Raw genomic sequence first — 57,671 nt, 5'->3', positions numbered from 1 at the left:
ATGTTTAACGTTGGAGCTAAAATTGTGTTTTTATCCACCACTTCAATCGGAACAATTCCGTACATACGAATTGGCGAATCGTTTTTGGTTGAAGCGTGTGGCTGTAATAAAGTGATATTAAAATACACATTTGGCGCCATTGCTCCTGTAATCGGAATTTCGACTTTTGTTTCTCCTTTTTTAGTTTCTGCCCAAAGGGTCTGCACTACTCTCGAACCATTTTCAACTGAGATCAAAGCTCGTCCGCCTTCACTTGAAGGGAAAGAAATCTGTGCTTTTTCGCCAACTGCATAATTCTTTTTATCTGTTGAAAAAACCAACATATTAGCAGTTGAAGCATCTCTGTTTCTTGTTTTTCCAGACCAGATCGGCCAGTCGATATTAACCGTTAACGAAGTTGCATGTCCGCTTTCGCCGTCTTCAACACGAATCAAATAACGTCCCCATTCTTCATCGCTTAAAGCAAATTGGAAACTACCTTTTCCACTGGAATCGGTATTAATCACAACTGTTTTATACGATGTTGTTGAATTTGAAGAATTATAATTTGATAAATTATCGCTTGACGAATCCCACCACCATCTCCAGTCTACTTTATAAATTCTAACTTCCAGATTTCTAACCGATTTTGGTCTTCCGTTTTCATCTACAGTTACCACATCAAAACGGTTGTTCGTTCTGGTTTCAAGCATATTATACTTGTTTAATTCAGGCGTTTTAAGTCCAACATAAGTTTTGTATGGCGAATAAGTTGTTGACATAACATCAGTACTAAAGTCACCTCCTTCTTCATACACTTTTGTAATGAATGCAGCGCGAAGCATCCCCGGAGCCTGTCCTTGTAATCTTGGCTGAATATTCACAGATGCTTTTCCGCTTTCATTTAATTTTCCGGAGAAAACATTGATTTCTTCTGTACTAAACTGACGCGTTAAGTCATCAAAAGTATATTTATCATAACCTTTAAAAGCAGTGGTTTGCTGTGAAAATTTAGCTTGCATTTCTACATTCAGATTTTTCGCAATCGCTCCATGAAGCCAAGTTACTTCCAGATTATCTGTATTTGGATAAGATGCTGAAAGTGTTTTTCTGCTAAAGGTATTTTTGATTTTTAAACGATTTGGCTTAATCGTTTCTATTTTAATGCTCTTGTAGAATTTAGCTCCACCAACGCTTACCATTGCTTCCCAATTTCCTGTTGGAGCATCTTGGTTTGTTGGCACTATAAAGGCATAATGATTTAAATCGTTTGTTTTTTGAACCGTTTGATAAACCGTTTTACCATTCGGATCATTCAATCTGAATTTAATTGGATGCGATTTTGGAAGTTTATTTGCCGCATCATTCAAAATAAAAGACAAATACAAATTATCTCCTGGACGCCAAACACCTCTTTCTCCATAAATAAAGCCTTTCAATCCTTTTTGCAAAGTCTCTCCCGAAACATCAAAATTGCTGACAGATAATGAAAGTCCGTCATCTAGTTTTACATACGTTGACTGATCTCCTAAAGTCACAATAGCAAAATAAGCGAATTTATCTAACTGGAAAGATGCAATACCTTCACTGCTTGTCGCCTCAGTTGCTATTTTCTGCTGTTGGAAATTGTATAAATCTACTCTCGCGTTTGAAACTGGTTCTGTAGTCACGATATTATTTACAGCAAATAAATAGGATTTATTTTCTCCTCTTTTCGCAATAACTCCTAAATCTGAAGCTAAAATATTAGTCGCAATTCTTGCATTGTAATAATATGAACCCGTACAAGGATCCTGACTTTCTCTCCAGTCGTAATCATCATAATAGTAATAATCGTCATAAGAGTTTCCGCTGTAGTTTACATCATTTTCATCTATTTCTTCCTCTTCTGATTCATCATCATTCCCATCAGATGTTTCACATTTATAAAGAGAGTATTTCTTTTTGTAAACAAATTCCACTCTGTAAATCGCTCCTGGTTCCGGTTTGATAATTTTAGATAAATCTAAAGCATAGGTATTCCATTTGGATAGATTGACAAGTGTGCTCTCTCTTAAATTCAGAGTAGTTTTAGCAATTGGCTGTGCAACTTTTTTAAGATTTTGTCCGCCGTTTAATTCGTTGTATTGTAAAAACTGAAGGATATTGTTTTTGTAAATTTTATACACTTTTACATCAACAGCGCTTAAGTTTACAGCTTCAAAATTCAGTTTTAAATTGTTTGAGCTTGGCAGAATAGTTCCGTTTTTAACAAAGCGGATATTTGGTTTTATCTGATCAAAAGAGATTTTTTCAGAATAATTGTTTTCCATTTTTTTACCATACTGGCTTTCAATTCCCTGAAAAACTTCAAGTAGCAATTCTCCTGTAACAACTTGTTCAGGTTCTTCATCTGGCACATATTCAACAGCTTCGTCTGCAACCGCAGCAGCTGAATCTACGGCAACCGCAGCCGAATCAACCATAACGGCAGCCGAATCTACTGCCACAGCAACAGGTTCTGTTACAGCTACTGCTACTGGCTCTTCTTTTTTAGGAGCATTTTGGTTTGTAAAATACACTTTCAGTAAATTTCCTTGTGTTGAAAATTTCAAGTTATTGGTATTTTGAATCGAAACCAAGCCAGCAAAATCCTGTCCTTTTTCCAAAGGTTCAGAAAAGTTTATCAAGACCTGCTGATTGTTTCCGTCTGGAACTTCAACTTTTATGACTTTAAATTCGTTGATACTCGTAATCGGGAAATCGATTTGTCCTTTCTGATCAATATCAAAATCACTTCCGTCATAAATAATTTCTAAGTTTGAGGCCTCTGACTGACGTTGAATACTATCAATTATAAAACGGAATTCTTTTGCAGGACCGTTTGTTTTTTCAAACTTAATTTTAAGATTATTGCCATTATGTTTGGCTTCAACCAGCTTTTGAGCAGTTTCTAAATCAATATTGTCTGCTGTTTTTAAAACACAATTTAGATATTGATATTCTTTGCTGTACGATTGAATATCGCCCGTATTGATCGTAAAATCCTGTTTTACCGTTTTAACTGTAAAATTAAATTTAGAAAGTTCCTTTTCTTTTTCTTTTGGAATGGCAGTCAGTTTATCTAAGTTTAAAGTAACCTGATATTCTGTTCCCATTTTTAGTTTTTTCTCCGGAATAAAAGCTAAAGTATTGGTTGAAAGCGCTACGACTTTTCCACTTACGCTTGGCGAAATATCAAACAAATCATCATCTAATTCCTGATTTGGTTTCCAATCGTTTTTGTCGAAAGCCAAAACCACACGAATATCAGAATCTGCAGAAACGATTCCACCCGTAAAACTGGTAATGTAATCTTTGAATAATGAAAAATCGGAGTTGAAATCTGCTGCTGATTTTCTGCCGCAAGATTGAAAAATAAAAAACACAAAAAATACGAGAATAAGTCCTTTTACTTTCACCTTTAATTTAGAGTTAATTGGTTAATAAACTAAATTTTTAATTGAATTGCTATCAAAAGCGATAACAGCAAATTACAAATTAAATTACGATAAAAGTAAAATATTTTCAGATTACTTTAAGAAGAAAATTCTCAAATAATAATCATTTAACTTTTGTTGAAGTTTAATAGAAACCAATTACGAAATATCCTATATTTCACTGTTTTTAATTTTAAAAAAAATGTCAAACAATTCGAGAAAACATTCCTCTGTAAATGAATCAATTACAAAAGACAGACCCGTAATTATATATCTTTTATTGGTTGTAACATTTATTATATCACTGGCTTTTTTTGACACTTATGTTTTACCATCTTCTAAAACAACAGATATAATAACTAGTTATTCTGTGAGAACTTCGGGTGGAAAAAATGGCACTAAACCACAAACTGTTTCTTATCATTATTTCACACAAAAAGGATTTGCTTTTTCGACTGTAAAAAATTACATCGAAGAAAATGATATAGAATTAGAGTATTCTTTATTATTTAAATCTGTAACAAAAGTTAAATCAAAGAGTAATGATTATACTAATCGTCTTTCTAACGGCTTAAACATTAATGGAATACAATTTTACTTTTGTCTCGTACTTCTTCTTTCTATAGCTATAAGTTTAAGAATACTTCTTTCTAAAAAAGGTTATACCGAAAATGCCTATTACAACATTATTTGTTTTAATGGTTTTATGGTAGCAGTATGTATTTATATGACTTACTTATTTTAACGCTATTTTCTTCTTTCCAGAAAAAAACGTTTCATTAAATCGGCTGCTTCATTTGCCATTACACCTGAAACAACAGTAGTTTTAGGATGCAGTTTTGTTCCCATATTGATAAAACCGCGTTGTTCATCTCTTGCACCAAAAACAATTTTTGAAATTTGGCTCCAATACAAAGCTCCCGCACACATTTGACAAGGTTCAAGCGTTACATAAAGCGTACAGTCTTTTAAATATTTTCCGCCAAGAAAATTAGCCGCCGCAGTAATTGATTGCATTTCGGCATGAGCCGTAACATCATTTAGCAATTCTGTCAAGTTATGACTTCTTGCAATTACTTTATCTGCAACCACAATAATAGCTCCAACAGGAATTTCGCCTTTTTCAAAAGCTTCTTCGGCTTCCTGTAAAGCCTTTTTCATAAAATATTCGTCGGTGAAAGGATTTTCCATAACTGCAAAAATAGGATTTTTACATCGTATTTTTTATTACATTTAAATTTTGATATTTGAATATGGAAAGAAATTACAAAATCAGTATTCCTGAACCATGCCATGAAAACTGGGACGAAATGACTCCCAAAGATAATGGTCGTTTCTGCGTGAGCTGTTCTAAAACGGTTGTTGATTTTACTGCTATGCTTCCAGAGGAAATTCAACAGTATTTTATTTCCCATAAAAATGTCTGCGGAAGACTTAAAAATGAGCAGTTAGGCAAAATAAATATTCAGATTCCGTCTCAAATATTGTACAGCCAAATCCATTATCACAAAATGTTTTTATTGGCACTTTTTATCGCCATGGGCACTACATTATTTAGCTGTCAGGATAAAGATGGAAACAAACAAAAAATAGATAAAGTTGAAGTTGTAGAAGATGTCAAACCAGAACAACACGCTACAACTGGAATTATTATGGTACCTCTAGAGAAACAAAAAACTGACCAAAATTCTCAATATGAACAAGAGGAATCTCAATCTGGACGTTACGGAATTATTTATAATCCAAATGATTTAGATATTGCATCTGTTCCAAAAGATGGAATGAAAAAATTCAAATCCAATTTTTCAAAAAAGCTTATTACTGCAAAAGAAGGAGAATTATCGGTTTTATTTGTAATTGAAGGCGACGGAAGTCTTAGTAATTTTAATATCCTCAAAAATACAACTTCGGCAAGCGAAAAAGACATTATCGGAATTTTAGAAAAAACTCCAAAATGGATTCCAGGTAAACGAAAAAATCGAATTGTGCGCTCCACTTACACTTTGCAAATTCCATTTAAGTAATAAAGAATGAAACATAAAATAACAATTCCCGAACCTTGTCATGAAGATTGGAACAAAATGTCTCCAAATGAAAATGGGCGTTTTTGTATGAGCTGTTCTAAAACGGTTGTTGATTTTACATCGATGCTGCCTGAAGAAATACAGCACTTTTTCATTCAAAATAAAAATGAAAAAATTTGCGGAAGGTTTAAGAAATCACAATTGGATTCTATTACAATTCAAATTCCTAATCGAGTTTTGTATTCGCAAACTCATTACAGAAAAATATTTTTGCTTGCTTTGTTTGTCGCAATGGGAACAACTCTATTTAGCTGTCAAGGCAAAGACGGAGCAAAACAAAAGATTGAAAAAGTTGAAATTACCGACGAATCATCTCAACTTGATAGCCCTATCGGGAAAGCCAGAATAAGCAAAAACGATTCTACAAACGAAATTCCACCGCCTCCACCGCCTCCTTCACGAGTACATGACAACTCCACACCATCTGAGAAATATAAGAAAATGGTTAGCGGTGAAGTGATTTTAGAAGATCAAAATGAGTCTAACAGTAAATCGAAAAAAGAGAAGAAACAACAAAAGTCTTCGGCAGATAAAATCAAAACAGAGGGATGCACATTTTCTAATAATCACGAATTAAATATCAACGCAGAATTTCCAGGTGGTATTGATCGATTTTATAATTATTTTTCGAAAGAATTTAAAAAACCTGAAAATTTAGAATCCAATAATTTGAAAATCAATCTATCATTTGCAGTAGAAAAAAACGGTTCAGTCACTTACTTAGAATCTGTACCTCCTATTGACAAAGCATTGGAGAATGAAATTATTAGAGTTTTAAAATTATGCCCGAAATGGGTACCGGGGCAAACTGATGGCAAAATAGCAAAAAAACAATATTCTGTACCAATCGTATTACAATAGATCTCGGTAATAAAATTTAAATTTAAAACCGTAAATTTGCTTTTTACCTTACAATGAAAAGCGATTTACTTTCAAACATATACAATCCAGCCGATTTACGTCTTTTAAAAGAAGAACAGCTTACTCAAGTTGCTCAGGAATTGCGTCAGTTTATTATTGATGTCGTTTCTGTAAAAGAAGGGCATTTGGGTGCCAGTTTAGGGGTTGTAGAACTTACTATTGCTTTGCATTATGTTTTTAATACGCCCGAAGATTTATTGGTTTGGGATGTTGGCCATCAAGCTTACGGTCATAAAATCTTAACAGAAAGAAGAGAAAATTTCCACACCAACAGACAAATAGACGGAATTTCCGGTTTTCCTAAAAGAATAGAAAGTGTTTATGATACTTTCGGTGTCGGACATTCTTCAACTTCTATTTCTGCCGCTCTCGGAATGGCAATTGCTTCCAAATTAAAAGGTGATTCCAAAAAAGAACATATTGCAGTTATTGGTGATGCTTCTATTGCAAGCGGAATGGCTTTTGAAGGTTTAAACCATGCCGGAGTTACCGATGCCAATATTCTAGTTATTTTGAATGACAATGCAATCGGAATTGACCCGAGCGTTGGAGCTTTAAAAAAATATCTCACTTCGGTTAAAAACGGAAAAAATCCTAGACAAAACAACATTATAAAATCGTTGAATTTTGATTATTCAGGACCAATTGACGGACATGATTTATCGAAATTAATCAAAGAATTAAACCGACTAAAAAAGATAAAAGGACCAAAATTTCTTCATATTGTAACTACTAAAGGAAAAGGATTGCAGCAGGCAGAAGAAAATCAGGTAAAATATCATGCCCCTGGAAAATTTGATGCTTCGACTGGAGAAATTCATCTAAAATCGGAAGAAAATCTTCCTCCAAAATATCAAGATGTTTTTGGTTTAACCATTTTAGATTTAGCCAAAAAGAATGAAAAAATAATCGGAATTACACCTGCAATGCCATCTGGAAGTTCTTTAAAATTTATGATGGAAGAACTGCCAGAACGCGCTTTTGATGTTGGAATTGCCGAACAGCATGCTGTAACACTTGCTGCCGGAATGGCAACTCAGGGCATGATCGTGTACTGCAATATTTATTCGACTTTTTTGCAAAGAGCTTACGATCAGGTTATACATGATGTGGCTTTGCAAAATTTGCCTGTTATTTTTTGTTTAGATCGTGCAGGATTAGTTGGAGAAGACGGAGCAACACATCATGGCGTTTTTGATATAGCGCATCTTCGTTCTATTCCAAACATGCTGATTTATGCACCGCTCAACGAAATAGAACTTCAAAATATTCTGTACACCGTGCAATTAGGATTGGATCATCCGATTGCGATTCGCTATCCGAGAGGACGCGGTGTTATTTCAAATTGGGAAGTAGCAAATTTCGGACATTATGAAAAAATTGAAATTGGTCCTGCAAAATGTTTAAAAGATGGTACGAAAATTGCTGTTCTGTCGGCCGGAACAATTGGAAATAATGTTATAGAAGCTCTGAAAGAATCAACCAATTCTAATGAGATTGCCCATTATAACTTTAGTTTTATTAAACCACTAGACGTCAATACATTAAATCATGTTTTTTCTAATTTCGAAAGTATAATAACAATTGAAGACGGAGTAAAAAAAGGTGGTTTTGGAAGCGCTGTTTTAGAGTTTGCGGCATCAAATAATTTCAAAAATAAGATTGAAATATTAGGTATTCCAGACGAGTTTATTGAACATGGAACCGTACAACAGCTACAACAATTATGTAATATTGACGTTAAAAGTCTAGTAAATCTTTTTTCTAACGGTTCAAAATAAGTATTTTGCGACACCAAAAACAATTACCAAATGAAATTATTACGTTCAACCCTTTTATTATTTTTACTGCTGAGCACATCTACCATCTTCGCCCAAATCATACAGACCACTTTAAGTCCAAATCAAGCGCCTAAACCGCCTTCCAATTGGTCAAAAAAGAACCAGTTAGGCTTTGATATCTCTGAAATCGCATTTGTGAATTGGAGTGCCGGGGGAACAAGTTCTATCTCAGGTTTATTTAAAGGTGAATTTGGAAGAACATACGCAAAGAAAAATCACAAATGGGTTAACGAACTTATCGTAAAATACGGTCTAAACAAACAAGACGGAACCGAATTAAGAAAAACAGACGACGCCCTCCAGTTTAACTCGACTTATGGTTTCAGAAAAGATACAGCCTCAAACTGGTATTACTCTTCAAAATTAAACTTCAATACACAGTTTACAAACGGTTACAATTATCCAAACCGAGATGTTGCAATCTCTAAGCCTTTTGCACCTGCTTATATCTTTCTGGGAGCTGGAGCTGAAAATGCTAACAAAGCTAAAAACAGAGTATTTTACTTCTCTCCAATCACGTTAAAAACTACTTTGGTATTAGATCAATATCTTGCAAATCAAGGTTCTTTCGGGGTTAAGAAGGCTGTTTATGCGCCAGACCCATTAGATCCTACACAACAAATATTAATCGAAGAAGGTCAGAAAGTAAAAGCCGAATTTGGTATACTTTTTACGGCATACATGAAAAATGAAATCTATAAAAACGTTTTTTACGAAAACAGATTAAGTTTATATACTGACTATCTGAACAAATTCGGAAATGTCGACATCGATTATGATACGCGATTAGATCTTGTGGTAAATGCCTACGTAAAAGCCAATATCGGAGTTCATTTAATTTATGATGACGATATTAAGACCAAAAAAGATGTTGTTGATCCAACTACAGGAACAAAAACTCAAGTAAATGACGGTCCAAGAATGCAGTTAAGACAAGTACTTGGAGTTGGTTTAGTTTACGCCTTCAAATAATAAAAACAAGACTACATAAAAAAGCTTCTTTTAGAAATCTAAAAGAAGCTTTTTTTATTTCGGGCTGAAGTCAATTAGCGCTTTTTCTGCCCTTGAATTGTTTCATATAATTCTAAAGCATTTCCATCTGTCAGCAAAGAAACATAATGACAAATATGCAGTAGACGTTCGTATAAATTACCTTTATCCAAATGATGTTTTTCTGGCAGCATTTTCAAAATCAATTTATCATAATTAGAAGCAGTTCCTTCAAATTTATTATTGAATGCTGTAATGAATTTATCTAAAAGCGTTTGAATGATTTGATATCCTACAATTTCTTTCTCAATCACTTCGCGGCTTTGATAAATTTTCTCGATACTCAACTTGATTATATCGTTCATCTGTGCTTTGTATTTGCTTTTATCTGTTAAAGCATACGGGAAATTTCCAGCAAGAATCGCTTCTTCATTTTCAATAAAAACATCAACTGCATCATTAATCAAGGAATTAATTGCAAGCGCACGTAAGTAGCTTATTCTATCTTCTTTCGTTTCTAATGTTTTGTATTTTGCAACCCAAATATTATCTTTTACTAGCTTAATAAGATATTCTAAAGCATAATCTTCAGATACTAAACCTAGATTTATTCCGTCTTCAAAATCGATAATTGTATAACAAATATCATCTGCAGCTTCAACCAAATAAGCCAACGGATGTCTTTCAAAACCAATATCATCACCAGATTTATTGGCAATCATTCCCATATCTTTGGCTACTTCTTCAAAAAATAATTTATCAGACTGAAAGAAGCCGTATTTTTTATCAGCAATATTATTAGTTGGTTTCTTTGGAAGACTTTCTTTTGGATATTTCATAAAAGCGCCCAAAGTAGCATACGAAATACGAAGTCCGCCTTCAATTCCGGGACGGCTTCCGGTGAGCACAGAAAATCCGTTTGCATTTCCTTCAAAATCAATTAAATCTTGCCATTGTTTATCGGTCAATTGATTTTTAAATTGCTGTCCGTTTCCAATAGAAAAATATTCTCCAATTGCTTTTTCACCAGAATGTCCAAAAGGCGGATTTCCGATATCGTGTGCTAAAGAAGCCGCAGCAACAATAGCACCGAAATCATTCATTTGATATCCGTGAACTTCTTTTAAATAAGGATATTTTTCAATTAATTTTTTTCCTACCAAACGTCCAAGCGAACGTCCAACTACAGAAACTTCCAAACTGTGAGTCAATCTTGTATGAACAAAATCGGTCTTAGAAAGCGGAATAACTTGTGTTTTATCTTGTAGACTTCTAAAAGCAGAAGAAAAGATAATTCGGTCGTAATCAACCTCAAAACCTAAACGAGTATCATCTTGTTCTATACGTAATCTTTTACTTGTGTCGCCCTGTTTTTTAAGAGATAAAAGTTGTTCCCAGTTCATTTTTGAATTTTAGATTTCTGATTTTAGACTTTAGATTTTCATCTAAATGTCAAAAATACGTTTTATTTTAAGATTTTGTTGCGATGTTTTCTATTGTTGATGATTTATTCGTTGGCATCGTTTTTAGAAGCAGAAGATTTTCAATTTCAAAAGACGTTCTGTCCCGCTTTCCGCTATATCTTTTCCTGGTTAAAGAAACCAGAAAAAGGATACCGCTACAATCGGGGCTAAACTAGACTTTTTAGTTTTCATAAGAACTTTAGCAACAAAAAAAGCACTCCAAGTTGAAGTGCTTTTTATATTTATTAAAATTCTAAAAATTAGAAGTTTTTAGAAATACCTATCGAAAATGCTTGTCCAAAACTAAAATTAAACCTTTTTACATCTGCACTGCCATTATTTTCGTCATAACTTAAAGTACTATAACCTAGACCACCAATATTAAAATTTAGACCGAATCCTTTATTAATATCGATAAAAAGAGCTGGGGTCAAATCAACATACATTCCATTTCCTTTTCTAACACTTTCATTAATTTCGTTATGAAAGTTGTCTTTTTTATTTTGATAACCTACTCCAAAATCAGCATAGGCAGAAAAAGTCTGGTTAATGGGTTTAGAATATCTCAAAAAACCTCCAATCGAAAAAATATTGTATTTATACTCCGTATCCATATAAGATTGCTTCTGTTTATTAGCATAAAAATCAGACTCAACACCTGCGGTCCAATTTTCATGAAATTGATAACCAATTTTAGGAGCGAAACCCAAATTAAAGTTTTTGTTCTCTGAATTAGGTTCGGATGTATTTTCAGAATTGTAATAAACACTTCCCATAACTAAAATAGATCCTTTTTGAGCATTTGCATAACTACACAGAGCCAATGCAAGAATAAGTAACATTTTTTTCATATTTGTATGTATTAAAATTTTGTAAGTATTTCGCAACAACAATGCCACTATTTTTACTCATTCTAAAGAGATTTTACAGATACTTAATTTTCAACACTTTAAATACATCAAAAAAAATAATCAGATTCTCACAAAATAAAAAAAAGCATTCGCCATGGCGAATGCTTTCTGAAATTGAATTTATAAAACTAAGCTTAAAAGTTTTTAGAAATTCCAATGTTAAATGTCTGACCGAAGTTGAAATAGAAACTACTAACATCTGCACCATTGTTATCATAACTTAATGTTTCGTATCCTAAACCACCAATGCTGAAGTTAAGACCAAAACCTTTTTTCATATTAATGAAAAGAGCTGGAGTTACACCTACATACATTCCGTCTGCTTTTGTTTTTCCGTAGTTATTTCCTGGACCGTAAACTTTATTTTTTAAATTTTGGAAACCTGCTCCCATATCTGCAAAAACAGAAAAAGTTTGGTTTAATGGTTTCGTGTAACGAACAAATGCTCCTAATTTAAAAGCGTTTGCTTTTAACTCTGTAGTACCGTTGTCATTATTAGATGAAGCCACTGTGAACTCTCCTCCAACTGTCCAGTTTTCGTGGAATTGGTAACCGACTTTAGGAGAAAAGCTAAAAGTGCTCGTTGTTGTTTCGCCAAACTGTTCTTCCACTTTATCTGAAGTGTATCCGATGTTACCTCCAACTAAGATTGTTCCTTTTTGTGCGTTTGCAAAACTGCAGATAGCTAGGGCAGCTATCACTAAAATTTTTTTCATGATTTGGGTTTATTTTAATTTTAGCATTCCTTTAACAACAACAATGCCGTGAATTCTGGGCATTCTGATTTTTTTTATAAATACTTTAAAAGACAAATTGTAGCAATCGAAACTATTTCTCGTTACTTTTGTAGCAAATAAAAAGTCCATGTCGATAGAAGTAAACAACATATCAAAAAGTTACGGAACGCAAAAAGCATTAAATTCAATTTCTTTCTCTATTCAGAAAGGAGAAATTGTTGGATTTTTAGGTCCAAACGGAGCGGGAAAATCTACTTTAATGAAAATTTTGACTACTTATTTATTGGCAGATGAAGGCTCAGCCCTTGTAAACAGTCACGATGTCATGACGGATGCAAAAGCAGTGCAACGTTCGATTGGATATTTGCCAGAACATAATCCGCTGTATTTGGATTTGTATGTTCGTGAATATTTGGCATTTAATGCAGATGTTTATAACGTACCAAAATCTAGAATTGAAGAAGTAATCCAACTGACAGGACTGACACCAGAAAGCCATAAAAAGATTGGTCAGCTTTCTAAAGGATACCGCCAGCGTGTTGGATTAGCGAATGCTTTATTGCACAATCCGGATGTCTTAATTTTAGACGAACCAACTACAGGTCTGGATCCGAATCAGTTAATGGAAATTCGTAATGTGATTAAAAATGCTGGAAAAGATAAAACGGTTTTTTTATCTACGCACATTATGCAGGAAGTCGAAGCCATTTGCGATCGTGTCATAATTATCGACAAAGGACAGATTGTTGCCGACAATAAATTAGACCATTTAGTTACCGCAGACAAAGAGCAAGTTATTGAAGTTGAGTTTGATTATAAAGTAGAAGAACAGCTTTTAGCAAAACTCGAAAACATTTCTTCGTACATTAATACGCATGACATGACTTGGGAACTAACTTTTGTTACAGACAAAGATATGCGTCCTGCAATTTTTGACTTTGCCAACGAAAATGGATTAAAGACATTACAATTGAATCAGAAAAATAAAAATCTAGAAGCTGTTTTTAGAGAAATTACGAAGTAAGTTTTTAGTCACAGTCACAGTTTTTCAGTAGAAAAGCGGTTTGTTTTATATTAAAACAAACCGCTTTTTTTCATTTCTTTTCACTACAAATCAACAAATTAAGGCATTTCAGAAAAAAATAATTACTATTTTTATTTAGACTTGTTATAAATAATATTCTCTTTGGCAAATCAAATTTTAAATGCCACAGTATGTTACCTATACTCCAAACCCTCAAAAAAACTATTTCTGTTGTTTTAAATCAAGCTATAAATCTTCAAAAAAGGTTTTCAGAAAAATTAGAACAGATTGTATTGCAATAAATTCTAATTAAAAAAATACCAAGATTTAGATTCTGGATTTCGATTTAGAATCAGCCAAATTACAACAACATGAAAAATATTATAACCTCCATTATGCTTGCTTTTTCGGTATATGGATTTTCTCAAACAGAAAAAGAAACAGATAGTATTGTAGAAACTATAACAGCTTTAGATGAAATCGTGATCAGTAAAAAGAAAGTATTATATACTCAAAAATCGGATCGTCTTGTTTTTAATGTAGAAAACAGCATCGTTTCTGAAGGCGGAACTGCACTTGACGTTTTATCGCGTGCGCCGGGCGTTGTCGTTTCTCAAGATGGCGATTTATCTATTCGCGGACAGCAAGGTGTTGCCGTTATGATTAACGGAAAATTGACTCAACTTTCTCAAAAAGAATTGGCTAATTATTTAAAAGCGACTACCTCATCAAACATCAAACAAATTGAAGTAATTACAAATCCTTCTTCTAAATATGATGCTGCAGGAAAAGCTGGAATCATTAATATAATTCTAAAAAAACCAAATGCTTCTGGCTTAAAAGGAACAGCTTTTACGAGTTATGGAAGAGGTAGAAAAAACAGAACAAACTCTGGTTTCAACCTAAATTATAACAAAGACAAATGGGGCGTTTTTGGAAATTACAGCTACACGTTTCGTGGAGAAGAAGAGAAAAAAGAATTTAATCAAATTCAATATACCGACCAGACTCGTGAGGAAATTGCAAGTAAAAATCATCAAACTTCTATTACTGATGAACCTTTAACTTCTAATAATTTCAAAATTGGAACTCAATATGAAGTGTCGCCAAAAACAAGTTTAGAATTTTATGTTGATGCTAAAATCGGACGTTATGAGAACATGGCCGATGGAACCAATACGGTTGTGAATACTTCAAATCAGCCCATTTTTGATGCTGTAACTTATAACGACAGTAAAGAAAAATGGAACGATTATACGTATGCGTTTTCTGGATTACATAAATTCAATAACGAAGGTAAAAACATGGCTTTTGACTTTGAATATGAAACTTCTAAATTCAGATCTAATCAATTTCAAAGTGCAGACAATACGGCAAATTCTACTGTTGTAAATGATCGTCGTGGTTTTATTCCCTCACAGCTTAAAGTTTTTACCGGTAAAATTGATTTTGTAAATCCGTTTAAGGAAAAACAATCGCTGGAATATGGTGTAAAAGCAAGCATAAAAAACAATGATAATCCATCTGTTTACGAATATTATGAAAATAATCAATGGTTAATCGATTTTAATTCGACCAATCATTTTGAATATAATGAACAGATTTATGCTGCTTATGTAAACTATAAATATCAATTAGAAAAATTGAATATTCAAGCTGGTTTAAGAAGCGAATATACAGCAATTAGTATCGATCAGAAAACATTAAATGAAGAGCATAAAGACGATTATTTGAAATGGTTTCCTAGTCTTTCTTTAAAGTATGAATTCACAAATAATCATTCTGCACATGCTTCTTACAGTAAAAGAATCAATAGACCGAGCCAGTTTGATTTGAATCCGTTTCGTTTTTATGATGATTCATTCAATTATTCGCAAGGAAATCCGAACTTGATTCCAGAGATTACGCATGCTATGGAAATTGGTTATGCGTGGAAAAGTAATTTTATGGCTTCTGTTTATTTTAACAGCACAAAAGATGTTTTTACAGAAGTGTACAATTATAATCCAGACACCAATACAACGGTTACAACACAAATAAATGTTGACAAATCATACAATTACGGAATCAACATTACTAATACGGCTGAATTTTACAAATGGTGGTCTGTGAATACGTTATTCAACGTTTTTGAAAATAAATTTATGGGAAATGTTTTAAACAGCAACACCATAGATCCGATTATGACTTTGAATCTAAGCGTTCAAAATTCATTTACAATTACCGAAACTTGGAAAGCAGAAGGAAATGCTCAATATCAATCTAAATCTAATCTTGGCGTCTACCAAAGAGACGGTTTCTTTGATTTCAGCATCGGAATTTCGAAACAAGTTTTAGCTAAAAAAGGAAACATCAAATTGAATTTTACGGATGTTTTCAATACCAATAACTTCTACATTAAATCTGTCGTTGCGCAAACGGGAATAGATAAAAGATATGATCTAGACAATCGTATTGCGACAATTGCATTTACATACCGCATTTAAAATTCGTTCTTTAAATACCTTGTTTTTTGTTTTTTTTTGTGTTAGTTAAGAGCCTGTTCCTTCAAACAGGCTCTTCTGCTTTTATATATTTTAGATTGTAGACTTTAGATTGTAGACTTTAGATTGTAGACTTTAGATTGTAGATTGTAGATTTTAGATTGTAGATTTTGGAATTTGGATTTTGGATTTTGGATTTTGGAACTGAGATAATAGAACATAAAAAAGTCTTTTTAAAGCTTATCCGCTTCAAAAAGACTTTTAAATAATAACTTGAAAAACAATCTCTAGCTTTTCTTTGTTTTTTTCTTTCTTCCCCACCAAATATAAAAACCAGTAATAGGAAGACTGGCACAAATTAAACTGGCAGTAAAATAAATAATTTTAGTTGTTAATCCCCCAATTGCGCCTACGTGCAGGCTGTAATTTGAACGGCTCATCCAATCATGAAATTTTTCGTCGCCAATGTATTTTTTTGAGTTTGGAAGTAATTCTAATGTTTTCTGGTCAAAATATAAATCTCTCCAATTTCCGTTGTGCATATCAGTACAGGCGTAAATATTGTCTTTTGGTTCGTCTGGAAAATGAATTATGACAGCTTCTTTATTCTGTTTGGCAATTTCATTTCTAACTTTATTAAAAATTATATCAGCAGAAGTCAGCATATCGTATTTTGGTTTTGAAAGAGAATCTTTTTTAACTGCTATAATCTCTTTCTTTTCTTTTTCGTTAGCAAAACCACCCGTTATCCAATACGTACTTTCTCGAACCCAATGAAAACTCATAATTAAACCAGTCAACGCGATTAAGAACGCCAGCAAAAGCGAATAAAAACCTAAAACATTATGTAGATCGTAATTGATTCTTTTGAAACGTGCATTCCATTTTATTTTGAAACTGCTGTTAATAGTCGTTTTATTCCATTTTTTTGGAAACCATAAAATCACACCGCTTATTAAGAGTAAAAAGAAAATTAAGGTTGCCCACGAAGTTATAGTTGTTCCTATTTCTCTGCCAAGCCATAAATAGCGATGCCCTTCGTCAATTTCATGAAAAAAATCTTCATGATCGACCATTCCAGTTATTTTTCCGTTATACGGATTTACATAAATCAATGAATCTGATTCAACATCAACCTTTATTGTTTTATCTAAACCATTATACCATAAACCGTGAATATCTTTTTCTGGCAAAGCTTTTTTAACCGAAGCATAGATTTTAGAAGGAGGCAAAACCTTTTCTGGAATTTGGGCTTCGACCTTTAACCAAGGCGAAGTCAGTTCTTTTATTTCTTGTTCAAAAACCAAAATGCATCCTGTTATTCCCATTATAAAAACGACAATTCCAGAAGCTAGTCCGAGCCATAAATGAAACCAAGCATTTATTTTACTAAAACGTGATTTTTCCTTTGTTTTTGATTTTGGTGATTGTTTGTTGATGACATTCATTTTATACGTATTTTAAAAACATGACAAAACCATATAATCAAAGCTTTTCAGCAATGATTATATGGTAGTTGTATGGTAGAAAAATTAGATTTTACTCTAGTATTTCTATTATTTTTTCTTTGTCAATTTTGTAATTGCAGGTAAGTTTACACCACCAGTAATAACAGCTCCTTTTACAGCAACTCCAGTGTTTACATCAATTTGATATACACGTCCTTCGTCGTTTGTTACGAAACTTTTGTAAGTTTTTCCATTTTCTGTATAAGCACTTCCAAAACCGTAGTAGTTATCTCCAGCGTGATCAGGTAAGTTTGTTACTTGTGTAATAGATTTTGCACTTAAATCTAAGATAGCAGATTTAAATTTGAATGTTCCGTAGTTTAAGAAACTCCAGTTTCCTTGTGCAGCGTCGATATCTGCAGGAATGTAGTTAATTAACACTTTCTCTCCTCCAACTGGGTAAGCAGATAAAACTCTTCCTTTTAGAGTACTAGCTTCGATATCAAAGAAGTAAGAAGTATCAAATTCTGATTGTCCTTTTTTGATTCTAAGAATTCCAGAGTGACCACTTGTAGCAGTATAACCAGCAGTACGAGAATTTGAAGAAAAAGTATAAATATCTCCCGATTCTGTTTGTACCATACCTGTATTTGTATAGTATTGACCGATAGTTGTTGTACGAGAATCTGAAATTGTTTTAAGGTAAGTTAAAGATGGGTATTCGTAAACTTTTACAGTAGCATTTCCGTTGTAAAGTTTCCAAGCAGCATCACGCTCAAATGTAGATACAAAAACTCTGTTTCCAGATACATTTACACTAGTTGGCCATAAGAAGTGACCGTTATCAATTGCGAAATCATTGAATTTACGGTTTGTAATACTAGCAGTTGCAGGATCGTAAATAATCAATTCGTTTTGTGTTGAACTTGCATCCCATGGAGAATTAACCAAGATTAATTTATCATCATCTGTTGTTCCGTAAGCATAAGTATCTCCTGTAAAAACGTTTTTGTTTGTTACCAATTTACCTTCTGCATTAAGATAGTATCCAACAGATCCTTCATTTTCTCCAGATAAAGCAAAAAATGTATTTCCTACAGGTACACCAGCACTAGCAGCTTGCTCAATACCTTTTCCAACCATGTTAATATCTCCAGTCATGATTTCATCTAAAGATTCAAACTGCCAGATATACGTATCCCAGTCATTTGTTTGGTATGCAAGTACATAACTTACGTCAGCTGGATTTTCTACTGTAGAGCTATCATCACTGCTGCAAGAAAATGTAACCGCAGATAAGATGAATAACGCTAAAAGTGATTTAGTTCTAGTTATCATTGTTTTAAAATTTAAAATTATTTATTTAGTTTATAAAGTATCTGAATTTAGCCGTAAATGATCTTCCTGGTTTTTGTACCATGAAGTAATCATATACTTTTTTGTCGGTAATATTGTTGCATTCTAAACCAACATTGTATTTTCCTTTTCCGAAAACATAGGCAGTAGCAATACTTTGTGTAAATTGTTCTGGTATTGTTCTTCTTGTGCTCGGATCACCATTTTTTGTTGATTTTAAATAGTATTCACCAATGTAGTTTGCAAATAGATTAACGCTCAGGTTATCATCAGCAGTTCTAATTTTTCTGAAGTTGAATCCTAAATTGGCGTTACTGTAGAAAATTGGAATATTTTCAATTTGAGTTCCTTTGTAATCGTTTTTGATGTTTGTCCAAGGCGGATCAAAATCTCCTTGATTAAGCGATCTTTGCTGAGTTGCATTTATCTCAAATGTTAACCAATTTTTGTAACCATAATGAAATGAACCATCAAAACCAGTAACTCTTACGTCGGCTAGGTTTGAATATAAAGCCAAAGCTCCTTCTGGTTTGCTACGAATAAAGTTTTTTGCATTTCTGTAAATGAAGTTTCCTTGAAAACCAAATGAATGTATTTCGTAAGATTTTTTATAAGTAAAACCAATATTGAAATTATCACTTTCTTCTGGAACCAATTCGATTGCAGGTAAGATGTTAAGTCCATCACCCAGCATTTCTTCTGCAGTTGGAAGACGGAAAGCGTGTTCGTAAGATGCTTTTAATTGTATTTCACTAGTTAGGAAATAAGCCAAAGCTGTACCGTAACCCCAGTTGTCAAAAGAATTTTTTAAAACTGTATATTCTTTTTCATCTGCATAATCATCTACAACATCTATCATTCTGCTTTCTAAAAAGTATTTTTTACCAAATGCTATAAAAGATAATTTTCGGTCTAAAGCAGCAAGATTATAAGATAATCCTAAAATATTTTTATTCAATGTCGGAGAACCAGGTCTACGAGGATCATCTCTGTATTGTTCTTCTTCTTTACGTTTTAAATTATTTACAGAATAATTAAATGCAAAATATTGTCTGTCATTCAAATCGTATTTAAAATTCGTATTAGCTTGAAACGAATTATCATCATAAGCATAAATCGTTTTTTCACGGTTAATTTCTCCACTACTACTTAATTTATTGTAAGTACGGCTACCATCCCATTTATATCTGTATGAAGAAGTATCTACCGAACGACTGTTAACAATATTGTATGAAGCAATAAAATTTACCGATAAATTCTTTGTAAAAAGACTGTCTTTACGATATTTAAGAGTTGGAACAAAAGCATGGCTATCTCTAAAGGCATCACCTACAACATTTTGCATAGTCGCTCCGGTTTGAATTTCTTTTCTGTTAGCAGAAACCATCATACCTAAAACAAGATAATCGGCAAACTTTTTATCTTTTACCCCAACTTCTCCGATAATAGCTCCAGACTTATATCCATCATGAAAATGTTTATAGGCTTTTACAGGACCAAAATTTCCTAGCTCATCAGCCACGCTTACATCTACTTTATAGCTGTTGTCAGAATAATTTCCAAAAGCGTTTAGATTAGCCACAAATCCTTTTTTACCGCTAAAACGGGTATTAATTGCCAACTTGTGCGTATTGAAAGAACCAATACTATATGAAGCATCAATATAACGTTTTACCGATTGGTTTGTAATAATATTAATAGCACCTCCTAAAGCATCACTTCCCAATTCTACAGGAACAACTCCTTTGAAAATTTCGATACGTTCTGCTAAATTAACTGGTATATTATTTAATGTAAAAGAAGAACCATAACTATCAATTGGAATACCGTCTAAGAAAAATTTAACCTGATTTCCAGAAAATCCGTTTAGAGAAAAATTAAAGTCAGATCCCATTCCTCCTGTTTCTCTAACTCTTACTCCAGTTGTTCTATTTAAAACCTGATTTAAATCTGCAGAAGTATTATGAACCATTTTTAAGTTAACAGCAGTAATATTAAAAGGTTGCTCTTTTACTCTTTCAATTTTAGATTTTCCTGTTACTTGAACCTCTTCTAAAGCCGCCATGTCTTCTTCTATGGTAATTTTTGGCGCAGTTTGGTTAGATTGAAGATTGATTTTTGTCTGCTTCGATTTGTAACCTACATAATTAATAACTAAAGTATAATTACCAGGTTCTGCAGTAATTTCATATTCACCATTTGCATTGGTTAATGCTGCGTAGCTAGTTCCTTTTAAGGCTACAGAAACATTTTCTGCTGGTTGGCCATTATCTGCCATTACAACTCCACTTAAAACTACTTTGGCTTTTTGCGAGAAACCTTGAACTGATGAAAGTACCAGCAAAATCAAGATTGCAATTCTTTTAATTTGCATTATTTAGAATTAGTTTAAATTAAATTTGGCACAAAATTAACATCCACAATTAGGTTTGGCAAATTATTTTTAACTATTCTAAATAAAAAAGTTTATTAACGTAAAAAATGTTTTTCTTCTAAAAAAAAGATCAAATCTTAAGATTTAATTAATTTTAGATTAAAATCGCATTAAAAAAAATAACTAAAGAATTAAAATTCAAAAACTCATTTTATAAAAAAACCTACAAAAAATAAAAAATCCTGCTAGGTAAAGCAGGACTTCAAAATTTTTAAAATCATAAGATCAGATTGTCTCCAGTACATTTTTCATTTCTTCAATTACAATTTTTACATCTTCTTCTGATGTTCGCCAATTCACAAAAGATGCTCTTATTCCTTTTCTATTTTGATATAAAGTTGGAGTCATAAACACTTTTCCTGTATCATTTAAATTGATTAAAAATTGAGATACTTTTTCTTGATTTTCAATTCCTTTCAAGGTAAAACAAACATTATTTAAACGAATTGGAGCAAGCAATTCAAATTGTTCTTCTTCAATTAACGCATTGGCAAAGTGTAACGCAAGAGAAGTGCTATTCTCGACTATATCTCTATATCCCTCTTTTCCATACGCTTTAAGCGAAAACCAAGCAGGCAATGCGCGTAGTCTACGAGAATTTTCAGGAAGGACATTTAGATAATTAAAATTCTCCAACGGATTTCCTAAATAAGGTGCATTCGAGTTTTGGAATGTCTCAATCTGTAAATTAATATGTTCTTTTTTAATTAGATAGAAAGCGCTTTCATAAGGTACATTCAGCCATTTATGACAATCAATTGTAATGCTGTCTGCTGCTTCCCAACCCGAAACAAGATGCTTGTATTTTTCTGAAACTGCCGCAAATCCGCCAAATGCGGCATCTATATGCCACCAAAATTTATATTTTTTTCTGAGTTTAGAAATGGCTTCAAAATCATCAAAGTCGGCTGTATTTACAGTTCCCGCACTCGAAATTAAAATAAAAGGTTTTCCGTTTAGTTCTTCAATATTTCTCTCCAAATCAGCAATATCAATCGCTTCTCTATTGCCTTCAATTGTTTTGACTAATGTAAAATTCTGACTTCCAACACCAAGCATCGAAAGCGATTTTACAGAAGAAGAATGTGGTGTTGCGGTTAGAATATTCATTTTCTCTGAAATTCCATGTTTCGCAAAATCTTTTCCAAATTGCGCTCCAAACCATTGCCTTGCCACTCCCAAATTAGTAAAATTTGACATGGTTGCACCTGTTACAAATCCGCCTGAGAAATCGTTTGGTAAGTTTAAAAGTTCTAAAAGAAGATTAATGGTTTCTGCTTCAATTAAAGCCGATACACCGCCTTGCGCACTCAAAGCTTGAGGGTTTTGATCATAAACTGCGGCAAGCCAATCTCCAACAATTGATGCAGGAGTCGAACCTCCTGTAACAAATCCCCAATATCTTGGACCAGGCGAAGCCACCATTAAAGGCGCTAATCTTTGATTGAATTCTTCTAAAGCTCCCAATGAACCTAATCCAAGTTCATTTAACTCATTTTGGGGATCTATCGAATATTTATTTGAAGTTGGAATATCTTCTAAATTACTTAGAAAATCAATTCCTGTTTCTTTTGTTTTATCTAAAATATTTTGGAAATCGTTTAAATCTTGATGTAAAACTGTATTCATTTTTTTGTAGACTAATTTTTCTTCTAATTTAATGAATAAAACTTCTTCAATCCTGATTTTTTTTAGCGTTTTAACGTAAAATGTCCTTTGTAAATTTTCCCATTGGCTCTTGTTACAACAAACCAATAATCTGTTGAAGGCAATTCTTTTCCATTAAAAGTTCCATCCCACGATGTATAGGCATTTAATTCTTTTAGAAATTTTCCGTATCGATCGAATATTTTAGTGTTGATTGTAGGCTCTGTTTCTGAAAATTTTATTGCCCAAGTATCATTGTAACCATCTTGATTTGGAGTAAAGAACTTGGGATAATTCAATAGAAATACTTCTTGATTTACGGTTCCGCAACCATTTTTATCTTGAACATAAACAACATAATCTCCCGTTGCCAATCCTGAAAAAATATTACTTTCTTGATAAACATTTCCGTCGATTGAATATTCGTAATTTCCAAGACTTGTATCTGCTAGCTGAACTTCGATTACATTTTCTGAATCTGTCCAATCCTGAACAACAAGATTCTGAATAGTGGCACTATTGGAAAGTTTTACCTGAAAATCTTTTACCGAAGAACAAATTACATTACCATGATTTTGAGTAACCGTAACCGAATAATTCCCTTCATCAGCAATTACAATTGATTCTGATGAAGATCCATTAGACCATAAATAGCTATCAAAACCAGCACCGGCATGAACCTCAACATCTTTATTTTGGCATAAAGAAACGACATCTGAAATTGATATTATGGGTACGTTTACCAAAGTCAAACTAAGTTCAGCAATTTGAAAACATTTATCAGAAGAATCGATTCTAACATAAATTATTGTTGTTCCTGCACTCAAATTGTAATTGGAAACATTATTAATTTGATTAGTTGCTGTTTGATTTTCAGCACCAATTAAAGAAGTATAATAACTAAAAACGCAAGAATTGCAAGACGTTATTTCTGCATTATAACTTGTTAAATTTATAATTTCTGTTCCATCATTAGATTCATCACAAACATTTGCTGAAACATTATTGAAAGATAAAGTTGGGGCAACTATTGAAACCGAAACTGCCAGACGATTTACACTTTCGCATCCATTAATAGTTTGCGAAGCATAGTAGGTTGCCCCATTTATTAAACTTGTTGTCGATGGTAAAATGGCACCATTTGTAGCATTATCATACCAAACGACATTTGTACCCTGTGCAACTAAACTTTCAATTGTTGGTTTTTGAGAAGTACAAAAATTTTGATAGGAATCTCCAGTTGGGGTTGGTGTATTTTGAATATTAACAACAATTGGAATTCTTTCGCTTTCGCAAATAGAAATGGTTTGCGAAACATAATAGGTTTTACTTTCTAAAATTGTTGTATTAGGTAATAGATTTCCGTTTGTTAAGGCATCATACCATTTTACATTTTGTCCGTTTACAAGAATGTCATTTAATGTTGCATTTTGCTGTACGCAAAAAGTTTGCGGACTCACGGCTGTAACCAGTGGCTCTTGATTGATATAAGCTTTTATTTCTACTTCATTAGCTACCAAAGAATTACATCCTAAATTATTTTTAATAAGGATTTTATAAATATTTGGAACTAAATCCGTTTTTGAGTTTGAAGTTGTCCAAGTTTCGCCATTATCAAAACTATAAGAAGCAGCCGAATCTGAAATTGTTATTGTTCCCGTCGCCGTTATACAATCTGGTTGAATAACCGAAACTGTTGGAGTTGGCGGATATCCTGGTGGCACTAAAATCGAAACTAAAACCGCCGTTGTCTCACAACCTGAACTGTTTCTAGTTTTTATTAAATAATCTCCCGCTACCAAATCGGATCGGGAATTATTCGTTGACCAATTTGTTCCATTATCAAAACTATATTCATAATCTAAACTTGTAATTGTAATTGTTCCTAATGGATTTGAACAAATTACAGGTTGAATTACTGAATAAGTTGGAGTAGCACTCGATGAAGCTACCGAATTTATATGCGCAACCACAGGAGTTGATGCACAACCCGAACTTAATTTCGCTGTAACATTATAATCTCCTCCCGCTAAACCAGAAAAAACACCAGATGTTTGGTAGTTCGTTCCATCAATACTATAAGTGGTATTCGCAGTTGTGGCAACATTGATTGTTCCAGTTGGCACATCGCATGTTGGTTGCACTGTTGTGAAAGTGGGGGCAATGGAACTTTCATTAACTTTAAAACTAATAGTATTTGACACGACCCTACAAGTAGCCGAAGAAATATTACTGCTCTGCGCCACCGCCATACGATACAAATATGTGCCTACTGTTGAAGCGGGAACAAAAGAATACGTTAAACTATTTGCTCCTGCAATATCTGTCCACGTTGTTCCTCCGTCATTGCTAACTTGCCATTGATAAGCAGGATTTGAATATCCTGAAGAAACCGTTCCAGAAAGGGTATAACTTTGTGTATCTCCCTGACAAATCGTTAGATCTGTATTGGTATTATTTTGTACTGATGAAGTAACGGTTGGTCCGCATGCTCTAAAAGTAATATCATCCAAAGCAATATCATTTCCAGGTGCAGCACCAGCTTTATTATTTCGCATTCTAATTACTACCGTCGAAATCCCAGTTGGAGTTGTAAAATAGAAACCATATTGTTTCCAAACAGCACTGGAACTTAATCCGATATCTCCAGTGTTGTAAGTCCCTAGAATTGTTCCAGAAGTCGATTCTATAGTAAATGTAATATTTGGCGGACTGGTATCGTTTGATCTCAATAAGTTCATAATCCACGCTGCGAACTCATAAGTTGTATCTGGACAAAGCCCCGTAACCGTATTTTTATAAAAATAATCTGTTGTAGAAAGACTTGCATTTACAACCATCATATAACCTCCGCCCGTATGATCTGTTGTTGTCCACCAAGTTCCAGGTGTATTGGTTGCTTTTTCTATGGTATAAGAACCATCATTTGGAAAATCTGCCGTTGTGTAAGTGTAACTTGTAATTCCTGTTCCTAACGCTGTTCCGTGCGATGCAGTTCCTGTTCCGAAATCAATTTTAACAACAGCATCGCCTAAACTTCCTGTGCACAACTGGGCGTGCACATGGAAGCAGACAATAAATAAAAATACAACAAAAATAGTTTTACCTTTCAAAATAAAAATCATTTTACTGAGTAAAACTACTGTTTAATAAGCCATTGCATTAATGTTTTAGACTAATCAATACAAAATCTCGATGTATCCAAAAGTATTATCTACTAATGCATTATTTTTCATTTTGAAATTTATTCCCATTTCGTTTTCTCCGAAAATCTAGAAACCATCATAGAACAAATTACATCTCCATTAGCATTTAATAAAGTCGCAATTGGGTCAACTAAAGTTCCTAAAATCATGGCAACTGGCAAGGCCTGCTCCATCGGAAAACCGTAAACAGTAATCGCCAATATTTCGCCAATATAACCTCCGTTTGGAATTCCGCCTTCTACAATCGAAACGACAACAGTAATTCCTAAAGCCAGAAGAATGGTCATTGGATCTGAAAAATCTTTCCCAAACATAGCAAACAAAAAAGTTATTTTTAAGATGGATGACATACTTGAACCATCTTTATGCAAAGGCGCTCCAAGCGGAATTACTAAGTTTCGAACATGCGATGGAATTCCCATTTTTTCTGCAGCGTCCAAATTGGCTGGAATTGTTGCGATACTGCTACAGGTTCCTACTGCTGTTAAGGATGGTGTTATGTTATTGCTCCAAAAAACTTTAAAAGCTCTTTTACCTCCAGCGACAAATGCATACAAACTGAAAAACACAAAGAAGTAAAAGATACAAGCTGCATAATAAACCGCCATTGGTTTTGCATAAACTCCCAACAATTGCGGTCCAAAAACTCCAACTTGATAAGCAAAATAAGCTCCTAAACCAATTGGTGCCGATTTCATAATAATATTCAAAAGTTGCTTCATGACTTCGTTTCCTGAATCCAAAAAACTTTTGAAAGCTTTTCCTTTTTCTCCCGACTGCAAAGTGGCGAAACCAACCAAAAAAGAAAAAATAATCAAGGCTAGCATGCTTTTTCGAGACAATAATTCGAAGAAATCATTTGCGGTAAGCAATTTTGCAATCTGATCTCCAGCTGATCCTGAGACTACTTCTTCAAAAGGAACTTTTGCAATTGCTATATTTTCATGAATCGGGAAAAGATAAACGGCGCAAATCATCACAATGGCCGAAATCAAAATTGTAGCAAGAAAAACCAAAATCATGATAACGAACAGTTTTCCTAATTTTTCTGTTCGTTCCAAATTAGCAATAGAAGAACCAATCGTGAAAAATATAAGCGGAATAATGGCAGTAAAAAGTAAATTCAGAAATATATCACCAAGCGGTTTTATGATCAAAACATCTTCCCCAAATACTAATCCGAAAATACTTCCGATTATAATACCGCCCAGAAGCCATAAAATACTACTGTAACTCTGTAAAAAATTGATTTTATTAACTTCCATTATTTTAAAAGCATTAGACTTGGTTTAAAATTAAATAAAAAAAGAGTATTAAAACTAATACCCTTTCTTTTATTACTTTTCGAGAACGATTGTGGTAAAAGCTCTCTCCACCAATTCTCCTGTTTTGCTTTTAACTTGTTCTTTCTGTGTTTCGGAATAAACGATTTTAAAATCTGATTTTTTAATTAAATTCTGCGCTTTTTCTGTACTGTACAATTCAAACTCGAATTGTGTAAAAGGCAGTTTTTTCATAAAATCTTCTTCTGCAAATGTCAAACAAAAATTGCCATTTGGTTTTAAAACCCTGTAAATTTCCGAAAGTAATTCTTCAGGCTTTTGCCAAAAATAAATCGTATTTACAGTAAATATTTTATCGAATAATCCATCTTCAAACGGAATCGTATTTCCGTCATAAAGTGAAAAGAAAGCCTGTTTTTGAGAAACAAAATTTCGGTTGATCTGGCGTGCTTCTTGAAACATCAGTTCCGACATTTCAAGTCCGTAATATTTCAGTTTTTCGGCCTGTTCAAACAAAAATTCTACGTGGCCTGCGTTTCCGTGACCTAATTCCAGAATTCTGTTTTCATTTGAAATATTAAGATTCAGAATCGAATGTTTGGTCATATTGATGTTCGTTTCGTTCATCATATTTCCCATTTCAATTCCTTTTTCTCCTGTTGGATGTTTTAATTGAGAGGCTATGGCTTGTAGTTCTTCTTGTTTCATGATACGAAATTTAAACTTCTAAATTAAACAAAAATCCTTCAGCAATTTATCGTCATTTGAATTGAGATTCCAACTAACGTTTGTTTTGTCATTCCGAGGAACGAGGAATCTCCGCAAGAAACTCGACAAAGATTGGCGATTCACTGAAGGGAGCTACTTGTGGAGATCCCTCGTTCCTCGGAATGACAAACTATACTTGAATAACTTTGTCAAAGTTCAAAACTTTGACAAAGTTCCTCGTAAAGACTTTAAAAAACCTGACTTGCAATCTGGCGGATATTCTCAGATTTACCCATTGAATAATAGTGCAAAAACGGAACTCCAGCGGCTTTTAATTCTAATGACTGCTGAACTGCCCATTCGATTCCGACTTGTTTGATTTCAGCGTTATTTTTGCATTTGTCTACAGCATCGATTAAATCTTCTGGTAAATCGATTCTGAAAATTTGTGGTAAAACTTGTAAATGTCTTTGAACTGCGATTGGTTTAATTCCAGGAATAATCGGAATTGTAATACCCATTTCTCTAGCTTTTTCTACGAAAGCAAAATATTTAGCATTGTCAAAAAACATTTGAGTTACTACGTAATCAGCTCCTGCATCTACCTTTTCTTTTAATCTTTTTAAATCTGATTGTAAAGAAGGAGATTCTAAATGTTTTTCAGGATAACCCGCAACTCCAACGCAAAAATCAGCTTTGTTATCAACGTCCATTAATTCGTGAAGGTACTTTCCGTTATTCAAATTATTAATTTGTTTAACCAAATCAATTGCGTAATGATTTCCTCCTGCTTTTGGCGTAAAAGACTGTTCGTCTTTCATAGCATCTCCGCGAAGCGCCATTACGTTGTTAATTCCTAAATAATGACAGTCAACCAGCATATATTCAGTTTCTTCTTTGGTAAAACCACCGCAAAGCAAATGCGGAACCGTATCTACATTGTATTTATGTTTTATAGAAGCGCAAATTCCAAGCGTTCCCGGACGCATACGAGTCAGTTTTTTGTCCAAAAGTCCGTTGCCTTTATCAATGTAAATGTACTCTTCACGAGAAGTCGTTACATCAATAAACGGCGGATTAAACTCCATCAACGGATCAATATTATCGTATAATTCCTGAATGCTTTTCCCCTTTTGAGGCGGAATAATTTCAAATGAGAATAATGTTTTTCCTTTGGCGTTTTCTATATGTTCTGTTACTTTCATTTCTTTTTTTGTTTCAGGTTTCAGGTTTAAAGTTTCAAGTTGCTGTAGAGAACTTGAAACCTGAAACCTGAAACTAAAATAACTTTTTCGTTAATCTGCTATATTAGGGTTTAACCATTTCATTGCGTAATCAAGCGGTACATTTCGGCGTTTGGCGTAATCTGTCACCTGATCTTCTTTTATTTTTCCGAGACCGAAATAGCGACTTTTCGGGTTTCCAAAATAATATCCTGAAACCGATGAAGCCGGCCACATCGCCATACTTTCCGTCAGCTTTACTCCTATTTGTTTTTCAACATCCAAAAGTTTCCAGATTGTTGGTTTTTCCAAGTGATCTGGACAAGCCGGATAACCCGGAGCCGGACGAATTCCTTTATAACTTTCTTTAATCAGTTCTTCGTTGGTTAAAGATTCTTCGCTGTCGTAACCCCAGAAATCTTTACGCACTCTCTCGTGAAGATATTCGGCGAAAGCCTCAGCAAAACGATCCGCAAGGGCTTTAACCATAATCGAATTATAATCGTCTAAGTTCTTTTCATATTCTGCAGCCCATTCGTCAACACCAAAACCAGTTGTTACACAGAAAGCTCCCATATAATCGGTTACACCGCTGTCTTTTGGCAGAATAAAATCGGCCAAAGCGATGTTTGGAGCGCCTTTTGTTTTTTGCGATTGCTGACGAAGTGTTAAGAATTTCTCCAACACTTTTCCGTTTTCATCACGCAATTCGATATCATCGTCATCCACCTGATTCGCTGGGAAAATTCCGTAAATACCTTTTGCTTTTAATTTTTTCTCTGCTAAAATTACTTTTAACATTGCCTGAGCATCATTAAAAACAGAAGTTGCTTCTTTACCTACAACCTCATCCGTTAAAATTGCCGGATATTTTCCGTACAATTCCCAAGTCTGGAAAAATGGTGTCCAGTCGATATATGGAACCAAAACATCTAATTCTACTTCGATGGTTTGTGCGCCAATTACTTTTGGTTTAACTGGAGTATATTCACTCCAATCCAATGGCAATTTGTTTTTACGAGCATCTTCAATCGTTAAGAAATTTTTATCTCTTGAACGATTTAAGAACGTTTCTCTAAACGAATCGTATTCTGCACGAATATCGGCAGCGTATATTTTTCTATTATGATCTAACAGGTTTCCGGCAACGGTAACGGCTCTCGAAGCATCATTTACGTGAATTACCGTTTCTCTGTATTGAGGTGCAATTTTCACGGCTGTATGCGCGCGCGAAGTCGTTGCCCCACCAATCATAATCGGGATTTTAATATCTTGTTTGTCTAATTCTTTGGCCAAATAAACCATTTCGTCAAGCGAAGGCGTGATCAATCCGCTTAAGCCGATGATGTCTACTTCATGCTCAATCGCCGCTGCAATAATTTTCTCAGGAGCAACCATTACACCAAGATCCACAATCTCGTAATTGTTACAAGCCAAAACTACCGAAACGATGTTTTTACCAATATCGTGAACGTCACCTTTTACGGTTGCCATCAGGATTTTTCCGTTTCCTTGTTTGTCTCCGGCTTGTTTGCTGGCTTCGATAAAAGGCAGTAAATAAGCAACGGCTTTTTTCATTACACGAGCCGATTTTACTACCTGAGGCAAGAACATTTTTCCGCTTCCGAATAGATCTCCAACCACATTCATTCCCGCCATTAAGTTGATCTCAATAACTTCGATTGGTTTTGTTGCTGCCAAACGTGCTTCTTCAACATCTTCTTCAATAAAAGTGTCAACTCCTTTCACTAACGAATGCGTAATACGCTCCTGAACAGTTCCTAAACGCCATTCCTGAACGGCTTTTTCGTCGCTTTTTGCTTCGCCTTTTACACTTTCAGCAAAATCCAAAAGTCTTTCGGTTGCATCGTCGCGTCTGTCCAGAATTACGTCTTCAACGTATTCTAATAAGTCTTTTGGAATATCATCATAAATCGTCAACATTTCTGGGTTTACGATTCCCATTGTCATTCCTTCTTTGATTGCGTGGTATAAAAACACGGAGTGCATCGCTTCACGAACCGTATCATTTCCTCTAAAAGAAAATGAAACGTTACTTACTCCACCGCTAATATGTGCATGCGGAAGATTTTCACGAACCCATTTTGTCCCTCTAAAGAAATCCAAAGCGTTCAATCTATGCTCTTCCATTCCCGTTGCAACTGGGAAAATATTCAAATCGAAAATAATATCCTGTGGAGGGAATCCAACTTTGTTCACCAAAATATCATACGAACGCGCACAAATTTCCACACGACGATCGTAATTATCAGCCTGACCAACTTCGTCGAAAGCCATAACGATAGCTGCCGCTCCGTAACGTTTGATTAATTTGGCGTGGTGAATAAAAGCTTCTTCTCCTTCTTTTAATGAAATCGAGTTTACAACGCTTTTTCCTTGTACTACTTTTAGACCAGCTTCAATAATTTCCCATTTCGAACTGTCAATCATAATTGGCACTCTCGAAATGTCTGGTTCAGCCGCAATTAAATTCAAAAATTTAGTCATTGCCGTAACGCCGTCAAGCATTCCTTCATCCATATTAATATCGATGATCTGTGCTCCTCCTTCTACCTGCTGTCTTGCAATATCAAGTGCCTCGTCATACTTCTCTTCCTTGATTAGTCTCAGGAATTTTCTTGAACCTGTTACGTTTGTACGCTCACCAACATTCACGAAAACACTTTCCGGCGTAATAATCAACGGTTCTAATCCTGATAATACAAGGTCTCTTCTTTTTTCTGTCATTTCTTTCTAAGTTACTAAGATTCTAAGATGCTTAGATTCTGAGTTTTTTTATTCTTATTTCTTTCCTGCAAGGTTTTCAAAACCTTGTAGGTATTTATGTTTATTATTTTGGGCGTGTCCCTCCGGGCCGGGCTATACGTTACAAGTCCTCGCACTTCCTTCGTCAGGCTGTGGGCTTTTCACTTCTATCCCTCACGCAAAATCGGTTTCATAAGACGATTTATGTTTTCCAAGTTTCAATTCTTAATTATTGATGGAAAAATTTCTAAATCAACATAATACTATTTCATTCCTATGGAGCTTTATTTCCATTTTAATTTTTCTAAATATTTAGTTGACCGATCATCATACTCATAATATTTAGTTTTTCTAAAACCAGATTTGACTAGCATTAAAGAATCCAGTTCTAATTTTTCCCTAAAGAAAATTTCATTTTCTTCAGGTTTATTCAAATTGTATTTTACTTTAAAGAACTTGTTTACTAAATCATTGGGATTCTCTTGATAATTTCGTATCCCCATTCCTGATAAAATCCTTTTATCGTCTATATAAAAATAATATCTCAAACATTTAGATCTATTACAATTCTCAATTCTCGTTACCAGTCCAATTGCTTCTCCTCTAAACGATTTTGAAAAATCATCTGGCTGGTTAGTGCAGATTAAAAATATTGCCCAGCCAACCATAAAAGCCACAAAAATGATTAAATTCCATTTATCTTTTTTGTTTTGCAACCTGATGTCTTCCTTTATCAATTTTATATTTTTTATTCAAAAACAGGCGCAACTCTCGGTTTATAATCCTTCGCAACCTCAGCCATTAATCGAATATGATCTGGAGTTGTTCCGCAACAACCACCGATGATATTAATTAAATTATCTTCTAAATATTCTCTAATAAAAACTTGTGTTTGTTCTGGTGTTTCATCGTATTGTCCGAAAGCATTTGGCAATCCTGCATTTGGATGCGCCGAAACATTAAAGCTTGTGTTGTGCGCTAATGTTTTTAGATACGGTTTTAGCAAATCGGCTCCAAGAGCGCAATTGAATCCCACACTTAACAACGGAATATGCGAAACTGAAATCAAAAACGCTTCAACTGTCTGCCCAGAAAGTGTTCTTCCTGAAGCATCTGTAATCGTTCCTGAAACCATGATTGGAATATCCAGATTGCGTTCTTCCTTAACTTCTTCAATTGCAAAAAGTGCTGCTTTTGCATTTAAAGTATCGAAAATTGTTTCTACTAAAAGTAAATCACAGCCTCCATCCATTAACGCTTCTACTTGTTGTTTGTAAGCAATTCTTAAATCGTCGAAAGTAACGGCTCTGTACCCCGGATCGTTTACGTCTGGTGACATACTTGCCGTACGGTTTGTCGGTCCTATTGAACCGGCTACGAAACGTGGTTTTTCCGGATTTTTTGCAGTAAACTCATCGGCAACCTCGCGTGCAAGTTTTGCCGATTCGTAGTTTAACTCGTAAACCAAATCTTCCATGTGATAATCGGCCATACCGATTGTCGTTCCTGAGAAGGTATTGGTTTCTACGATGTCAGCACCTGCTTCAAAATAAGCGGCATGTACATCGCGGATCGCTTGTGGTTGTGTTAGGGATAGTAAATCGTTATTTCCTTTTAACGGATGCGGGAAATCTTTGAAACGCTCTCCTCTGAAATCTTCTTCTGAGAAATTATAGCGTTGCAACATTGTTCCCATTGCTCCGTCTAGGATTAGGATATTTTTTTTTATTGCTTCTTGAATAGTAATCGACATAGTTCTCTTTCTTTTAGCTTCTAAGATACTGAGGTTCTAAGATGCTAAGTTTTTTTATTATGATTGTGAAGTTTAAACCTAATAGGTTTGCTTCGGATATTTTTTTACATTAATTCCAAAAATGCACTATTGCTTACTCATTAGCCCCGATTGAGCCGGTATCCTCGCAGCGGAGCGGAGAGATATAGGCGAAAGCGGGAACTATTGACTGCAAAAATGCGCCAATGATTCGCTCCTTCTACTGAATTGCTTCGGTAAATATTGTATGTTGTCTGGAAAAGTTTTGAGAAATACTTGTGTGTATTTGTGTTATCTATCTTGAATACTGGAAAATATCGTATAAAAGTAGAATTTAGCACCTTCTTTATGGTAAAGGGTTGCTAAGGTTTCATCGGGTCTATCCCTCCGCCTTTCGTGATAACGAACAATAATTTTAAGAACAGTGCAAAGGTATGAAATAGGGTTTCGATTTGCAAATGTTTTTTTTGTAAGGTGCTGAGGGACTAAGGGACTGAGGTTCTAAGGTTTTACCTTGCATGTGATTTAGCTCCGGAGGAGCATAATATTTATAGAAAAACAATCAACACAACGCAAAAGCTCCAGCGGAGCGAAATATATGTCGCTCCGCTGGAGCTTTTTGTCAAAAGACATCAATTTTATTCTATAAATATTTCATCCCTCTGGGATTAATAAAAAAAGCTCAAACTAAAAGTTTGAGCTTTCTATATAAAAACCTTAGCGCCTTAGTCCCTTAGAACCTCAGCCCCTCAGATTAAACAATCGCTTTAACAACCGCTTTTGGAGCTTCTTTACGAGTTCCGTCGAAACCGTCTACACCAGAAACTGTTGTATATTTCAATACGTATTTTTTACCTGGGTTGATGATTCCGTATGCGGCCTGGCACATTAAAGTTGCTTCGTGGAAACCGCAAAGGATTAACTTTAATTTTCCTGGATATGTGTTTACGTCTCCAATAGCGAAGATTCCCGGAATGTTAGTTTGGTAATCTAATGCATTGTTAACTTTAATGGCATTTTTCTCGATTTCTAATCCCCAGTCTCCAATTGGACCTAATTTTGGTGTTAATCCGAAAAGCGGGATGAAATAATCACATTCGATTTTACGGTGCGCTCCGTTTTCTTCGATGTCTAATGACTCTACGTGCTCTGCTCCATTGATTCCGATAACCTCAGCTGGCGTAATCAATTTGATTTTCCCTGCTGATTTTAATTCTTGCACTTTTTCTACTGAATCTAAAGCTCCTCTAAATTCGTTTCTTCTGTGGATTAATGTTACTTCTGAAGCTACATTTGCCAAGAAAATTGACCAGTCTAATGCTGAATCTCCTCCTCCTGCAATTACAACTCTTTTGTCTCTGAATTTCTCAGGATTTTTGATGAAGTATTTTACTCCTTTATCTTCATAAAACTCGATATCTTCGATAAGTGGTTTACGAGGCTCGAAACTTCCTAATCCTCCAGCGATTGCGATAACCGGTGCGTGGAATTTAGTTCCTTTGTTTGATGTTACAATGAATGTTCCGTCTTCTTGCTTTTCAACTGTTTCAGCACGTTCTCCTAAAGTAAATCCTGGCTCAAATTGTTTGATTTGCTCCATTAATCCGTCAACTAAGTCTCCGGCTAATACTTCTGGGAATCCAGGAATATCATAAATTGGCTTTTTTGGATATAACTCTGAAAGTTGTCCTCCTGGTTGTGGAAGTGCATCTAAAATGTGGCATTTTAATTTTAACAATCCTGCCTCGAATACGGCAAATAAACCTGTTGGTCCTGCTCCAATTATAAGTATATCTGTTTTAATCATTATGGTGTTGTTTATAATCATTCTTAATAACGCAAAGAAACGAATAAATCCTTGTACTTTCAATGATTTTTGTCATTTATTTCTTTTACGAAACTTTTTTACTCTTTATTTTTTAATGAAGAGGTAATCTCATTCATTCTTTTAACCTTTTCTTCAAAATTGCCTTTTAAGGTTTTTCGGTATTCATTCAGGTTCTCAACCATTTGATTGATATCTTCTGGAATTACTTCTTCAAAAAACTCACGCAATCTCTTTGCCGTTGTTGGCGATTTTCCGTTTGTTGAAATGGCAATTTTTACATTTCCTTTTGTTACGATTCCGCCCAAATAATAATCACATAAATCTGGTGTATCGGCTATGTTGCAAATCAGATAACGCTTTCTTGCTAAATCGTAAACCTTTTTATTTACTTTCAAATCGTCTGTACAGGCAATTACCATGTGACGCTTTTTGAGCATTTTCTTTTTGAACTTCGATCTTGTTAATGTTATCGAAGGATGCTTTTCGGCCAGAACTTTTATTTCTAAATGAAATTCTTTTGCCACTACCTCAACATTTGCATTCGGACTTGACTTGAGCAAGAAAGAAAGCTTTTCCAGACCTACATTCCCTCCACCTACAATCAGAACATTTAGATTGTGAAGCTTTAGAAATATTGGATATAATTCGTTTTGTTCCATTTTAATTTATTTTCATCTAAACAAAATTAGATGATTTACCAATCAGATGTTCCTAACGGAACATTTTTATTGGGAACACTCTTTTTCTACCAACCACTTATTCCTAACGGAATATTTTAATTCTATCGATTATTTTTTGTCAACAAATTGGTTCTGACGGAACATTTTATCAAGCTCTTTCTTTTGACAAAATTCTTCGTAAAATCCTTTTAATTTGTTGCTTTCGCGAACCACTTCGCCTAAAACAATAATTGCCGGAGAACCTAGTTCTTTTTGTTTTACAACTTCTAAAATCGAATCCACAGTTCCAACGCCTACTTTTTCTTCTGCTGTTGTTCCGTTTTGGATGGTTGCAACGGGTAAATTTCCTTTATCTTCTTTCTGAAACAAATCGATAATTTGAGGCAGTTTATGCATTCCCATCAAAATTACAACGGTTGCAGATGATTGCGCTGCAAGAGCTACATCAGAAGATAATTTCCTGTCGGAAGTTGTTCCCGTGATTACCCAAAAACTTTCTGAAACTCCACGTTTTGTAATCGAAATTCCCTGACTTGCCGGAACTGCAACTACTGATGAAATTCCCGGAACTACAATGGTTTCTATTCCGAAACTTTCTGCAAAATCAATTTCTTCTCCGCCTCTTCCGAAAATAAATGGATCTCCGCCTTTTAATCTCACTACGTTTCCGTATGTCAGTGCATTATCTACAATCAGCTGATTGATTTGATCCTGCGTGTAAGCATGATTTCCGATTCTTTTTCCAACAAAAATTCTAATCGCATTTTTAGGCGCATAATCCAGAATTTCTTCGTTGGCTAAAGCGTCGTATAAAACCACATTTGCTTCAGCCAATGCTTTTACAGCTTTTAGCGTCAGTAAATCGGGATCGCCCGGACCTGCACCGACTAAAGTTATTTTGGGTTTTATATTATGCATTTGCTAATTCCTGTGCTCTGAAAGTTTCGATTTTATCAAAGAAAACTACTGCCTGAGCAATGTAATCTTTAGCGAAAGCTTCAGATGGTTCATTTCTATTGATTTGGTAAACCAAATCTTTAAAAGTTGAATTCAATTCGATTTTACTTGTTTCGATGAAAACAGTATCAAACAAATCAACGATTCCTGCGTGGTGGTTTGTTTTTTGGTTTTCTGCCAATAACAATGCTTTTGCACCGTTTACAAATCCTGCGTAAGCATGGTAAATGGCATCTGACCATTTTTTCTCGTCGAAAGATTCCTGAGCCAAAATCAATTTCTCTTTAGCTTCAAACAATAATGTCGCTACTAAATCGATCACCACTCCGGCGCATTCTCCAACTCCAACTGCTTTTACGTAATTGTCTGCATTACCCCAATCCACAAAATCAGCTTCTGTTAAATTGGTTACATCTGCAAAAGGTTTTAAGATTTCGTAGAAATATTTCTCTCCTTTTAGATCGTAATAGTTTAGGAATTTTTCTCCGTTTGCATTCGCATCAAAATCATTTAAGATCGTACGCAAAGCATCTGGCCCTCTACGGCTTGGAATCTTAATTACTTTATCAGCAAAACGTCCTGCTCCGTTTCCTAATCTTCCTCCACCCAATAAAACTTGCAAAGCCGGAGCCACTAGTTTTCCTGAGTTAATAGACATTCCTTGGAATCCAATTGCAGACATATTATGTTGCCCGCACGCATTCATACAACCTGAAATTTTAATTTCGATTTCGCGGTTGTTTAAATACTGTGGATATTCTGCACTTAAAACTCTTTCTAATTCTTCGGCAATACCTGTACTGCTTGCAATCCCCAAGTTGCAAGTATCTGTACCAGGACATGCCGTAATATCTCCAACTGAATTATATCCTAATTGAACAAAATCCAATTTGGCTAATTCTTGATAAAAGAAAGGAAGATTCTCTTCTTTTATGTTTCGTATTACAATATTTTGACGCAATGAAAAACGCAATTCATTTGCTCCGTAATTTTTAATTAAATCGGCTAATAATCTAGCTTTATCCGTATAAAAATCTCCTAATAAAACTTTGATTCCAATAGCATAATAACCGTCTTGTTTCTGTTTGATTACATTCGATTTTCTCCACGCTTCATACGATTCTGTATCATCGATTGTAACTTGCGGAACTTCTAATAACGGTTCTGTAATTGGCCCGTCGAAAGCGGTTGTATCAATTTCGTATGTTTGAAAAGCGATTGCTTTTTTCTCTTTTTCAACCAAATCAAGGAAAGCATCTTTCCCCATTTCTTTGATTAAGAATTTCATACGCGCTTTCATTCTTTTAGCACGTTCTCCGTATCTGTCAAAAATACGAATGATTCCTTCTGCTGTTGGAATGATTTCGTTTACAGGAACAAACTCCGAAAGTAATTCCGCATGCGCTGGCTGAGATCCTAAACCTCCACCAAACATGATTTTGAAACCTTTTTGTCCGTCTTTAATTTTCGGAATAAATCCTAAATCATGCAAATAACTCAAAGCCGTATCTTCGTCTGAAGATGAGAACGAAATTTTGAATTTACGCCCCATTTCCTGACAGATTGGGTTTCTTAACAAATATTGAAAAAGTCCGTGTGCATAAGGCGAAACATCAAATGGTTCGTTTACGTCAACTCCAGCCAATTCGCTTCCTGTAATATTTCTAACGGTGTTTCCACAAGCTTCACGAAGTGTAATATCATCTTTAGCCAAATCTGCCCAAAGCTCAGGAGTTCTGTCTAAGCTTACGTAGTGAATCTGAATATCCTGACGCGTTGTAATGTGTAAACGTCCTGTAGAATATTTGTCTGAAACTTGTGTGATACGCACTAATTGCTCGCTGGTTACTTTACCGTAAGGCAATTTGATACGAATCATCTGAACGCCTTCCTGACGCTGACCGTAGATTCCACGCGCTAGACGAAGACTACGAAAACGCTCATCATCAATTTTTCCTCCACGGAATAAGTGAATCTTTTTTTCTAATTCGATAATCTCCTTCTGAACTACCGGATTTTCTATTTCTGTTCTAAAACTTTCCATTTTGTTTTTTTAATGCTTTAGGCGTTAAGCAATAAGCTTTAGGCTTTCTTGCGTAGCTTGTTATACATTTTTGCAAAAAGCTTAAAGCCTATAGCTTAAAGCTTACAGCAGTGAAACTATCTAATGAATCCTACTCCTGCTGTTGTGTTTGTTGCTGTATCAATTAAGATGAAAGCTCCGTTTGATTTGTTTTCGTTGTATGAATCAAAATATAACGGTTTGCTTAATTTGATTGTCACTTCTCCAATTTCGTTGATTGCTAATTGTGAAGCTTCTGTCGTTCCTGAGTAATCTGTAGCAATTGTATTTTTAATACTTTCTACTTTTGCTAAAACTCTGTTGGTATTGTGTTGTACCAAATATTTAGTTCCCGCAACCAGTTTTTTACTGTCCATCCAGCAAACTGTAGTTGTGATGTCTTTTTCAATTTTTGGAAGTTCGCTTGATTTTACAATCATATCACCTCTCGTTACATTGATATCATTTTCTAATTCGATTGTGATTGAAGAACCTGCTGTAGCTTCGTCAAATGTTTTATCGAAAAAGTGAATTTTTGTAACTGTTGATTCTGTTAAAGAAGGAAGAACCGTTACAGCATCTCCAACTTTAATTGAATTTCCGTATAATTTTCCTGCGTATCCTCTGAAATCGTGGTATTCTTCTGTTTTTGGACGAATAACCGTCTGAACTGGGAAACGTGCTTTTCCTGCTTCGTAAACATCATGAGAATGCAATCCTTCTAAATGTTCTAAAACAGTTTGTCCTTCGTACCAAGGCATATTTTCCGATTTGTCAACCACGTTTCCACCATTGATTGCACTTAACGGAATATAGCTTACGTTTTGTTCTTTGAAAGTACTTTTTGCATTTAAAGCCTCAAAATCAGCTTTGATTTTATTGAAAACTTCTTCTGAGTAATCTACTAAGTCCATTTTGTTGATGGCAACGATTACTTCTTTTACTCTCAATAAATTATTGATAAAAAAGTGACGGTATGTTTGCTCGATAACTCCTTTTCTAGCATCAATCAAAATGATAGAAACCTGAGAAGTCGAAGCTCCTGTAACCATGTTTCTTGTATATTCTACGTGACCTGGAGTATCGGCAATAATGTAACTTTTCTTTGCAGTCGAAAAATAAATATGCGCAACATCGATCGTGATTCCTTGCTCTCTTTCTGCTACTAATCCGTCAGTTGCCAAAGAAAAATCAAGATAATCGTATCCTTTTTGTTTACTGCTTTTTTCGATTGCTTCTATTTTATCAGTTGTCAACGATTTTGTATCGTACAATAATCTCCCGATCAAAGTACTTTTTCCGTCATCTACACTTCCTGCTGTTGCTATTTTTAAAACGTCCATCTTATATATTGTTTCAGGTTTAAAGTTTCGGGTTTCATGTTCTCTCGAAACTTAAATCTGTATGTTTTTGTTTTTTTGATTCTTCTTACTTCTAACTTTTAACTTCTTACCAAAAATTAAAAATATCCCTGTTGTTTTCTTTTCTCCATCGCAGCTTCAGAACGTTTGTCATCGATTCTGGCTCCTCTTTCAGAAATTGTTGATGATCTGATTTCGCCAACTACTTCTTCGATTGTTGCTGCGTAAGATTCAACAGCTGCTGTACAACTCATATCTCCAACGGTTCTGAAGCGAACAATTCTTTCTTCGATTTGTTCGTCTTCTTCTTGGTACACAAAAGGAGAATGCGACCAGATTAAACCGTCTCTCAAAAAAACTTTTCTTTTATGTGAGAAATAGATTGACGGAATCTCGATTTTTTCTTTTTCGATATAACTCCAAACATCTAATTCTGTCCAGTTTGAAATTGGGAAAACACGAACGTTTTGTCCATTTTCAATTTTTCCATTTAAAATATCAAACAACTCAGGTCTCTGATTTTTTTCGTCCCATTGTCCGAAATCATCACGAACAGAGAAAATACGTTCTTTCGCTCTTGCTTTTTCTTCATCACGACGCGCACCACCAATACAAGCATCAAACTTAAATTCTTCAATTGCATCTAAAAGTGTTGTTGTTTGTAAACTGTTTCTACTAGAATATTTTCCAGTTTCTTCAACTACTTTCCCTTCATCAATAGCATCCTGAACATTACGAACGATCAACTCTAAACCTAATTCTTCTACCAATTTATCTCTGAAAGCAATCGTTTCAGGGAAATTGTGTCCTGTATCAACGTGCAAAAGAGGAAATGGAATCTTAGCAGGGAAAAATGCTTTTTGCGCCAAACGCACCAATGTAATAGAATCTTTTCCTCCTGAGAAAAGTAAAACCGGTTTGTCAAACTGTGAAATTACTTCTCTGAAAATGTATATCGCTTCACTCTCTAAAGCGTTTGTTTTTAATACTGAACTCATTGTTTTTTTGTTTGATATTTTGTTGTGGAAAATTTTTGTTTCAGGTTTCATGTTTAAAGTTTCAAGTTGCCTGATCTAAAAATCTCCACTCTTTATTCTATAATCTATTTTCTATTCTCAAAAAAAATCTTGCCTCTTGCCTCTTTCTTCTACTACTCTTTCTTAGCGCTATGCAAACCACACTCTTTATGACTCGATTCCCACCACCATCTTCCGGCTCTGATATCTTCTCCTGGAAAAATCGCTCTGGTACAAGGTGCACATCCAATACTTACGAAACCTTGTTTGTGTAAAGCATTCTGCGGAACATTGTTTTCTGACAAATACGTTTCAACTTCTTCTAAAGTCCATTTTAATAACGGATTGAATTTGATAATTTCGAAACCTCCATCGTATTCAAACAGACTTAAATCTTGTCTGTTTTCTGATTGTTCTGCTCTTAAACCTGTAATCCAAACTGAATTTCCTGCTAAAGCTTTTCTTAACGGAACCACTTTTCGAATAAAACAGCATTCTTTTCTATTTTCAACTGAATCGTAAAAGCTGTTTGGCCCTTTTTCCTGCAACAATTTTTCTACTGATGCTGCTTCTGGAAAATAAACCTCGATTGGTCTTTTGTATTTTTTTAATGTCTTATGAAAAACATCATACGTTTCCTGAAATAATCTTCCCGTATCTAAAGTGAAAACGCTAATATCTGTGTTACTTTTTGCTATAAAATCAGTAATTACCTGATCTTCCTGTCCAAAAGAAGTCGAAAAAATTACTTTTCCCGGAAATTCTTTTGCTAAAAAAACTAAGGTTTCGTCAAGCGAAAGAGCTGCAGTTTTCTCTAATAATTCTTGTACAATACTCGCACTCATAATCTCTTCCTTTCTAAAATTATCTTTTACAATAATTTAGATAATGTTTTTAAACTCAATAATATAATTAGAATTCCAACTGCAACCATCATTGGTTTTCTCTTGATTTTATTTACTAGAAATGCTCCTATTGGCGCAGCAATTACGCCTCCTAAAATCAAACCGATAATAACCTGCCATCCGTGGATTCCTCCAAAAAGCATAAATGTAATTCCGCTCGCAAATGAAATCGCAAACTCAGCTGCATTCACCGATCCAATGGTATATCTTGGATTTCTTCCTCTTCCTAATAAAGTAGAAGTTACGATTGGCCCCCAGCCTCCGCCTCCAACAGAATCCATAAATCCGCCAAAAACAGCCAAAGCGCTTAATCTTTTTGTTTTCTTTTTTACAATATTCTTTTTTAATGCTTTTCTAATAATGATAATCGCTAAAACAATCATATAAACAGCAATAAACGGCTTGATTATATCTCCATCAATTACATCTGATAAAAGATAAGCTCCTGTAATAGAACCTAAAACTCCTGGAATCAACAAATGCTTTACCAGTTTTTTATTGATGTTTCCAAAACGATGATGAGAAAGTGCCGATGCTCCCGTTGTAAACATTTCTGAAACGTGAACTGCTGTACTACTCACAACTGGCGGAACTCCATAAGCCAATAAAAACGATGTTGAAGTTGCTCCATAACCCATTCCTAAAGTTCCATCGACCAACTGAGCGAAAACTCCAATGGCAAAAAACACTAAAAATTCCTGATTGAATCCTGCTACAAATCCGTCCCAGGAAAATTCAGCGTGATGATTGTATATTAAAACAGATAATAAACCTACTAGTAAAACAACAGGAATTCCAATCCACAGCTTTTCTTTGAAAGCATCTGCATTATTTATTTTCAGTTCTTTTTCCATATTAACAAGTTTTAATTTGTTTTGAAAACCTATTACCCTATCGGGTTAGTAGATTACTTTGCAAAAATACTACTTATTTCTAAATTACAAAGCAATATTATTATTTTTTTAAGCCCTCAATTAACCTTTTATTACATTCTAAAAGAGAGTTTTAAGAATTATGCAGTATAATTTCACAAATAATACCGTTTTACAAGTAATTGCAACAATTTAAACGCTAAAAATGTTTGTTTTTTAAATACATTTTCTAATCTCTATAAAATCGATAGGATTATTATAAAATTGTTGTATTTTAGCCCCAAATTATTTTTTATGGATTTTCAAATAGGTCTTGTAATAGCAGGATTAGTTGTTGGTTTTATTGTGGGACTAACCGGAGTTGGCGGCGGTTCTTTAATGACTCCAATTTTATTATACTTCAACATTCCGCCAACAACCGCAGTAGGAACCGATTTATTATACGCCGCATTTACCAAAGCCGGGGGTGTATTTGTACACAACAAAAAAGGAAACATCAACTGGAAAATCACAGGCTGGCTTACTCTTGGCAGTGTTCCTGCTTCTTTAATAACTTTATGGATTTTAAACAGTATCAAAACCGATATTGAAACCATAAACGGCGTAATCAAGTACAGTTTAGGATGGGCATTATTATTTACTTCAGTCGCGATTATATTCAAACAAAGAATTTTAAAATTCTCTCAAAAACACGCTGGCGATAAATTTCACAGTGAAAGCACAACTCAAAATGCATTGACTATTGGAATTGGAGTTTTATTGGGAGCTACCGTAACATTGACTTCAATCGGAGCTGGAGCTTTAGGAACTGTAACTTTATTTTTCCTTTATCCATTATTACCAACTCCTCGTTTGGTTGGAACTGAAATTGCACACGCTGTACCTCTAACATTGGTCGCAGGAATTGGACATGCTTCTATGGGAAATTTAGATGTCGGTTTATTGGGGCAATTGTTAATGGGATCACTTCCTGGAATCTACATGGGAAGTATGTTGAGCGGAAAAGTTCCAGATCAATTTCTTAGAAATGCTATAGCAGTAATGCTTTTCCTTGCTGGATATAAATTGATATTTTAAATAATTTAAACCATATAAGTAATATAAGTTCAATTTAGACTCTATCGACAGCTATTTAAATGAACTTATATTACTTATATGGTGAAAAATTAAAAAGCAATATCTGCCAAAGAATTACTTTCTAATATTTTAAGTGTGTTATCTCTAACTTCGGTCATTAATCGGCGAGCCGCACACGTCGCTTCGTCATCACAATCATCACATCTTTCGTAGAAATTATGACTGGCGCATGGTAATAATGCAATTGGCCCTTCCAGAATACGGTAGACTTTTGCCATACTGATATCTTTCGGATCTTTTATCAAGTAGTAACCGCCACCTTTTCCTTTTTTTGCGCCAAGAAATCCAGAATTTCTTAAGAGCAGCAAAATACTTTCTAAAAATTTTATCGAAATGTGTTCACTTTTCGCAATTTCGGCAATCTGTACTGGTTCATTATTTTCGCGTCTAGCTAAATAAGTCAAAGCTTTGATTCCGTATTTTGTCTTTTTTGAAAGCATCTTTATGTTTTAGATTACAGCTTCAGGAGTTATTTGAATGCCGTAAATTATTAAACAACAAAAATATGCTTTTTGTTTGAACTATCACAACAGAATAAAGTTAAATTCTACTAATTCTATCAAATTACTTCTTTTGTTCTTTTCTAATCATACAAAAGTAGACTTTTTATAATAACCCAAGAATCAAAAAAGACGATTTTTAATAGTAAATCTCACTATCAAAAATCGTCTTTATATAGAAATTGAAAATAAAATCTAAAGTCTAAAATCTGCAATCTAAAATTAAGAAAGCGCTTGTTTCAAATCTGCGATTACATCTTCTACAGTTTCTAGTCCAACAGAAACACGAACCAAACCTTGCGTGATTCCAACTGCTAACTGATCTTCTTCAGATAACTTACTGTGCGTTGTTGAAGCTGGATGGGTTACAATTGTTTTTACATCACCGATATTTGCCGAAAGAGAACATAATTTAATTTTATCTAAAAATTTTCTTCCTGCTTCAAGACCACCTTTAATTTCGATTGCAATAATGTTACCGCCTAAACGCATTTGTTTTTTAGCGATTTCATATTTTGGGTGTGATTTCAAGAATGGATATTTCACACTTTCTACATTCGGGTGGCTTTCTAAAAACTCTGCTACTTTCAAAGCATTTTCGCAATGTTTATCTACACGAACAGCTAAAGTTTCTAAACTTTTTGACAAAACCCAAGCATTAAACGGAGACATCGCTGGTCCTGTATTTCTTGAAAACAAATAAATTTTACGAATCAATTCTGCTTCTCCAACAGCAACTCCACCTAAAACACGACCTTGTCCATCTATTAATTTTGTTGCTGAATGCACCACAATATGTGCTCCATATTTTATAGGCTGCTGAATATAAGGTGTCGCAAAACAGTTGTCAATTATTAAAATCAGATTGTGTTTTTTTGCAATTTGCCCTAACAATTCTAAATCAATTACATCTACACCTGGATTTGTTGGTGTTTCTGCGTAAAGAATTTTAGTATTTGGCTTAATGAAACTTTCTATTGTTTCTGGTTTATTGATATCAAAATAAGTTGTTTCAATATTCCATTTTGGAAAGTAGGTCATAAACAACGCATGAGTTGATCCAAAAACACTTCCTGCCGAAACGATGTGATCGCCTGAATCTAACAATGCCGCAAACGTTGAGTAGATTGCAGCCATACCTGTTGCGAAAGCATAACCAGCTTCAGCGCCTTCCATTGCGCAAACTTTATCTACAAATTCTGTTGTATTTGGATTGCTGAAACGAGAGTAAATATTACGAACTTTTTCTTCTGTAAATGAAGCTCTCATATCCTCTGCATCCTCAAATATAAAACTTGAAGATAAGTACAAAGGTGTTGAATGTTCCTGAAATTGTGTCTTTTCTAAATGTGTTCTAATGGCTTGTGTTTCAAAACCAAATTCTTCTGTATTCATTGTGTTGTTTTTTTGTTTTTTGTTTGAAGTTTCAGGTTTAATGTTTCAAGTTATTACAAAACCTAAAGTTCAAACTGTCTAAAGAAATTATCTAATTCCTCTAATTGACTAATTATCTAATTTACAAAGCTTCGTTATTCAGGACAACTTTGTATTTAATCGTAGCTGTTGGCTCAACTGTTTTGGCAACTGAACAGTATTTCTCGAAAGAAAGTTGTGCCGCTTTTTTTGCTTTTTCTGGATTGATTTCTCCTTCTAAATAGAAAACCACATCGATTTCTTTAAAAGGTTTTGCCTCTTCAATCTGAACGCGTGTTCCTTCAACCTCAGCGTTAAAAGAAGTAATTTCCTGACGCTGTTTTTTTAAGATCGAAATCATATCGATAGCGCTGCATCCTGCAACTCCCATTAAAACTAATTCCATTGGACTTGCACCTAAATCGCTTCCGCCAAATTCGGCTCTGCTGTCAACGTCAACTACATGTCCGCGTTCATTTTTTACTTTGAAATGAAATGCATCATTTACTCTGTTTAAACTTACTTTCATTGTGTTGTTATTTTTTTGTTTTTTATTCTTCTCAATTTTGTCATTTCGAGGAACGAGAAATCGCACTAGAAATGCCATAATGAATTTCGTCAATCTTTGTCGAGCTACTTGCGAAGATTTCTCCTTCGTCGAAATGACAAACTGGGCTTATAAATCTGCAATCTAAAATCAATTACCCTTTATCTGACAATCTCAAAATATCTCCAAAAACTCCTCTTGCCGTTACCGCAGAACCTGCACCAGCTCCCTGAATAACGATTGGACGATCTCCGTAAGATTCTGTGTAAATTTCGAAGAAAGAATCAGAACCTTTTAAGCCACCTAATGCAGTTTCTTTTGGAACTGAAACTAATTTTACTTCAAGATTTCCTTTGTCATTCTGCAAATCTCCAGACAATTCACCAATGTATCTCAACACGTGATTTGGCTGTTGATCTGCTTTTATTTTAGCATAAATTGGATCGAATTCTTTTAATTTCGTCAAGAAATCTGAAACATTTCCTTCTCTTAAATGTTCCGGAATTAGGTTTTGAATTGAAATTTCCTCAAACTCATTTTGCAAATCTAATTCTCTCGCTAAAATCAATAATTTTCTTCCCACGTCATTTCCGCATAAATCCTCACGCGGATCTGGTTCTGTATATCCGTTATCAATTGCTTCTTGCAAAATTTCGCTGAAAGGCGCATCTTTCGCAGAGAAATTATTGAATAAATAACTTAATGTTCCAGAGAAAACTCCTTTAATTTTTGTGATATTTTCTCCCGAAAGGTGCAATAATTTAATCGTATCAATTAACGGTAAACCTGCACCAACATTAGTTTCGTATAAATAATTCTTTTGGTTTTCTGCTAAAGCTTTTCTCAATTCTTTGTAAAAACCATAGCTTAACGTATTAGCCACTTTATTCGAAGAAATCAAATCGAAACTGCTTTCTACTAACGGAATATAATTCTCAACGAAAGCCGCACTTGCTGTATTATCAATTGCAATTAAGTTTTCTAAATGATGTTCATTCGCGTAAGCAATAATATCTTTTATAGTATAAGCTTCACCTTTGGTTTCAATTTCGCTTTTCCAATTACCATTAACACCATATTTGTTTAAAAGCAGTTTTTTAGAATTCGCTATAGCGAAAACATTCAGCTTAATGTCTTTACGTTTTTCAATTGCTGAAGCCGATTCCAAAATCTGATTAATTAAAGTTCCTCCCACTAATCCGTGACCGAAAATCGCAATGTTGATTTTCTTAGAAACTCCAAAGATTTCTCCGTGAATTACGTTCAGCGCTTTGTTTAATTCCTCTTTTTTAACAACCAAACTCACGTTTTTCCCCGTTACAGTGTTGTTGAATAAAATCGGAACAATTTTATTTTTGATTAAAGCCGTGTAAGGCTTATGGAAAGTACTTAAATCTTGTCCGATAATCGAAATTACAGATACATTATCTGTTACAGTAATCTGATTTACATCTTTAGAATAAAAGTCATTTTCGAATTCTTTTTCTAATTCTACAACCGCAGTTGTTGCTTTATCAGTTGCCACAACAAGTCCAATTCCTCTTTCTGAAGAACCTTGAGAAATGATACTCACACTGATATTATGATCTCCCATTACTTTGAAAATTCGAGCATCAACTCCCGCTTTTCCAAGCAATCCGCGTCCTTCAAGGTTTACAAGAGATACATTTTCTAAAACAGAAAGTGTTTTAATTCCTTCTTTAGAAGAATCTGAAGTAATTAAAGTTCCGCGGTTTTCGTGGTTGAACGTATTTAAAATACGAAGCGGAATATTTTTTTCCAATAAAGGAATAATCGTTTTGGCATGCAAAATCGTTGCTCCAAAATTAGCTAGCTCGTTTGCTTCATTGAAAGATAAATATTCAATTTTCTTAGCATCGGCAACTAAATCTGGGTTTGCTGTGTAAATTCCGTCAACGTGCGTGAAGTTTTGTAATTCTTCAGCATTTAAATAATTTGCGATTAACGAAGCGGTATAGTTACTGCCATTTCTACCTAAAGTAGTTGTGTCGTTGTTGTTGTTGGAACCAATGAAGCCTGTAACTATATTAACCGTTTCGCCGTTATGTTCTTTAAAATAATTTACTACATTTTTCTTAGAAAGCTGCTCTAATGGCTGTGCATCGCCAAATTTAGAATCGGTTTTCAATAAATCTCTCGTATCTACAAAATTGGCAGGAATTCCTTTTTCTACTAAAATAGCCGTCAATAATTTAGCTGAAAGCAATTCTCCTTTAGACAAAATCTGATCTTTGATTTTTTTGCTGTAGTCGCCAATTAAACTTACGCCTTCGAAAAGTTTATCTAAGACATTAAATTCTTCAGACAAATCAACTTGAGGATAATCTGATATTTGATATTTTTTGAAGTTTTCTAATAATTCTTTGTAACTGCCGTTTTTAGCAGCAATGCTTAAGATAAATTCTAATTCGTCAGTAGCATTTCCGCGCGCAGAAACTACAACGGCAATTTTTTCACCTTGATTTACTTTATCAGAAATGATAGAAACAACTTTGTTAAGTCCTTCTCCGTTTGCTAACGATTTACCTCCAAATTTTAATACTTTCATTTTATTTCTTTATTGTTTCTGCCTTAAAAATATCGGCAAGTAAATGATCTAATTGTTTGTACTCGATTAAAAAAGCGTCATGTCCGTGAACCGAATCAATTTCGCTATAGAAAACATTGTCTTTAAATTTCTTTAATTCTTCGTAGGTTTCGACATTTTCTTTGGCCGTAAAAAATAAGTCTGAATTAATTCCTACGATATGAATTGAAGCTTTTGTTTGAGATAACAAGTTTTCAAAACTTTCACTATTTCTCGTAATATCAATTGTTTTAAGCAACTGATTCATTAATTTATAAGAAGACAACTGAAATCTTTTCTGTAGTTTCTTTCCGTGATGCGCGAGCCAACTTTCAATATTAAAAATCAGTAGCTCCTGATTGATTGTTCTTTGGAATTTCTCTTTGAAAGATTCTGGCGAACGATAACAAAGCATGGCGTGGATTCTGGCATCTTCGATTGGTTTTGAAGAATTATTCAGGATTTGTTCTTGCAGAAAACAATTAGCGATAAGCCAGTCGGTAGATTTCCAATCGCTCGCAATCGGAATAAGGTTTTCTGTAATGTTTGGCGCTAAAGCTAAGATTTCCCAAGCAATTCCGCCTCCCACTGAACCTCCGATAATCGCAAAAAGTTTTTCAATTTGCAAAGCTTTTACACCTTCGATAAAGATTTTTGCAATATCTCTAGCTGTAAAATCAAGATAATTTTCGATTAAAAAAGAATTTGTTCCATTTCCTGGAACATCAAAAGCTAAAATAGTATAAACAGAAGTATCTATAGTTTTACCTTCGCCAATTAAGTCATTCCACCAGCCATTTTCTCCAGTAACTTGGGAGTTCCCTGTTAAGGCGTGATTAACCAAAACGATTGGCGCACTGTGCAAGGGTTGGCCTGCCAATGTAAAATGTAAGGGTATAGAATGATAAGATGCACCACTTTCTGTGATGAATTCTTGAATTATAATAGGGTTTGGTATATTTTCCAATTTCAAATCTGTTGTATTATCTGATTTGTATATGGAAATATTAGAAAGAAAAAACTAGAGTAAACTAGAAAAAAAATCTTGTTGTTATCTTTCCACGTTTAGGCGTGGTAGAATGTAGCACCTTCTTCGTTTTACCGAAGGGTTGCTAAGGATTCATCGGGTCTAATCCCTCGTCCTTTCTTTATAACATTTCAATACGTGTTTGAACTTAACGAGTGCAAATTAACTACTAATTTCTTAAACAAACAAATTTATTCTAAAACAGTTTGTTAAATTTTCTGAACATCTCTCAGCAAAAACTATTATACGCAAAAAATTACCGAACAGGAATGCCCAGTAAAATTAAGCAGGTTTAACCTAGTTTATGTCACTTTTCTGTTTAAATGAAAAGCGTTTCATTCTCTTTTGAATACATCAAAAACAATAAAGAATTTGGCACTTTTTTCAAAGTACTTTTATCTTCTTCTGTAATTCCGAATCTAGGGTGAGCCAATTCATTTGTTGGCGGTGGCGGATTATTGTTTTTTCTTGTCCTTCTGTTTTTCAAATTTGAAATTTTTTCTGCTAAGTAGTTCAATGTGCTCATGATATTAAGTTTTAGTTCAGTTTGCGTTTTATAATCTTTATTTCTCGTTTATTTTTGTGTTAAATCGTTTAGAAGAATAAAAAAACCCTTTTGGATTTTTAGATACCAAAAGGGTTTAAGTTTTTAAACTCATTTATACTTTTTAGTATCAACAGACCAGCACGCAAATAAGCGCGACAGTAAACATCTTATTGTTCATCTGTAAGGATTTATTCATCTGTGATTTATATTTTATTTTAAAATTCTGCATTTGTGTAAAATTAAAAAGCCTCCCAAAATTTTTCGGGAGGCTTTTACTATATATTGTGTTTTTCTTACAATTTTCAAGCAATAGACAACCCAGCCTCGGTAATAACCGAAATGGCACAAAACATTTTGTTGACTTTTAAGTTCATTTGATTTCTAGTAGTTTTTGGGTATAACAAATATGCAACTATTTTTTTTATTACACAAATGAATATCAAGAATTTAATTACAAAATTCGTTAAAATTGTGTTTTTTTACGACAAAACCAGTCTTACAAAAATAAATAGAGTAAAAAACCTACAAAATAATTGATTTTCTTCTCGAATTCCACTTGACAAATCAGTTTATCAAAGAACTTTAAACTTTTTTTCTTCTTTTTCAGTAAAAAATTAGAGCCAGATTGCCTCTTTGTTTCTAATTTTTTCGGCAATTTTTAAAATATCACTTATAATTCCTCTAGAAATAGCTTGTTTACATGGCGGTGCACTTTGAATTACGATTGGGACATTGGCATACGATTTTGTGAAAATTTCAAAAATAGTATCCGAACCTTTCAATTGCCCAATAGCAGAATCTAATGGTTCAGAAATCAATTTGACTTCTAAACTGCCTTTTTCTACATCAAATTCACCAACATATCTTAAAACATGATTTTCTGCTTGAGTGATTTTAGCAATTTTAAATGCTTTATCGAGTGCATCTTTATTCAATACACCATTCTTTTCTAAATGCTGTTCGGTAATAAAAGGCTTGATTTTAATATCGGAAAGCTCAAAATCTTTTCCTATTTCTCTCGCAAGAATCAGAAGTTTTTTGGCGGTATCATTTCCTGATAAATCTTCTTTGAATGTAGATTTCATCAAACCTAAAAGACTGGCATCTTTTAAAACAGATGAGAATGAAACATCTTCTGACGAAAATCGATTAAAAACATAACTTAAATTATCTGAGAATACACCTCGAATTTTTGTGATTTTTTCTCCCGAATAATATAGCTCTCTTAAGGTCTGTAAAACCGGAATTCCGGTATCAACCGATGTTTCATACAAAAATTCTTTATCATACTTTTTAAGATTTAATCGTAATTCTTTATACAAATCAATTGGCAATGTATTTGCTTTTTTATTTACTGCTACGATATTAAATCCGTTTTCAATCAGCGTATTATAATGCTTTACCAATTCATCACTAGCAGTTGCATCTACAGCAATGAGATTTTCGAATTCATTTTCTTTAGCAAAATCAATAATATCTTCTACTTTAAAAGGAACAGCCAATTGTCTAAAATTGGTTTCCCAAGAATAGCCAACTCCTTCTTTTTCAAAAAAAGCAACCGTCGAATTGGTTATAATTGGAAAATGAAAATCGACATTCTTACTTTCCAGAAAAAACTCCTGACTTTCGATAATCTGATTAATCAAAGTACTTCCGATATTACCTATTCCGAAAAGGATGATGTTTATTTTAAGCTTTGACATAATTTCTAATGTTTTTTAACCATATAATTGATATAAGTTCATTTAGGACTGTCGCATTTATGTGCGTGTAAATTTTAGCGCAAGAAATTAAATGAACTTACATGCCTTATATGGTTTAATTTTTTATAATGGTGTTTTTCACAAAAAATTACCTTTAGCACTTTGGCTAAAGGCAATCTTTCAAACAAAAAACAAAAAAACCTAGTTTTTATTTATGCTGAATTGAGAAAGCGAAACACTTTCAAAAACAGCTTGAAGATCTGCAATCAAATCTTCGATATCTTCGATTCCGACAGAAAGACGAACTAAATCTTTAGAAACTCCTGTTTCAAGTTGCTCTTCTTCAGTTAACTGCTGGTGCGTCGTACTTGCAGGATGAATAATCAGCGATTTTGTATCGCCAATATTTGCTAAAAGCGAGAATAACTTTGTTTCGTCTACCACTTTTTTCGCTGCATCAAAACCTCCTTTTAATCCGAAAGTGATAATTCCACTTTGACCTTGCGGTAAATATTCTTTAGCCAAATCATTATATTTACTTGATTTTAAACCTGGATAATTTACCCACACAACCTCATCTTGTTTTTCTAACCATTCGGCCAAAGCCAAAGCATTTTCACTATGTTTCTTAATTCTAATTGGAAGCGTTTCTAATCCCTGAATAATCTGAAAAGCATTAAATGGGCTTAATGCAGAACCAAAATCACGCAATCCTTCAATTCTTGCTTTTGCAATAAAAGCAGCATTTCCTAGAGCTTCATGATATACTAATCCGTGGTATCCTGCAGATGGTTCAGTAAATTCTGGAAATTTTCCGTTTGCCCAGTCAAAATTTCCGGCATCAATGATAACGCCTCCTAATGAAGTTCCGTTTCCTGCGATATATTTAGTTAAGGAATGAATTACAATATCGGCACCGTATTTAATTGGGTTTAATAAATAAGGTGTCGCAACTGTATTATCTACTATAAATGGCACTTTGAATGCTTTGGCTTCTGCCGAAATACCTTTTAAATCCAGTACATCTAATTTTGGATTTCCAAGAGATTCAACAAAAAAAGCTCGTGTATTTTCTTTTGCTGCTTTAGTAAAGTTTTCTGGTTTTGAAGGATCTACAAATGTTGTTGTAATTCCTAATCGAGGCAATGTAACTTTTAGCAAGTTATAAGTTCCTCCGTATAAACTGTTTGAAGCCACGATATGATCTCCTGCTTTTAATAAAGTCAATAATGTAGTCGAAATTGCAGATGCTCCAGAAGCCGTTACAACTGCTCCGATTCCGCCTTCGAGTGCTGCAAGACGCTGTTCCAGAACATCATTTGTTGGATTATTTAATCTTGTGTAAATAAATCCAGATTCTGCAAGACCAAATAAATTGGCTGCGTGATCAGCATTATTAAATACGTATGAAGAAGTTTGATAAATAGGCACGGCTCTAGTTCCTGCGTTTTTAGTTACGTCGTGTCCTGCGTGTAGTGCGTTTGTTGCAAATTTTTGTGTGCTCATGATTTCTTAGCTTTTTAATATTGTTAATACGTTTATATTTTATAATTGATATTGATTCTTGAAATTGAATTTGATTTAAGCAAATAGATTTTCCGCTTCTTCTTCCAAATCATACAAATGAAACAGCAATGATTTTTGAGTTTTAACACTCTGTTCAGGATTATATCTTACCGTTTCTACTGATGATTCGTCAGAATTATTATTTAGAGAATTATTTCTTAATAAGTATTGAAATGCGATTGTATTGATATCTAATGTATTCATGGTTTTAATTTTTAAGAGATTGAAATAAAAAAGCCCTTTCGGATGGCTTACCAAAAGGGCTTTATAGTTGAAACTATAACAAAGATTCTATCTTCACTTTTGGCAACAGCAATTCTGGATACACATTGGCATCTTACAACACATCATCATTTTATTTACTGTTGAATTTTTCATTTCTTAATTATTTTATTTTTTGATTCCATAAAAAAACCTCTGCTGTTAGGCAGAGGTTCTTATTGTATTTTGTAGACTTAATTACTAAACAATAGGTTACTCTGCGGATAATTCCGACATCATGCAACACATATTTTTAGCAATTAAATTCATTTTCTTTTTGTTTAACAAGGCAAATTTGAGAACTTTTTTTGAAACCACCAAACAAAAATCAAATTATTTTCTATTACCCTATCAAATTAATATACTACTGTTAAATTTCTGCTATAAAAAATAAAAAAAGTTGAACTTTAATTTGCAAATCAAAATGGTTTTATACCTTTGCACCCGAAACAGAGGAAAAATTTGAACTGATTGCAACCTCTTCATAATGAAATGATTTCGTTATGAATACTGAAAAATTGATTTCAGTAGTAAAAAATGCTAAAGCAGATACTCTCCTTTAGCCCTTTTTAGCAATCATTTCCTCGCTTAAATTTTAAATTAATACATTTTTATTACATTATTATGGCTTATTTATTTACGTCAGAATCTGTTAGTGAAGGGCATCCAGACAAAGTTGCAGATCAAATTTCGGACGCTTTAATTGACAACTTTTTGGCATTTGACGCTGACTCAAAAGTAGCTTGTGAAACTTTAGTTACAACTGGTCAGGTAATTTTAGCAGGTGAAGTAAAATCAAATACTTATCTAGATGTACAGCAAATTGCACGTGAGGTAATCCGTAAAATTGGATATACTAAAAGTGAATATATGTTTGAAGCAAATTCTTGTGGAATTCTTTCAGCAATTCACGAGCAGTCTGCAGATATCAACCAAGGTGTTGACAGAGCTAAGCCAGAAGAGCAAGGTGCAGGTGACCAAGGAATGATGTTTGGTTACGCTACAAACGAAACTGAAAACTACATGCCATTGGCATTAGATTTATCTCATAAATTATTACAAGAGTTAGCTATTTTAAGACGTGAAAATAAAGAAATCACTTATTTACGTCCAGATGCTAAATCTCAAGTAACTTTAGAATACAGCGATGATAACAAACCAACTCGTATCGATGCGATTGTTATCTCAACTCAACACGATGATTTTGATGAAGAAGCTGCAATGTTGGCTAAAATCAAAAAAGATATTATCGAAATCCTTATTCCAAGAATTATCGCTAAAAATCCAGAGCACGCTCACTTATTTAACGATAAAATCAACTACCACATCAACCCAACAGGAAAATTCGTTATTGGAGGACCTCACGGAGATACTGGTTTAACTGGAAGAAAAATTATCGTTGATACTTACGGTGGAAAAGGTGCTCACGGTGGTGGTGCATTCTCAGGAAAAGACCCAAGTAAAGTAGATAGAAGTGCTGCTTATGCAACTCGTCATATCGCTAAAAACTTAGTTGCTGCTGGTGTTGCTGACGAAATCTTAGTTCAGGTTTCTTATGCAATTGGAGTTGCTGAACCAATGGGAATTTTCATTGAAACTTACGGAACTTCTAAAGTTAACTTAACTAACGGTGAAATCGCTAAAAAAGTAGAAGCTATCTTCGATATGCGTCCTTACTTCATCGAGCAACGTTTGAAATTAAGAAACCCAATTTACAGCGAAACTGCTGCTTACGGACACATGGGACGTAAACCAGAAACAGTTACTAAAACTTTCTCTGCTCCAGGTGGAAACGAAAAAACAGTTACTGTTGAATTGTTTACATGGGAAAAACTTGATTTTGTTGACCAAGTAAAAGCTGCATTTGGATTGTAATTCAATCTAAATTTTAAATATAAAAAAACCGATTTCAAATTGAAATCGGTTTTTTTATTTTATGAACTTATCTTTCTAATTGCACATTTGGCAATGTTTTAGGGCGATTTGGATCATTAGATAAAATCCAACCAGTTCTGTACATCCACTCTGTCATTTTATGCAATTTTACGTAATCAATGTTTTCAGATTCATCCATTGGTGTATGATATTGACTGTGCAAAACACTCGTAAAGAAAACCGCTGGAATTCCTTTTCTTGCATAAGGCAAATGATCTGAACGGAAGTAAAAATATTCTGGATGTTCTGGTCTGTCCCAAAGTTTATCCAAATCAAATTTTGGCCCTTCATCATTTGCTCTTTTAGCAATTGCAACTAAATCTGAAGAATTTTCATGCGGAGAACTTGAACCTAATAAAGCCGCCTGATTTACATTGTTTCTTCCAATCATATCGCCATTTAAAACCGCAATGATATCTTTTTCAGGAACTGTTGGATGAGATGCATACCATCTTGAACCTAATAAACCACGTTCTTCAGAACCGTGAAATACAAACAAAGCTGTTCTTTTTCCTGGCTGTTTTTTATAAGCTCGAGCAATCGCCAACATCGCAACACAAGTACTTGCATTATCATCTGCTCCGTTATAAATAGAATCTTGCCCATATTTTTGACGCACTCCATCATGATCTTGGTGTCCGCTGAAAAGAACGTACTCATTTTTTAGTTTTGCATCAGTTCCTGCAATTGTACCAACAACATTTACTGAAGGATATTTATAAGTTTCAGAAACTACTTCTGCTGAAAGAATATCTTTCGTTGTTTTCAAGTATTCTAACTGATTTCCATGTACCCAAAAAACAGGCATTGTTGAACCAATTTTATCACGAACACCTTCAATTCCATAAATTCCTCTTGTCATTTGTGGTTCCACTTGAGACCAGCTTTGTTCTGCCAATTCATCTGCAACCATAATAAGTGCCACAGCACCTTTTTTAACTACAAGATCATAATATTTATTTCTTACCAAACCTGGATAACGTCTGTCAAACAGCGAAATATCGTCTGCAATTCCTTCTTTCGATGCCAATAAA

Annotated in this window: 43 protein-coding genes and 2 riboswitches (2 of these 45 running past the window's edge); of the genes, 9 read left to right on the top strand and 34 right to left on the bottom strand. The window is 34.1% G+C overall.

Translation table 11 applies throughout. The features are described from left to right. Positions 1 to 3,419, bottom strand: the 5' portion of a protein-coding gene (locus HNP35_RS04965; RefSeq protein ID WP_184157928.1) for an MG2 domain-containing protein. 2,266 nt of this gene lie to the left of the window's left edge; only the first 3,419 of its 5,685 coding nucleotides appear in the window; it begins with the start codon at positions 3,417 to 3,419; its stop codon lies off the left edge, out of view. Between the two features lie 220 nt (positions 3,420 to 3,639). Here HNP35_RS04965 and HNP35_RS04960 point away from each other — a divergent pair, with 220 nt between their 5' ends. Then, positions 3,640 to 4,182: a hypothetical protein gene (locus HNP35_RS04960; RefSeq protein ID WP_184157929.1), complete on the top strand. Its 543-nt coding sequence runs from the start codon at positions 3,640 to 3,642 to the stop codon at positions 4,180 to 4,182. A gap of 2 nt (positions 4,183 to 4,184) precedes the next feature. On the opposite strand, the gene HNP35_RS04955 is transcribed toward HNP35_RS04960, so the two are convergent. After that, positions 4,185 to 4,628, bottom strand: coding sequence for a nucleoside deaminase (locus HNP35_RS04955; protein ID WP_184157930.1), 444 nt, complete (start codon positions 4,626 to 4,628; stop codon positions 4,185 to 4,187). Between the two features lie 62 nt (positions 4,629 to 4,690). On the opposite strand from HNP35_RS04955, the gene HNP35_RS04950 reads away from it, so the two are divergent. Genes HNP35_RS04950 through HNP35_RS04935 form a run of 4 tightly spaced genes read left to right on the top strand, consistent with a single transcriptional unit; the run spans position 4,691 to position 9,255 of the window. Then, the gene (locus HNP35_RS04950; protein WP_184157931.1) at positions 4,691 to 5,461 is read left to right on the top strand and encodes a hypothetical protein; all 771 of its coding nucleotides are present in this window, start codon (positions 4,691 to 4,693) and stop codon (positions 5,459 to 5,461) included. Between the two features lie 6 nt (positions 5,462 to 5,467). Continuing rightward, a complete protein-coding gene (locus tag HNP35_RS04945; protein ID WP_184157932.1) occupies positions 5,468 to 6,382 on the top strand; it encodes a hypothetical protein in 915 nt (304 codons plus the stop codon). A gap of 53 nt (positions 6,383 to 6,435) precedes the next feature. Beyond that, positions 6,436 to 8,223 carry a 1-deoxy-D-xylulose-5-phosphate synthase gene (locus HNP35_RS04940; protein ID WP_184157933.1) on the top strand — a complete coding sequence of 596 codons (1,788 nt, stop codon included), beginning with the start codon at positions 6,436 to 6,438 and terminating at the stop codon, positions 8,221 to 8,223. 30 nt (positions 8,224 to 8,253) lie between these two features. Beyond that, positions 8,254 to 9,255: a DUF3078 domain-containing protein gene (locus tag HNP35_RS04935; RefSeq protein ID WP_184157934.1), complete on the top strand. Its 1,002-nt coding sequence runs from the start codon at positions 8,254 to 8,256 to the stop codon at positions 9,253 to 9,255. Positions 9,256 to 9,329: 74 nt separating this feature from the next. Here HNP35_RS04935 and HNP35_RS04930 read toward each other — a convergent pair whose 3' ends face one another. From HNP35_RS04930 to HNP35_RS04920, 3 genes are all read right to left on the bottom strand, one after another. After that, positions 9,330 to 10,676 (bottom strand): deoxyguanosinetriphosphate triphosphohydrolase, encoded by a 1,347-nt coding sequence (locus HNP35_RS04930; protein WP_184157935.1) that lies wholly within the window; start codon positions 10,674 to 10,676, stop codon positions 9,330 to 9,332. A 320-nt stretch (positions 10,677 to 10,996) separates the two neighbouring features. Continuing rightward, a complete protein-coding gene (locus tag HNP35_RS04925) occupies positions 10,997 to 11,587 on the bottom strand; it encodes an outer membrane beta-barrel protein (protein WP_184157936.1) in 591 nt (196 codons plus the stop codon). Positions 11,588 to 11,781: 194 nt separating this feature from the next. Beyond that, entirely contained in the window at positions 11,782 to 12,363 is a 582-nt protein-coding gene (locus HNP35_RS04920; protein ID WP_184157937.1) for an outer membrane beta-barrel protein, read from the bottom strand. A 148-nt stretch (positions 12,364 to 12,511) separates the two neighbouring features. On the opposite strand from HNP35_RS04920, the gene gldA reads away from it, so the two are divergent. Together gldA and HNP35_RS04910 are read left to right on the top strand one after the other, a co-directional pair. Further along, positions 12,512 to 13,408: a gliding motility-associated ABC transporter ATP-binding subunit GldA gene (gldA, locus tag HNP35_RS04915; RefSeq protein WP_184157938.1), complete on the top strand. Its 897-nt coding sequence runs from the start codon at positions 12,512 to 12,514 to the stop codon at positions 13,406 to 13,408. Between the two features lie 371 nt (positions 13,409 to 13,779). Then, positions 13,780 to 15,894 carry a TonB-dependent receptor domain-containing protein gene (locus tag HNP35_RS04910; protein ID WP_184157939.1) on the top strand — a complete coding sequence of 705 codons (2,115 nt, stop codon included), beginning with the start codon at positions 13,780 to 13,782 and terminating at the stop codon, positions 15,892 to 15,894. A gap of 284 nt (positions 15,895 to 16,178) precedes the next feature. On the opposite strand, the gene HNP35_RS04905 is transcribed toward HNP35_RS04910, so the two are convergent. The 19 genes from HNP35_RS04905 to HNP35_RS04815 all read right to left on the bottom strand — a co-directional run bounded on the left by HNP35_RS04905 (position 16,179) and on the right by HNP35_RS04815 (position 43,396). After that, on the bottom strand, positions 16,179 to 17,339 hold the full coding sequence (locus HNP35_RS04905) for a PepSY-associated TM helix domain-containing protein (RefSeq protein WP_184157940.1): 1,161 nt from the start codon (positions 17,337 to 17,339) through the stop codon (positions 16,179 to 16,181). A 108-nt stretch (positions 17,340 to 17,447) separates the two neighbouring features. Beyond that, on the bottom strand, positions 17,448 to 18,677 hold the full coding sequence (locus tag HNP35_RS04900; protein ID WP_184157941.1) for a DUF4374 domain-containing protein: 1,230 nt from the start codon (positions 18,675 to 18,677) through the stop codon (positions 17,448 to 17,450). A 25-nt stretch (positions 18,678 to 18,702) separates the two neighbouring features. Next, entirely contained in the window at positions 18,703 to 21,069 is a 2,367-nt protein-coding gene (locus HNP35_RS04895; protein WP_184157942.1) for a TonB-dependent receptor, read from the bottom strand. Between the two features lie 285 nt (positions 21,070 to 21,354). Then, positions 21,355 to 22,758 carry a pyridoxal phosphate-dependent decarboxylase family protein gene (locus HNP35_RS04890; protein ID WP_184157943.1) on the bottom strand — a complete coding sequence of 468 codons (1,404 nt, stop codon included), beginning with the start codon at positions 22,756 to 22,758 and terminating at the stop codon, positions 21,355 to 21,357. 62 nt (positions 22,759 to 22,820) lie between these two features. Further along, entirely contained in the window at positions 22,821 to 25,889 is a 3,069-nt protein-coding gene (locus HNP35_RS04885; RefSeq protein ID WP_184157944.1) for a T9SS type B sorting domain-containing protein, read from the bottom strand. A 131-nt stretch (positions 25,890 to 26,020) separates the two neighbouring features. Next, a complete protein-coding gene (locus HNP35_RS04880; protein WP_184157945.1) occupies positions 26,021 to 27,247 on the bottom strand; it encodes a dicarboxylate/amino acid:cation symporter in 1,227 nt (408 codons plus the stop codon). A 72-nt stretch (positions 27,248 to 27,319) separates the two neighbouring features. Beyond that, entirely contained in the window at positions 27,320 to 27,973 is a 654-nt protein-coding gene (locus HNP35_RS04875) for a class I SAM-dependent methyltransferase (protein ID WP_184157946.1), read from the bottom strand. Positions 27,974 to 28,221: 248 nt separating this feature from the next. After that, on the bottom strand, positions 28,222 to 29,178 hold the full coding sequence (gene metF, locus HNP35_RS04870; protein ID WP_132990740.1) for a methylenetetrahydrofolate reductase [NAD(P)H]: 957 nt from the start codon (positions 29,176 to 29,178) through the stop codon (positions 28,222 to 28,224). A gap of 90 nt (positions 29,179 to 29,268) precedes the next feature. Then, entirely contained in the window at positions 29,269 to 31,944 is a 2,676-nt protein-coding gene (metH, locus tag HNP35_RS04865; RefSeq protein WP_184157947.1) for a methionine synthase, read from the bottom strand. Between the two features lie 302 nt (positions 31,945 to 32,246). Then, on the bottom strand, positions 32,247 to 32,699 hold the full coding sequence (locus HNP35_RS04860) for a hypothetical protein (protein ID WP_184157948.1): 453 nt from the start codon (positions 32,697 to 32,699) through the stop codon (positions 32,247 to 32,249). Between the two features lie 11 nt (positions 32,700 to 32,710). Then, a complete protein-coding gene (locus HNP35_RS04855) occupies positions 32,711 to 33,715 on the bottom strand; it encodes a homocysteine S-methyltransferase family protein (protein ID WP_184157949.1) in 1,005 nt (334 codons plus the stop codon). Between the two features lie 306 nt (positions 33,716 to 34,021). Further along, positions 34,022 to 34,139, bottom strand: a riboswitch (SAM riboswitch). Between the two features lie 348 nt (positions 34,140 to 34,487). Beyond that, complete coding sequence (locus tag HNP35_RS04850) at positions 34,488 to 35,540, bottom strand: NAD(P)/FAD-dependent oxidoreductase (protein ID WP_044047573.1); 1,053 nt, start codon at positions 35,538 to 35,540, stop codon at positions 34,488 to 34,490. A 98-nt stretch (positions 35,541 to 35,638) separates the two neighbouring features. Then, positions 35,639 to 36,220: a precorrin-2 dehydrogenase/sirohydrochlorin ferrochelatase family protein gene (locus HNP35_RS04845; protein WP_184157950.1), complete on the bottom strand. Its 582-nt coding sequence runs from the start codon at positions 36,218 to 36,220 to the stop codon at positions 35,639 to 35,641. 129 nt (positions 36,221 to 36,349) lie between these two features. After that, positions 36,350 to 37,159 carry a uroporphyrinogen-III C-methyltransferase gene (gene cobA, locus HNP35_RS04840; protein WP_184157951.1) on the bottom strand — a complete coding sequence of 270 codons (810 nt, stop codon included), beginning with the start codon at positions 37,157 to 37,159 and terminating at the stop codon, positions 36,350 to 36,352. Continuing rightward, positions 37,152 to 39,242 carry a HEPN domain-containing protein gene (locus HNP35_RS04835; protein ID WP_184157952.1) on the bottom strand — a complete coding sequence of 697 codons (2,091 nt, stop codon included), beginning with the start codon at positions 39,240 to 39,242 and terminating at the stop codon, positions 37,152 to 37,154. The genes cobA and HNP35_RS04835 overlap by 8 nt, the downstream gene beginning before the upstream one ends. A 116-nt stretch (positions 39,243 to 39,358) precedes the next feature. Further along, positions 39,359 to 40,603: a sulfate adenylyltransferase subunit 1 gene (locus HNP35_RS04830; RefSeq protein ID WP_184157953.1), complete on the bottom strand. Its 1,245-nt coding sequence runs from the start codon at positions 40,601 to 40,603 to the stop codon at positions 39,359 to 39,361. Positions 40,604 to 40,719: 116 nt separating this feature from the next. Beyond that, positions 40,720 to 41,619, bottom strand: coding sequence for a sulfate adenylyltransferase subunit CysD (gene cysD, locus HNP35_RS04825; RefSeq protein WP_008466601.1), 900 nt, complete (start codon positions 41,617 to 41,619; stop codon positions 40,720 to 40,722). A 152-nt stretch (positions 41,620 to 41,771) separates the two neighbouring features. Then, the gene (locus tag HNP35_RS04820; protein WP_184157954.1) at positions 41,772 to 42,482 is read right to left on the bottom strand and encodes a phosphoadenylyl-sulfate reductase; all 711 of its coding nucleotides are present in this window, start codon (positions 42,480 to 42,482) and stop codon (positions 41,772 to 41,774) included. Positions 42,483 to 42,508: 26 nt separating this feature from the next. After that, positions 42,509 to 43,396 carry a sulfite exporter TauE/SafE family protein gene (locus tag HNP35_RS04815; protein ID WP_184157955.1) on the bottom strand — a complete coding sequence of 296 codons (888 nt, stop codon included), beginning with the start codon at positions 43,394 to 43,396 and terminating at the stop codon, positions 42,509 to 42,511. A gap of 312 nt (positions 43,397 to 43,708) precedes the next feature. Between HNP35_RS04815 and HNP35_RS04810 the strand changes: the two genes are divergently transcribed. Then, positions 43,709 to 44,491 (top strand): sulfite exporter TauE/SafE family protein, encoded by a 783-nt coding sequence (locus HNP35_RS04810; RefSeq protein WP_184157956.1) that lies wholly within the window; start codon positions 43,709 to 43,711, stop codon positions 44,489 to 44,491. 89 nt (positions 44,492 to 44,580) lie between these two features. Here HNP35_RS04810 and HNP35_RS04805 read toward each other — a convergent pair whose 3' ends face one another. The 9 genes from HNP35_RS04805 to HNP35_RS04765 all read right to left on the bottom strand — a co-directional run bounded on the left by HNP35_RS04805 (position 44,581) and on the right by HNP35_RS04765 (position 54,645). Beyond that, a complete protein-coding gene (locus HNP35_RS04805; RefSeq protein WP_109191652.1) occupies positions 44,581 to 44,991 on the bottom strand; it encodes an RrF2 family transcriptional regulator in 411 nt (136 codons plus the stop codon). Positions 44,992 to 45,273: 282 nt separating this feature from the next. Beyond that, complete coding sequence (locus HNP35_RS04800) at positions 45,274 to 46,446, bottom strand: trans-sulfuration enzyme family protein (RefSeq protein WP_184157957.1); 1,173 nt, start codon at positions 46,444 to 46,446, stop codon at positions 45,274 to 45,276. A gap of 121 nt (positions 46,447 to 46,567) precedes the next feature. Beyond that, positions 46,568 to 46,993, bottom strand: coding sequence for an OsmC family protein (locus HNP35_RS04795; protein ID WP_095928071.1), 426 nt, complete (start codon positions 46,991 to 46,993; stop codon positions 46,568 to 46,570). A gap of 172 nt (positions 46,994 to 47,165) precedes the next feature. Beyond that, a complete protein-coding gene (thrA, locus tag HNP35_RS04790) occupies positions 47,166 to 49,580 on the bottom strand; it encodes a bifunctional aspartate kinase/homoserine dehydrogenase I (RefSeq protein WP_184157958.1) in 2,415 nt (804 codons plus the stop codon). A gap of 1 nt (position 49,581) precedes the next feature. Then, on the bottom strand, positions 49,582 to 50,565 hold the full coding sequence (locus HNP35_RS04785) for an alpha/beta fold hydrolase (RefSeq protein ID WP_246453328.1): 984 nt from the start codon (positions 50,563 to 50,565) through the stop codon (positions 49,582 to 49,584). Positions 50,566 to 50,646: 81 nt separating this feature from the next. Further along, positions 50,647 to 50,755: riboswitch (SAM riboswitch) on the bottom strand. A gap of 189 nt (positions 50,756 to 50,944) precedes the next feature. Then, the gene (locus HNP35_RS04780; protein WP_184157960.1) at positions 50,945 to 51,151 is read right to left on the bottom strand and encodes a hypothetical protein; all 207 of its coding nucleotides are present in this window, start codon (positions 51,149 to 51,151) and stop codon (positions 50,945 to 50,947) included. Positions 51,152 to 51,786: 635 nt separating this feature from the next. Then, positions 51,787 to 52,875, bottom strand: coding sequence for an aspartate kinase (locus HNP35_RS04775; RefSeq protein ID WP_184157961.1), 1,089 nt, complete (start codon positions 52,873 to 52,875; stop codon positions 51,787 to 51,789). A 201-nt stretch (positions 52,876 to 53,076) separates the two neighbouring features. Then, entirely contained in the window at positions 53,077 to 54,381 is a 1,305-nt protein-coding gene (locus HNP35_RS04770) for an O-acetylhomoserine aminocarboxypropyltransferase/cysteine synthase family protein (RefSeq protein WP_184157962.1), read from the bottom strand. A gap of 75 nt (positions 54,382 to 54,456) precedes the next feature. Then, positions 54,457 to 54,645, bottom strand: coding sequence for a hypothetical protein (locus HNP35_RS04765; RefSeq protein WP_184157963.1), 189 nt, complete (start codon positions 54,643 to 54,645; stop codon positions 54,457 to 54,459). 681 nt (positions 54,646 to 55,326) lie between these two features. On the opposite strand from HNP35_RS04765, the gene metK reads away from it, so the two are divergent. Further along, a complete protein-coding gene (metK, locus tag HNP35_RS04760) occupies positions 55,327 to 56,577 on the top strand; it encodes a methionine adenosyltransferase (protein ID WP_111367782.1) in 1,251 nt (416 codons plus the stop codon). A 67-nt stretch (positions 56,578 to 56,644) separates the two neighbouring features. Here metK and HNP35_RS04755 read toward each other — a convergent pair whose 3' ends face one another. Beyond that, a protein-coding gene (locus tag HNP35_RS04755; RefSeq protein WP_184157964.1) for a M28 family metallopeptidase crosses the window boundary here: on the bottom strand, positions 56,645 to 57,671 show its 3' portion. The gene runs 440 nt beyond the window's last position; 1,027 of the gene's 1,467 nt are visible here — the last part of the coding sequence; the start codon falls outside the window, past its right edge — the gene reads right to left on this strand; the stop codon is at positions 56,645 to 56,647.

Origin of the sequence: Flavobacterium notoginsengisoli (assembly GCF_014207905.1) — a bacterium.
Taxonomy (GTDB): domain Bacteria; phylum Bacteroidota; class Bacteroidia; order Flavobacteriales; family Flavobacteriaceae; genus Flavobacterium; species Flavobacterium notoginsengisoli_A.
This window is presented reverse-complemented; position numbering and strand designations above follow the sequence as displayed.

Excerpts from the sequence above, each read along its gene's own strand:
- HNP35_RS04960 (WP_184157929.1), top strand. The coding sequence starts at position 3,640 with ATGTCAAACAATTCGAGAAAACATTCCTCTGTAAATGAATCAATTACA.
- HNP35_RS04955 (WP_184157930.1), bottom strand. The coding sequence starts at position 4,628 with ATGGAAAATCCTTTCACCGACGAATATTTTATGAAAAAGGCTTTACAG.
- HNP35_RS04950 (WP_184157931.1), top strand. The coding sequence starts at position 4,691 with ATGGAAAGAAATTACAAAATCAGTATTCCTGAACCATGCCATGAAAAC.
- HNP35_RS04945 (WP_184157932.1), top strand. The coding sequence starts at position 5,468 with ATGAAACATAAAATAACAATTCCCGAACCTTGTCATGAAGATTGGAAC.
- HNP35_RS04940 (WP_184157933.1), top strand. The coding sequence starts at position 6,436 with ATGAAAAGCGATTTACTTTCAAACATATACAATCCAGCCGATTTACGT.
- HNP35_RS04935 (WP_184157934.1), top strand. The coding sequence starts at position 8,254 with ATGAAATTATTACGTTCAACCCTTTTATTATTTTTACTGCTGAGCACA.
- HNP35_RS04930 (WP_184157935.1), bottom strand. The coding sequence starts at position 10,676 with ATGAACTGGGAACAACTTTTATCTCTTAAAAAACAGGGCGACACAAGT.
- HNP35_RS04925 (WP_184157936.1), bottom strand. The coding sequence starts at position 11,587 with ATGAAAAAAATGTTACTTATTCTTGCATTGGCTCTGTGTAGTTATGCA.
- HNP35_RS04920 (WP_184157937.1), bottom strand. The coding sequence starts at position 12,363 with ATGAAAAAAATTTTAGTGATAGCTGCCCTAGCTATCTGCAGTTTTGCA.
- gldA (WP_184157938.1), top strand. The coding sequence starts at position 12,512 with ATGTCGATAGAAGTAAACAACATATCAAAAAGTTACGGAACGCAAAAA.
- HNP35_RS04910 (WP_184157939.1), top strand. The coding sequence starts at position 13,780 with ATGAAAAATATTATAACCTCCATTATGCTTGCTTTTTCGGTATATGGA.
- HNP35_RS04905 (WP_184157940.1), bottom strand. The coding sequence starts at position 17,339 with ATGAATGTCATCAACAAACAATCACCAAAATCAAAAACAAAGGAAAAA.
- HNP35_RS04900 (WP_184157941.1), bottom strand. The coding sequence starts at position 18,677 with ATGATAACTAGAACTAAATCACTTTTAGCGTTATTCATCTTATCTGCG.
- HNP35_RS04895 (WP_184157942.1), bottom strand. The coding sequence starts at position 21,069 with ATGCAAATTAAAAGAATTGCAATCTTGATTTTGCTGGTACTTTCATCA.
- HNP35_RS04890 (WP_184157943.1), bottom strand. The coding sequence starts at position 22,758 with ATGAATACAGTTTTACATCAAGATTTAAACGATTTCCAAAATATTTTA.
- HNP35_RS04880 (WP_184157945.1), bottom strand. The coding sequence starts at position 27,247 with ATGGAAGTTAATAAAATCAATTTTTTACAGAGTTACAGTAGTATTTTA.
- HNP35_RS04875 (WP_184157946.1), bottom strand. The coding sequence starts at position 27,973 with ATGAAACAAGAAGAACTACAAGCCATAGCCTCTCAATTAAAACATCCA.
- metF (WP_132990740.1), bottom strand. The coding sequence starts at position 29,178 with ATGAAAGTAACAGAACATATAGAAAACGCCAAAGGAAAAACATTATTC.
- metH (WP_184157947.1), bottom strand. The coding sequence starts at position 31,944 with ATGACAGAAAAAAGAAGAGACCTTGTATTATCAGGATTAGAACCGTTG.
- HNP35_RS04855 (WP_184157949.1), bottom strand. The coding sequence starts at position 33,715 with ATGTCGATTACTATTCAAGAAGCAATAAAAAAAAATATCCTAATCCTA.
- HNP35_RS04850 (WP_044047573.1), bottom strand. The coding sequence starts at position 35,540 with ATGATTAAAACAGATATACTTATAATTGGAGCAGGACCAACAGGTTTA.
- HNP35_RS04845 (WP_184157950.1), bottom strand. The coding sequence starts at position 36,220 with ATGGAACAAAACGAATTATATCCAATATTTCTAAAGCTTCACAATCTA.
- cobA (WP_184157951.1), bottom strand. The coding sequence starts at position 37,159 with ATGCATAATATAAAACCCAAAATAACTTTAGTCGGTGCAGGTCCGGGC.
- HNP35_RS04835 (WP_184157952.1), bottom strand. The coding sequence starts at position 39,242 with ATGGAAAGTTTTAGAACAGAAATAGAAAATCCGGTAGTTCAGAAGGAG.
- HNP35_RS04830 (WP_184157953.1), bottom strand. The coding sequence starts at position 40,603 with ATGGACGTTTTAAAAATAGCAACAGCAGGAAGTGTAGATGACGGAAAA.
- cysD (WP_008466601.1), bottom strand. The coding sequence starts at position 41,619 with ATGAGTTCAGTATTAAAAACAAACGCTTTAGAGAGTGAAGCGATATAC.
- HNP35_RS04820 (WP_184157954.1), bottom strand. The coding sequence starts at position 42,482 with ATGAGTGCGAGTATTGTACAAGAATTATTAGAGAAAACTGCAGCTCTT.
- HNP35_RS04815 (WP_184157955.1), bottom strand. The coding sequence starts at position 43,396 with ATGGAAAAAGAACTGAAAATAAATAATGCAGATGCTTTCAAAGAAAAG.
- HNP35_RS04810 (WP_184157956.1), top strand. The coding sequence starts at position 43,709 with ATGGATTTTCAAATAGGTCTTGTAATAGCAGGATTAGTTGTTGGTTTT.
- HNP35_RS04805 (WP_109191652.1), bottom strand. The coding sequence starts at position 44,991 with ATGCTTTCAAAAAAGACAAAATACGGAATCAAAGCTTTGACTTATTTA.
- HNP35_RS04800 (WP_184157957.1), bottom strand. The coding sequence starts at position 46,446 with ATGAATACAGAAGAATTTGGTTTTGAAACACAAGCCATTAGAACACAT.
- HNP35_RS04795 (WP_095928071.1), bottom strand. The coding sequence starts at position 46,993 with ATGAAAGTAAGTTTAAACAGAGTAAATGATGCATTTCATTTCAAAGTA.
- thrA (WP_184157958.1), bottom strand. The coding sequence starts at position 49,580 with ATGAAAGTATTAAAATTTGGAGGTAAATCGTTAGCAAACGGAGAAGGA.
- HNP35_RS04780 (WP_184157960.1), bottom strand. The coding sequence starts at position 51,151 with ATGAGCACATTGAACTACTTAGCAGAAAAAATTTCAAATTTGAAAAAC.
- HNP35_RS04775 (WP_184157961.1), bottom strand. The coding sequence starts at position 52,875 with ATGTCAAAGCTTAAAATAAACATCATCCTTTTCGGAATAGGTAATATC.
- HNP35_RS04770 (WP_184157962.1), bottom strand. The coding sequence starts at position 54,381 with ATGAGCACACAAAAATTTGCAACAAACGCACTACACGCAGGACACGAC.
- HNP35_RS04765 (WP_184157963.1), bottom strand. The coding sequence starts at position 54,645 with ATGAATACATTAGATATCAATACAATCGCATTTCAATACTTATTAAGA.
- metK (WP_111367782.1), top strand. The coding sequence starts at position 55,327 with ATGGCTTATTTATTTACGTCAGAATCTGTTAGTGAAGGGCATCCAGAC.